Genomic DNA, 54966 nt, shown 5'->3' with positions numbered 1-54966 from the left:
GCCCATCCTGCCCTACTGCAAGGACAGCCAGGGCCGCGGCCCCGCCTGGGAGCACTCTCTGTTTGAGGACAACGCCGAGTTTGCCTACGGCTTCTTCCACGCCCAGGACGCCATCCGCAAGGAGCTGCTGATCCGGCTGGAGAGCATGAAGGACGCCGGCATTGCCCCCGCCGCCATCGCGGACTACATCGAAAACTGGAACGACGGGGAGAAGTCCCGCGCCGTGACCGACGCCCTGGTCGCCGCTCTGGAGCAGAGCGAGCCCACCGAGGACGTGGCCTACATCCTGCAGAACAAGGAGTACCTGGCCAAGAAGTCCATCTGGGCCATCGGCGGCGACGGCTGGGCCTATGACATCGGCTTCGGCGGCATCGACCACGTCATGGCCCAGAACCGGGACGTGAACCTGCTGGTGCTGGACACCGAGGTGTACTCCAACACCGGCGGACAGTCCTCCAAGTCCACCCCCACCTCCGCCGTGGCCAAGTTCGCCGCCGGCGGCAAGCAGGTGGCCAAGAAGGACCTGGGCGCCATCCTGATGACCTACGGCTATGTGTACGTGGCCCAGGTGGCCATGGGCTATGACCAGGCCCAGACCCTGAAGGCCTTCCGGGAGGCGGAGTCCTATCCCGGCCCCGCCATCGTCATCTGCTACTGCCCCTGCCTGGAACAGCACATCAAGGCCGGCATGGGCTGCTCTCAGGACGAGATGAAGAAGGCTGTGGAGTGCGGCTACTGGCACCTGTACCGGTATGATCCCCGCCGCATCGCCGAGGGCAAGAACCCCTTCCAGCTGGACTCTCCCGAGCCCGACACCAGCAAGCTCATGGACTTCCTGATGGGCGAGAACCGGTTCGCCTCCCTGAAGAACAACTTCCCCGAGCGGGCGGATGCCCTGTATCAGAAGGAGATCGCCGACGTCAAGGCCCGGTATCAGAAGTACCGCAAGATGGCGGAGGACTGATTTCCTGGAGACGGCAGTCCCTCTCACAAGCAAAACGCCCCGGCGCCGTATGGCGCCGGGGCGTTTTTCCGCGCCGCGGGCAGGCCTGCCCGCGGCGCTTTTTCAGTGTTGGCGGCAGCGGACGGCGCATATAACCAAAAAGAGGATAAAAAGCGGCCGCCGTGTTGCACACCGCCGTGCACGCCGGCTGGGAAATGCAGGATATGGTTGACGGACCTGCTGGGGATGCATAGCAGGGCCGTCGAAAAGGCACGATATCGGTTGCGGCGATCCGGATTCCAGAACAGGGAGGACTTGCATGTGAAAAGATGGCAGAAGGCGCTGATCCTATCGCTGATGGGCGGGGATCTTTACTGCATGGTGGAGCTGATCTGGCGGGGGCACACCCACTGGAGCATGTTTCTGCTGGCGGCGGTGCTGAGCCTGCCGCTGGACCTGGCCAACGAACACATGGCCTGGGAACGGCCCCTGTGGCTCCAGGCGCTGATGGGCGGCGGCGTCATCACCCTGGCGGAGCTGGGGGCGGGGCTGATCCTGAACGTCTGGCTGAAGCTGGACATCTGGGACTACTCCCGTCTGCCGGGCAACCTGTGGGGGCAGGTGTGCCTGAAGTACGCCCTGCTGTGGGTGGTGCTGGCCGGCACCGCCATCGTGCTGTTTGACTGGATGCGGCACTGGCTGTTCCACGAGGAACGGCCCCATTACCGCTGGATCTGAGAGGAGGGATGCGGGATCGGAACGGAGGTGCTCTGCGCGCTGATCGCCGGGGCGGCCACCGTGCTGGCGGCGGGGGCGGAATACCGCTCCCGGAAGAGTGCCAGGCGGGCGGAGGCCCGGGCGGCGCGCCGGGCCACGGAGAGCCGGCTGGCCATGGACCTGATGTACGCCACCTGTTCGCTGTCTCTGACCACAGCCAAAAAGCTGGCAGGGCAGCACACCAATGGCGACGTGGAGGAGGCCATGGACGCCGCGGAGGCCGCCCGGACGGCCTACATCGGCTTTGTCCGCAGCGAAGCGGCCCACAATGTCAGTAAGATTTGAGCCGGGAGATCCCGGGGAAAGGACGTTACATAAGATGAAAACGCTGGAAGAACTGCTGTTTGATTACACCAGAGGAGAAAAGACCCTGGAGGAGACCAACCAGGCGCTGAAGGAGCTGGGGAGCACGCTGCGGCTGGACCCATCCCGGAACCTCTTCTCCGCGCAGGAGCTGATGGAGACCCGTGTGGGCGAGACACCGGACGAGGCCAACGGCTGGGGGATCCTGGACCACGGTGTGGGCTGCATGGAGAAAGTCCGGGTCGTGGGCGGTCGCACGGTGGATGTGGACATGGGGCAGGAGATGGCCTTCGTCTATATGGCGGGGCGGCGCTACCGCCTGCGGGGCGACGTGCTGACGGAGGAGGACTGAGATGGAGCTGCTGACACAGCGCCTGGCCAGCCTGCTGACGGTGAAGAGCCTGGTGACGGTGATCCTGACAGCGGTGTTCGCCGCCATGGCGGGGACAGGCCGGGTGACCACGGAACAGTTCCTGACGGTGTTCACTGTGGTGATCGCCTTCTACTTCGGCACGCAGGCGGAAAAGCGGGCCCGGGCATGAGCGTGCGGACCTACCGCGTCTCCCGGGAGGGAGACCGGCTGCTGTCGCCCCACTTCCGGGTGCGGGAGTTTGCCTGCCGGGACGGGTCGGACCTGGTGAAGATCGACACGGACCTGGTGGAGCTGCTGGAGCGGATCCGGGCGGCTGCCGGCGGGGCGGTGACCATCAGCAGCGGCTACCGGACCGCGTCGCACAACCAGAAGGTGGGCGGCGCCCGGTACAGCCAGCACCTGCTGGGCACGGCGGCGGACATCATCGTCTCCGGCGCCGGTCCGCTGCTGGTGGGGCAGATGGCGGAATACTACCTGGGCAGCCGGGGCGGCATCGGGGTCTATCAGACCTTCACCCATGTGGACACCCGCAGCGGAAAAGCCCGGTGGGACCAGCGGAGCGGCCGGGAGGTGGCTGTCTCCGGCTGGCCCGGCTGGAGACCAAAGGAGGATGAGACGGTGGACAACATCCCCAGCGCATATGCGGAAGAGGCAGTGGACTGGGCCGTGAAGAACGGCCTTCTGCAGGGGAATGCGGCCGGTGACCTGATGCTGCGCCAGCCGGTGACCCGCCAGCAGCTGGCGGCGATTCTGTACCGGTTCGCAGAGCTGGAACGGCAGGAGTGAGCGGCGCGTCTCGCCCGGTTTCACAGGTTCTCCCTGCATGTCCAGAATATGGCGGCGGTCCCGGATCTTTCCGGGGCCGCCGCTGCATATTTCGACACCATTGGCAGAGTCTAAACCGGGGTGATCGTATGCGGCAGGCACAAAACTCTCCGGAGAAGGCCCCGAGCCGGATGCCGGTCCTGCGGATCGAGCCGGAGAAGCGCCTCTGTCCCGCCTTTGATCCGGTGACCATCGCCACCTTCCCGGTGGCGGAGCCGGACGAGATGGGGTTCCGGGTGCTGGACAATTTCTGCGAAGAGCATATCCAGTGACGTGCGGAGGGCGCCCGGGCAATGCCCGGGCGCCCTCCCGCTTTCAGAACTTCTGTTTGTCAGGCCGGCGGAATCATGGTACAATAACCCCAGAGACTGCGCGGCGCGTCCCTGTGGGACGACGGCCGGGATGTCAAAGAGCTGGATCCGCCGGCGGATCCGGCCTTATCAAAACAGAGCCGCCATGGACTCCGGAAGGCGCCGGTGCGCCGTTCAGAGACGTGGACATGGTTCATAACGGGAGCGTGGACCTGTTTGAAACGATGCTTTATTTTTTCAGCGGGCACTTTTTACGGCCTGCGGGAGCGGCCCCGTACCGGAGATCTGGTGCTGGCGGCGGATGCCGGGTATCTGGCCTGCCGGCAGGCGGGTGTGGTGCCGGATCTGCTGCTGGGGGATTTTGACTCCATGGACCAGCCGGAGGACTTCGACCGCGTCCGCCGGATGCCGGTGGAGAAGGACGACACGGACACCATGCTGGCGGTGAAGACCGGGCTGGAGCAGGGGTGCGGGGAATTCTACCTCTACGGCGGCACCGGCGGCAAGCGGCTGGACCACACCCTGGCGAACCTGCAGACGCTGCTGTACCTCCGCCGCCGCGGCGCCCGGGGCTATCTCTACGACAACGACTTCGTGTGGACGGCCATTGAAAATGAGACCCTTACCGTGGAGCAGACGGTGGAGTGGGGCCTGCTCTCTGTATTCTCTCTGGAGGGGAGGGCTGCTGGGATCGATGAGGCAGGCGTGCAGTACCCGCTCTCCAGGGCGTCCCTGACGGCGGAGTTTCCGCTGGGCGTCAGCAATCACATCATCGCGCCAAAGGCCCGGATCACTGTCCGGCAGGGCGCTCTGCTGGTGGGGTGGGAACTGCCGCCCACAGGCGTTGTTTCTGAGATAAAATAGCGCATCCGCCAATGTCCAGTTGCGGCAGCGGGAAAGATATTGTATAATAGAGCAAAGAGGAAAGGTCGACCTTTCCGGGAAAACGCCGATGACCGTGGGACCAGGGCTTGGGCACGGCAGTCAAGGAGGATCAAGCCATGGCACATTTTACCGTGAACGGCCAGGCCGTGACAGTGGAACAAAACCAGAAGCTGCTGCGCTATCTGCGGGATACCCTGCATCTCACCAGCGTGAAGGACGGCTGCAGCGAGGGCGCCTGCGGCACCTGCACGGTGCTGATCGACGGCAAGCCCACCAAGGCCTGCATCCCCCAGACGGACAAGCTGGAGGGCAAGTCCGTCATCACCGTGGAAGGCCTGACTGATTTTGAAAAGCAGGTCTACACCTACGCCTTCGGCATGGCGGGGGCGGTCCAGTGCGGCTTCTGCATCCCCGGCATGGTGATGAGCGCCAAGGGATTGCTGGACACGAATCCAGATCCCACCCGGGAGGAGGCGGCCTACGCCATCCGCAACAACATCTGCCGCTGCACCGGGTATGTGAAGATCATCGACGGCATCCTGCTGGCGGCGGAGCTGTTCCGCAAGGGCGAGGTGCCGCCGGTGCCCACCGACTGGTCCCTGGGCCAGCGGGTGCCCCGGGTGGACGTGGAGGAGAAGGTCACCGGCACCGGCATCTATCCCGACGACGTGTATCTGGACGGCATGATCTACGGCAGTGCCGTCCGGTCCCAGTATCCCCGGGCCCGGGTGCTGGCCATCCACACGGAGGAGGCCAGGGCCCTGCCCGGCGTGGTGGGCGTCTTTACGGCGGACGACATCCCCGGGCAGAACAAGGTGGGCCATCTGGTGAAGGACTGGGACACCATGATCGCCGTGGGGGACATCACCCACTACCTGGGGGACGCCATCTGCCTGGTGGCGGCGGAGACGCCGGAGATCCTGGCCCAGGCCAAGGCGCTGGTGAAGGTGGACTATGAGGAGCTGCCCATGGTCCGCAGCCCCCGGGAGGCCATGCTGCCGGACGCCCCCCTGGTCCACCGGACCGGGAATCTGCTGACCCACAAGCACATCCAGCGGGGCAACCCGGCGGAGGCCATCGCCAAGTCGAAGCATGTGCTGACCCAGCACTTCTCCACCCCCTGGACGGAGCACGCCTTCCTGGAGCCGGAGTGCGCCGTGGCCTATCCCGACGGAGACGGGGTCATGATCCTCTCCACGGACCAGGGCGCCTATGACACCCAGCACGAGACCATGGGCATGCTGGGTCTGCCGGCGGAGAAGGTAAAGGTCCGCAACTGCCTGGTGGGCGGGGGCTTCGGCGGCAAGGAGGACGTGACGGTCCAGCACCACGCCGCCCTGATCGCCTATCTCACCAAGCGCCCGGTGAAGGTGAAGCTCACCCGGGCGGAGAGCATTTTGATCCACCCCAAGCGCCACCCCATGGAGATGGAGTTCTCCATCGGCTGTGACGAGAACGGCATCATCCAAGGCGTGGCCGCCGAGGTCATCGCCGACACCGGGGCCTACGCCTCCCTGGGCGGGCCGGTGCTGGAGCGGGCCTGCACCCACGCCGCCGGCCCCTACAACTACCAGAACTTCGAGATCGACGGGTGGGCCTACTACACCAACAATCCCCCCGCCGGGGCCTTCCGGGGCTTCGGCGTCACCCAGACCTGCTTCTGCATCGAGAGCCTCTTAAACCAGATGGCGGACATCGTGGGCATCACCCCCTGGGAGATCCGCTACCGCAACGCCATCCGCCCGGGGCAGGAGCTGCCCAACGGCCAGATCGTGGACGAGTCCACCGGCCTGGTGGAGACGCTGGAGGCCGTGAAGCCCTATGTGGAGGCAAATCAGTATGTGGGCCTGGCCTGCGCCATGAAGAACGCCGGCGTGGGCGTGGGCATCCCGGACACCGGCCGGTGCCGCCTGGTGGTGGAGGACGGCAAGCTCCACATCTTTGCCGGCGCCTCCTGCATCGGCCAGGGCCTGGGCACGGTGCTGACCCAGATGGTCTATGAGCAGACGAAGATCCCCCGGGACAAGATCGTCTACGAGCGGTCCAACACCTACTGCGCCCCGGACTCCGGCACCACCTCCGGCTCCCGCCAGACGCTGTTCACCGGCGAGGCGGTCCGCCGGGCCTGCCAGGACCTGAAGGCGGCCATGGCGGAGAGCGGCGGCCTGGACGGCCTGAACGGCCAGGAGTTCTACGGGGAGTACCTGGGCAAGACGGACCCCCTGGGGGCGCCGGTGCCCAATCCCGTCAGCCACGTAGCCTACGGCTACGCCACCCAGGTGTGCATCCTGGACGACGAGGGCAGGATCCGCCAGATGGTGGCGGCCCACGACGTGGGCAAGGCCGTGAACCCCATCTCCATCGAGGGCCAGATCGAGGGCGGCGTGGTGATGAGCATGGGCTTTGCCCTGACGGAGCGGTATCCCCTGACGGACTGCAAGCCCACCGCCAAATACGGCACCCTGGGATTGTTCCGGGCCAATCAGATCCCGGAGATCACCCCCATCATTGTGGAAAAAGAGGGCCTGAACGTGGCCTGCGGCGCCATCGGCATCGGCGAGATCACCTCCATCCCCACGGCCCCCGCCATTGCGGACGCCTACTACCGCTATGACGGCAAGTTCCGCACCAGCCTGCCCCTGGAGGGCACGCCCTACAGCCGGAAATAAGGAAATGCCGCGGCGCATCAGCGCCGCGGCCTGTCCGAAGACTGCGTTATCTGCGTTCCCGCACCGTCACATGGACGGTGTCGCCGGGCTGCTTTCCGATCTGGGCACGGATGTCCTTCCGCATCCCCAGGATGTGGCCGGGGGTGCCCATCCGCACCAGGCTCCCCGCGTAGGGGACGCCGTCAAAGGTGGCGGCCACCTGGACCCGGCCCTTGCCGAACAGCGCCCGGACATCGTAGGGGAACTCTACATAGGCGCCGTCGATGTCCGGCACCTTCCGGATCACCGCATCGAATTCGTAGACGGTCTCGTTCATCGGGCCGCCTCTGCTTTCAGTTCCTCCAGGGCCTGGACGGTGTCCACGTCGTGGAGCTCCTCCGCCGGCACCTCCAGGAGGAACAGGTCCTCCTCGTGCCGCCGGATGACGGTGTTGCCGCCGTGGTCCTCCCGCAGTTCCAGCAGCTCCGGGAAAAACCGGGCGGGGAAGAGGCAGGGGTTGCCCCGGACGCCGCCGTGGCCCAGAGCGGCGATCTTCTCCGGCCGGGCCCGCCAGCGGTCCGCCAGCTCCGCCACGCTCTCCCGCCGCAGCAGGGGCTGGTCGCTCACCTGGAACAGCACGCCGTCACAGTCCCGCAGCTCTGTCAGCCCCAGCGCGATGGTGTGGCTGATGCCGTAGTCCGGATGGGGATTGTGGACGGCGGCGAAGCGGAACTCCCCGGCCAGGCGCATGACCTCCGGGTACTGAGTTACCACCACCACTTTGTCAAATTTCTCCGCCGGGACGGCTTCCAGCGCCCGGAGGATCAGGCTCCTGCCCCGCAGCTGGGCGGCCAGCTTGTTTTCACCGAACCGCCGGGCATTGCCGGCGGCCATGACCACACAGCCGAGCTTCGGCGTGTTTTCCATGTCATCACCTCATTCTGAGTTTAGTATATCCGCTTTTGCCGTGCCCAGTCAATGGGCGGCGGAGCGGTGAGAGAAAAAGGAGGCTTGCCTGATGAGCAAAAGCGTCGGCAAAAGCGTCACCCGTGTGGACGCCTACGAAAAGGCAACGGGCCGCGCCAAATATGTGGCGGACCTGTGCGATCGAAGCGCCCTGGTGGCCAGGATCCTGCATTCCACCATTGCCCACGGCTACGTGAAGTCCATCGACACCGCGGCGGCGGAGGCCATCCCCGGCGTGGTGAAGGTCCTGACCTGCTTCGATGCGCCCAACTATCCCTTCCCCACGGCGGGACACCCCTGGTCCACGGACCCGGCCCACCAGGACGTGGCGGACCGGCTGCTCTTAAACCGCCATGTGCGGTACTACGGCGACGACATCGCCGCCGTCATCGCCGAGGACGAGGTGGCCGCCGCCCAGGCCGTCCGGGCCCTGAAGGTGGAGTACGAGGAGCTGCCCTTCGTTTTGGACGCCCAGAAGGCCATGGAGCCGGACGCCCCCCAGATCCACGAGGACTGCCCCGGCAACGTGTTGAAGCACACGGACATCCGCAGGGGCGACTATCAGCAGGCCATCCAGGAGCCGGGACTCATCAAGGTCGAGGGGTGGTACGACACCCCCACGGTCCAGCACTGCCACATCGAGAACCACGGGTGCTTTGCCTATGAGGAGGCGGGCCGGGTGGTGGTGGTCACCTCCACCCAGATCCCCCACATCATCCGCCGGGTGGTGGGGCAGGCCCTGGGCCTGCCCTGGGGTAAGGTGCGGATCATCAAGCCCTACATCGGCGGCGGCTTCGGCAACAAGCAGGACGCGCTGTACGAGCCTCTGTGCGCCTGGCTCTCCACCCAGGTGGGCGGCCGGCTGGTGCATCTGGAGTGCAGCCGGGAGGAGACCTTTGTCTCCAACCGGGTCCGCCACGCCATCCGCACCCACATCATCTCCTGGGTCCGGCCCGACGGCACGCTGGTGGCCCGGAAGTTTGAGGCCTGGTCCAACCAGGGCGGCTATGCCTCCCACGGCCACAGCATCGTGGCCAAGGGCATGGGCGCCTTCCCCCAGCTGTACCCCTGCGACAACTTAGAGTGCGACTGCTGGACGGTGTACACCAACCGTCCCGCCGCCGGCGCCATGCGGGGCTACGGCATCCCCCAGGCCATGTGGGCCGGGGAGTGCCACATCGACGACATCTGTAAGGCCATCGGCATGGAGCCCATGGAGTTCCGGCGGAAGAATCTGATGCCGGTGGGCTATACCGACGGCTTCTCCAAGAACGAGCTGTACTCCGACACCTTCAACCAGTGCATGGACAAGGGCATGGCGCTGCTGGATTATGCCCGGAAATACCGGGAATACCAGAACCAGACCGGTCCCATCCGGAAGGGCGTGGGCCTTGCGGTGTTCTGGTACAACACCGCCGTGTGGCCCATCTCCCTGGAGTCCTCCTCCTGCCGGATGGTGCTGAACCAGGACGGCTCCCTCCAGTTCCAGACCGGCGAGACGGAGATCGGCCAGGGCTGCGACACCGCCTACTCCCAGATGGTGGCGGATGCGGTGGGCATCCCGGTGGAGGACGTCCACGCGGTGTCCACCCAGGACACGGACGTGACCCCCTTCGGCACCGGCGCTTACGCCTCCCGGCAGACGTACATCGGCGGCTTCTCGATCATGCAGACGGCCCAGGCCCTGCGGGAGCGGATCTTGCAGATCGCCCACGAGCAGACCCGGATGCCCGTCTCCACTCTGGACCTGGTGGACGGGAACATCGTCCGCAAGTCTGACGGCCGGGTCCTCAAGACCCTGGGCGAGCTGGCCACGGAGAGCCTCTACTCCCTGGAGCACAGCCAGCACATCACGGCGGAGACCACGGCCCAGATCAAGTCCAACGCCTACTCCTTCGGCTGCTCCTTTGCCGAGGTGGAGGTGGACATCCCCATGTGCAAGGTGAAGCTGCTGAACATCGTCAACGTCCACGACTGCGGCACCCTCATCAACCCCGCTCTGGCGGAGGCCCAGGTCCACGGCGGCATGTCCATGGCCATCGGCTACGGCCTTTCCGAGGAACTGAAGTTCGACGAGAAGACCGGAAAGCCCCTGAACAACAACCTGCTGGACTACAAGCTGTCCACCTTTATGGACCATCCCACGCTGCAGGCGGCATTCGTGGAGAACCCGGAGCCCACGTCTCCCTACGGCACCAAGGCCCTGGGCGAGCCGCCGGCCTGCTCGCCGGCGCCGGCCATCCGCAACGCAATTCTGAATGCCACAGGCGTGGCCTTTGACGCCTGCCCCATCACGCCCCACGTCCTCTACCGCAAGTTCAAAGAGGCCGGGCTGATCGACGACTGAAGGAGGGAACCACCCATGTATGATATGAAAGCCCTGTATCAGGCCCAAAGTGTGGCCGACGCCGTGGCCCTTCGGGTGGCCCATCCGGAGGCCCAGATCATCGCCGGAGGGTCCGACGTGCTGGTGCAGATGCGGGAGGGCAAGCGGGCCGGCGTGGAGCTGATCTCCATCTACGGTCTGGACGAGCTCCGTGGCGTGACCATGGAGGACGACGGCACCCTTCGCATCGGCTCCCTCACCAGCTTCTCCCACATCACACGGGACCCCCTGATCCAGAAGTACCTCAACGTCCTGGGGGAGGCCGTGGACCAGGTGGGCGGACCCCAGATCCGCAACATCGGCACCATCGGCGGCAACACCTGCAACGGTGTCACCTCCGCCGACTCCGCCTCCACGCTCCATGCCTACGACGCCATCGTGGAGCTGACGGGGCCCGACGGCGTCCGCCGCCAGCCCATCCGGGAGTTCTACATCAAGGCGGGCAAGGTGGATATCCGCCCCGGCGAGATCCAGACGGCTATCCTGATCGAAAAAGACAGTTATACTGACACATTTGGACACTATATTAAATATGCCATGCGGAACGCCATGGACATCGCCACACTGGGCACCTCTGTGAACGTCCGCCTCTCCGCCGACAAAAAGACCGTGGAGCGGGCCCGGGTGGCCTTCGGCGTGGCGGGCCCAGTGCCCCTGAGGGCGGAGACCGCCGAGTGCCTCGCCGCCGGAGCGCCGGTGAGCCTGGAGCTGGCGGACCGCTTCGCCCAGGCGGTGAAGGAGGACATCAACCCCCGGGACTCCTGGCGGGCGGCCAGGGATTTCCGGATGCACATCGCGGTGGAGAGCGCCCGCCGGGCGTTCATTGAAGCGGTCAAGCTGGCGGGAGGTGACCTGTAATGGCGGAGAAACACGTGATGCAGTACCAGACGGTCCATTTCAATCTGAACGGCAAGGACGTGGAGCGCACGGTGGACGTGCGGGCCAGCCTGACGGACATGCTCCGCAACGACTTCCGCATGACCTCTGTGAAGAAGGGCTGTGAGGTGGGGGAGTGTGGCGCCTGCAACGTCCTCATCGACGGGGAGGCCTACAACTCCTGCATCTATCTGGCGGTCTGGGCGGAGGGCAAGCACATCCGCACCCTGGAGGGGCTGCTGGGCCCCAACGGCGAGCTCAGTGACATCCAGCAGGCCTTTGTGGACGAGGCGGCCATCCAGTGCGGCTTCTGCACCCCGGGGTTCATCCTGACGGCGGTGGAGATCCTGGAGAGCGGCAGGGAGTACACGGACGACGAGCTGCGGAAGCTCCTGTCCGGCCATCTGTGCCGCTGCACCGGGTATGAGAACATCCTGCGGGCTGTGAAAAAAACCATGTACAAGCGCCTGGGCAAGCCCATGCCGGAGGCGTGAGCCATCCAAAGAATTCAAAAGCAGTCCGGCCGCTGCAGGCGGCCGGGCTGCTTTTTTTGGGGGTGCGGCAGAACGGTTTCCTTTTCCGGGGAATTGTGTTATACTGACACCAGATGACAAAAGGGAGGGGATGCCATGGCCCGCAAGAGCTATACGGAGGAGGACCGGGCCCGGGTGCGGCAGGCCCTGCTGGACACGGGGCTGGAGATGGCGGTGCGCATGGGCCTGGGCGGACTGCATCTGGCGGAGCTCACCCGGGCGGTGGGCATCTCAAAGCCCTATTTCTACACGTTTTTCGACTCGCTGGAGGACTTCTCCCTCCAGCTGATGGAGGAGCAGCGATACCGCCTGCTCCGGCTGCTGGAACAGGAGCTGGCCCGGCCTGAGGGCACCTGGGAGGACCGTGTGGAATCCTTTTTCCAGACCATCCTCCGCCACCGGGATCACGGGATCCTGGTGATGACCCAGCGGGAGGAGGCGGACCTCCACAGCCGCCTGGCGCCGGAGCGGTTCCAGAACTTCCGCCCCGGCCAGCGGGCGTTCTTTCTCCGCCTGATGGCGCTGCTGGGCATCCGGGAGGCGGACTGTCCGCCGGAGGTGCTGGCCAACCTGGTGTTCTCCTGTCTCCTGATCTATAACTCCGCGCCGGAGTCCATGCCCTTTCTCTTTCCGGACTATCTGGATGAGACGGCGGAACTTCACGTGCGATTCCTGGTGAAGTACCTCTCCCAGCTGCATCATCAGGCAAAAGACCGCTGAAGAGCGGTCTTTTTTTCAGCAATGATATTTACCCACTTGCGATTTTTGGTTTCTTTTGCTATGATGTTCTTATATTGACTGCATTTTATATATTGGTCAATAAAAAGAATTCGGACGCAAAGAGGTGCTGTTATGGGAATTTTCGGAAAACTTTTCAAGGGGCCTGAGATCGACCAGGCCAAAAGTGCCGACAGCAAGCAGAAGATGCGGCGGCTGTTCGACAGCGTGGTGCCCGACGGAAGCCAGTATCAGCTGGTGGCCGCCTACACGGAGGACGCGAAGCGGTTCAACTACGGCCTGGTCCACGGCAGTAAGACTACCTACGGCAGCCTGATCGTAGGCTGGAAGGAGGGGGCGGACCCCACGGTGGTGGTCGTGCCCACGGTGCCGGACCTGTCTGGCTGCGGCGACCCGGAGATCTGTCCCCGGTCCACGGTCAAAAAGGCCTATCGGAACAAGTACCCCACGGACGCTTTCATCATCTACCCGGACGGAAAGCACTACCTGGCCATCAACACGTTCGAGTGGCTGGAGGATGAGAAGCTGTTCATCTACGTGGACCAGGGGCCGGAGCAGCAGGCCTTTGAGTCGTTTTTCAAGACCTGCTACGCTACGAAATAAGAAGGAGGGACTGCCATGCCGCTGTCGCTGGGACAGATGGGCGCCTTCCTGCTGGCGCTGGTGATGATCTTCGTGGTGGGCCGTCTCTGGTATGCTCTGGTGGAGACGGTGAAGGACGCCCTGGCCCGCCGTCTTTTCAAGCGAAAAGAGGAGCCCTGGCATCCGCTGCCGCCGGAGGAAAAAGAGCCCCGGGACTAGGTAGCGTTTGACGGCGCCGCGTTCTTGCTGTATAATAGAGGCAATCAGGAGAGGAGGGTTCTCTATGAAAACCATCATCACCATCGGCCGGCAGTTTGGCAGCGGCGGCAAGGAGATCGGCATCCGCGTGGCCAAGGAGCTGGGGATCCCCTTCTATGACAAGGAGCTGCTGCAGGAGGCCGCCAAGAAGAGCGGCCTGTGTGAGCAGATCTTCGAGAGCTTTGACGAGCGGCCCAAGAGCCTCCTGTACTCCATTGCCATGGACTCCTACATGTTCGCCCTGCCGGGCACCGGTGTGGGGGACTCTCTGGAGCAGCAGGTATATCTGGCCACCTTCAACACCATCCGCCACATTGCGGACCAGGGGCCCTGCGTCATCATCGGCCGGTGCGCCGACTATGCCTTGGCGGACTATCCCAACCATCTGAGCCTGTTTATCTGCGCCCCCATGGACGTGCGGGTGCAGCGGGTTGCGGAGCGGCAGAACGTCTCGCCGGAGAAGGCCCGCCAGCTGATCGCCAAGACCGACAAGCGGCGCGCTTCCTATTATGAATACTATACCTCCAAAAAGTGGGGCGCGCTGGACAGCTATCACTTCTGCATCGACTCCAGCTATCTGGGCCTGGGCCGGACGGTGGAGCTGATCCAGACCATGGTGGCCCACAAGGAGCATCCCATCCCCAGCCCCACCGAAGAGGACCCCACCCGTCCCAAGAAGTGAATACGGCAGAAACGGCGGACCGCACAGCGGTCCGCCGTTTTTATTCGGAGCTTTGCGGCGGGGTCTGGAAAACGCCGAAGGCCGCCTCAAAGCGGTCCTGGGCGTAGCCTCCCACTTCGGCGCAGAAGGTCTCATAGGCCGCCAGCAGGCGCTCCGCCTCCGGCGTCAGCACGGCGCCGCCGCCGTGGGGCCCGCCGATGGTGGAGGACAGCAGCTTGCACCCAAACACCGCCTCCGCTGTGCGGATGATGCGCCACGCCTTGGAATAGGCCATCTCCATGGAGGCGGCCCCCGCCCGGAGAGAGTGGTGCTCCCGCACCCGCTGCAGCAGGGTGGCAATGCCGGGGCCGAAGCACCGCTGGTCATCGTCGCTGTAGATCCGCAGCGTCACCTTCAAATGAAGCGTCTGTTCTGCCATGGAAAGACCTCCTTCTCCTGTGGTCGGGGCAGGGACCGGTCAGATTTGTCCTGTTTCTATCATATCACACCGATTGGAATTTGCAAACCCGGAAAAATGTGATACAATAGGCACGGCAATGTGCCCCGGCGTCTCGGCAGGATCCCTGCGGGAACGACGGGGAGCGTCTCCGCCAGCAGCGGGGAGAAGGAGGATCAGAATATGGAAAAGATCAGACTGGGAAAAACGGATCTGATGGTGACCAAGGCGTCGTTCGGAGCCCTGCCCATCCAGCGGATCTCCAGGGAAGACGCGGTGAAGCTGGTCCGCCGGGCCTATGAGGCCGGCATCAACTACTTTGACACCGCCAACGCCTATACCGACAGCGAGGAAAAGCTGGGCGAGGCCCTCCACGACGTGCGGCAGAATGTGGTGATCTCCACCAAGAGCGCCGGGAAGGACAAAAAGACGGTCCAGGCCCACATCGAGCAGAGCCTCCGCAGCCTGCGGACGGATTACATCGACCTGTTCCAGTTCCACAACCCCGCCGAGCTGCCGGACATCAACGACCCGGACGGCCCCTTTGCCGCCGCGCTGGAGGCCAAGGAGAAGGGCTACATCCGCCACATCGGCATCACCAACCACCGGCTGAAGGTGGCCCACGCGGCCATCGACTCCGGCAATTTTGAGACGCTGCAGTTCCCCTTCTGCTACCTGGCCACGGAGAAGGACCTGGAGCTGGTGGAGCTGTGCCGGCAGCATGACATGGGCTTCATCGCCATGAAGGGCCTCTCCGGGGGGCTTCTGAACAATGCCGAGGCCTGCTACGCCTTCATGCGCCAGCATCCCACGGTGGTGCCCATCTGGGGCATCCAGCACGAGTGGGAGCTGGACCAGTGGCTGGATCTGGTAAAGCGGGATCCCCGCATGACGCCGGAGCTCCAGGCGGTGATCGACCATGACCGGAAGGAGCTGGCGGGGGACTTCTGCCGCTCCTGCGGCTACTGCCTGCCCTGCACCGTGGGCATCGACATCCCCCAGGCGGCCCGGATGGCCCAGCTGCTGCGGCGCTCTCCCTATCAGCCCTATATGAGCGACGAGTGGCACGCCAAGATGCACAAAATCGAGGACTGCATCCACTGCGACGCCTGCAGATCCCGGTGCCCCTACGGCCTGGATACCCCGGCCCTGCTGCAGAAGCAGCTGGCGGACTACGACGCGTTCTACGCCGCCCATCACAACGACTGAAGAGGAGAGGTCCACATGCTGTTTCGCAATGACGAGGCCAGCCTGCGGCTGGACATCGCGCGCTACGAATTTCCCGACGTGGATCCCGGCAGTGAGGACAACAACTGGCTGGTGGTCCGCGCCACTTGGATCGACGAGAACGGCGGCCTGGTGAAGGACTCCAACAGCTGTCTGCAGACCTTTGAGCTCCAGAGCCTGACCGCCGGGCTGAAGGTGCTGAAGGCCGGGATCCGGGACCACTATGTCAGCGATTTTCAGGAGGACGCCTACTTCTCCCTGTCCGCCCGGGCAGAGGGGGACCGCTTCCGGTTCCATGTGTCCTTCTATCTCCCCAACACCATGGACGGGGACGACACGGCGGAGCTGACCGGCTCCATGACTTCGGAGGAGCTGGGCGCTCTGATCGACGAGCTGGACCGGCTCTGCGAGAAATTCCCGGACCGGACCTGAGAAGCGGCCGGCATCCTGACCGGAAAGAAGGTGAACTGTGTGAACTATAAAACCAGCTACTGGCTGATGCGGATCCTGGGCGTGGGCGGCATCCTGGTGATGCTGATCGGCGGTCTGACCAACCAGACCATCGTGGGCGGCATCGGCGTCGTCTGCGTGCTGGCGGGGACCATCCAGACCAGCTTTTTCTTCCACTGCCCCCACTGCAAGCGGGACCTGCCCAAGCGGACCCTGCCCAAGACCTGCCCCTATTGCAAGAAGCCCCTGGACTGAGAGGGAGACGACCATGGACTATCAGAAGAGCTATGTGCTGATGTGGGTGGGGATCATCGCGGGATTCATCCTCGCGGCAGTCGGCGGAGCACTTGCAATCAAGTGGCTGGCCGCAATGGGCGCACTGATTTTGCTGGCTGGCATATTGCAGACGTTCTTGTTCTTCCGCTGCCCCCACTGCGGCAAACTCTGGGATACCCGCGGCGGCGTTCCCCACTACTGCCCGGAGTGCGGGGAGTACATCTGGTAAAATGTTTCCATAACGGCAAAACAAGGCCGCTCTGCTTGCAGCAGAGCGGCCTTGCGGTTCTTGAACAAGCGGCTTGACACCTGTCCGACAAGATCAGGGCGCCGCGGAAGCGGCGCCCTGATCTGGCTTTTCGTTTTTTATTTACTCCGCCTTGGGGCCGGCGGCCACCAAGGCCTTGCCGGCGTCGTTGGTGGCGTACTTGGCGAAGTTCTTCACGAAGCGGGCCGCCAGGTCCTTGGCCTTGGTATCCCACTCAGCAGCGTCCGCGTAAGTATCCCGGGGGTCCAGGATAGCGGGGTCCACGCCGGGCAGGGCGGTGGGCACCGCAAAGTTGAAGTAGGGGATGGTCTTGGTCTCGGCCTTCAGGATGGAACCGTCCAGGATGGCGTCGATGATGCCGCGGGTATCCTTGATGGTGATGCGCTTTCCGGTGCCGTTCCAGCCGGTGTTCACCAGATAGGCCTTGGCGCCGGACTTCTCCATCTTCCGGACCAGTTCCTCGGCGTACTTGGTGGGGTGCAGCTCCAGGAAGGCCTGGCCGAAGCAGGCGGAGAAGGTGGGAGTGGGCTCGGTGATGCCCCGCTCGGTGCCCGCCAGCTTGGCGGTGAAGCCGGACAGGAAGTAGTACTGGGCCTGCTCCGGGGTCAGGATGGACACGGGGGGCAGCACGCCGAAGGCGTCGGCGGACAGGAAGATCACATTCTTGGCGTCGGGTGCCGCGGAGACGGGCCGGACGATGTTCTGGATGTGGTCGATGGGATAGGAGACCCGGGTGTTCTCGGTGACGGACTTGTCGGCAAAGTCAATCCTGCCGCTGCCGTCCAGGGTCACGTTCTCCAGCAGGGCGTTGCGCTTGATGGCGTTGTAGATGTCCGGCTCCGAGTCCTTGTCCAGGTTGATGACCTTGGCGTAGCAGCCGCCCTCGAAGTTGAACACGCCCTCGTCGTCCCAGCCGTGCTCGTCATCGCCGATGAGCAGGCGCTTGGGGTCGGTGGACAGGGTGGTCTTGCCGGTGCCGGAGAGGCCGAAGAACAGGGCGGTGTTCTCGCCGTTCATGTCGGTGTTGGCGGAGCAGTGCATGGAGGCGATGCCCTTCAGGGGCAGGTAGTAGTTCATCATGGAGAACAGGCCCTTCTTCATCTCGCCGCCGTACCAGGTGTTGAGGATGACCTGCTCCCGGGAGGTGAGGTTGAAGACCACGGCGGTCTCGGAGTTCAGGCCCAGCTCCTTGTAGTTCTCCACCTTGGCCTTGGAGGCGTTGTAGACGATGAAGTCCGGCTCGAAGTGCTCCAGCTCCTCCTCCGTAGGCCGGATGAACATGTTCTTCACGAAGTGGGCCTGCCATGCCACCTCCATGATGAAGCGGATGGCCATGCGGGTGTCGTGGTTGGCGCCGCAGAAGCCGTCCACCACGAACAGCCGCTTGTTGGACAGCTCCTCCTGAGCCAGCTTCTTCACGGCGTTCCAGGTCTCCACAGAGGCGGGGTGGTTGTCGTTCTTGAACTCCGGAGAGGTCCACCACACAGTGTCCTTGGAGGTGTCGTCCATGACGATGAACTTGTCGTTGGGGGAGCGGCCGGTATAGACGCCGGTCATCACGTTGACAGCGCCCAGTTCGCTGACCTGGCCCTTGTCGAAGCCCGTCAGGTCGGGGCGGGTCTCCTCCTCGAACAGCTGCTCAAAGGAGGGGTTGTAGACGATCTCAGTGGTGCCAGTGATCCCATACTTGCTCAGATCAATGGTTGCCATTTTCTATAACCTCTTTTCTGAAAGATCTCCCTCCGGGGCAGACACGGCCTGCACGGCGGAGGGATATTTTTAGCATAAATATCATACACGGTGCGGGGGATAAAGTCAATCGTATTGAAAATCGGATTTTCGTTATAGATACGGCTGCTTCTGTGAAAAAAACGCTTTTTTCACAGAAGCGGGCCGCGCTCAGCCTGCGTACGGGCCAGGGCGGCGGCCAGAGCCGCAAAGTCCTCCAGCGTCAGCTGTTCCCCCCGGACGGCGGCGGGCAGGCCCACACCGGCGATGGCCTGCTGGACGGCCTCCTTGGAAACGCCCGGCAGCGCGGCGGCCAGGCTGTTGGCCAGGGTCTTGCGCCGCAGCAGGAAGCCGCCCCGCACGACCTTGAAGAAAAAAGCCTCGTCCTCCACCTCCACGGCAGGCCGGTCCCGCCGGACACAGCGGATCACGGAGGAGGTCACCTTGGGGGCGGGGAGGAACTTCTCCGGCGGCACGTCGAACAGCAGCTCCGGCTCCATGTGGTACTGGAGAAACAGGGAGAAGGAGCCGCCTTCGGCGGAGCCCTGGGGGGCGCACAGCCGCCGGGCCACCTCTCGCTGGATCATCACCGTGAAGGAGGGGAAGCAGGGGGTCTCCACCAGCTTTTCCAGAATGGGAGAGGTGACGTTGTAGGGCAGGTTGGCACAGACCATGGGCGTGAGGCCGGGGAATTTCTCCGCCGTCAGGGCCTTCAGATCCAGCTTCAGCACGTCTCCGGGCACGATCTCCACATTGGGGTAGGGGGTCATGGTCTCCGCCAGCACCGGCAGCAATGCCCGGTCCAGCTCCACGGCCACGACTTTGCCCGCCCGCTGGGCCAGCTCCGCCGTCAGGGGGCCGATGCCGGGGCCGATCTCCAGCACGCCGCAGGTCTCGTCCGCGCCGGAGGCTTCGGCGATCCGCCGGGGCACCTCCGGGTCGATGAGGAAGTTCTGCCCCATGGACTTGGAAAAATGGAACCCATGCCGGGCCAGCAGGTCCCGGATGGTGGTGTAGTCACAGAGGTTCATGCCGCTCCGCCTTTCTGTCAGTTGCTCCCACCCATCATATCAGATTTTGCCCGCCTTGGGAAGAAAAATCTCCCCGGTGCGGCGCACCGGGGAGATGGGGGATCACTTCAGGATATAGACGTTGCAGGTCCGCCGCCCGAAGTTGATGCACTGCTGATAGGTGTCATAGTACAGGTCCACGATGTTGCCCCTGACGCCGGTGTCGGCGGCCACAGCGGTGCCGTAGACCACAGAGCCGTCGGCAGCCACGATATACAGCTTGGTGCCCAGGGGGATCACGCTCTTGTCCACAGCCACGGTGCCCACCTTCACGAAGGTGCCGGTGGCGGTGGTGTAGTCAGCGCCGCCGTGGCCGGCTGTATAGGCGGTGGCGGTCATGGACTTGACGCTGGAGAAGTTCAGCGTGCTGCCGTCCGTCAGAGTCAGGGTGCCGCTTCCGTCGGCATTTTTGCTGACGCTGGCGATGCCGGCCCTGGTGGATGCCACGGCAGTGCCGTACTCCACCACCTCGTTGACGGCGGTGCTCTCCAGCTCTTCCACGAACTGGCGGGAGATCTCCTGCCCGCCGGACCAGACCACCTCATAGATGGAAGTGCGGACACCGTCGGCACCCTCCTGGACCACCTTCTCCGTGCCCTTGGGCAGAGAGGGGTTGGCCACCCGCACCGTCTCATAGGCGGCGGGCTCCTCCACCTGGTCATAGTAGGTGAGCTCAGAGGCGATGGTCAGCGAGGCACTGTCCCCATCCAGATCCACGGCTACCATCTCCAGAGGGCTGGGGGTGATGTGGAGCCGGTCCAGCAGGTCCGCCACAGTCTCATTGCGGGCCTTGGCGGTAACGGTATTGCCGTCGTGAGTGACGGTGATCTCCTGGCCGGCAGTGAGCTTCATCTCATAGCCGCTCTCACCGCTGGAGAGGTGCACCAGCTGCGAGGACATCTCTCCCGCCTGGACTTCCTCCTCGTTCAGCACGATGGCGGCGTCCTCCGGGCCGGTGAGGATATACACGGCGCCGGCATGGTCGGTGAGGATCCAGCAGGTGCAGGCGATGGCCGCCAGCACAAAGAGCTGCAGGCCGAACCGGGCCTTGAGACCCAGCAGTTTTTCTCCAAAAGCATGGATGTTCAAATCAGATACCTCCTCAGAAAAGGTCTTCCATGCCAGTTTGCCCTGGTTTTGGAAGGTCTATACCTCGGTCGTTCTTGCAGAAAAAACAAGTTGTAACTTTTGTTACCGATTGGAAAACTGGGCCTAGTATACACCGCCTTCCCACTTTTGTCAAGTTTTTGCGGCGGTTGCGGTGTTATGTCTCCCACTTTGTGCGAAAATAAAGCGGTCGAGACGTGAGAAACTCTGGGGAAAAAATAAAAAAGGTAACAAAATGGTGACAAAATCTGCGCGCAAAAAAAGACCCCGCATCTGATCGTACAGACACGGGGTCCCGCCTGGCAAAAGCCCTGGCGCTCAGGGAGATCAGCGGACTTCCGGCGTGAAGCCCAGATCCTCCAGCTCGCTGACGGCGGTCTTGACGCAGTTGTCACAGCCGTCGATGGTGACAGTTTTGTCCGGCAGGCTGACGGTGAACTTCAGCTCCGCGGCGGTGAGGGCGTTGGTGATGCGCTTGACGCAGTTTTCGCACATCATATCAGGGACAGAAATCGTAGTCATGTTGATCGCTCCTTTGCTTATTTCATCAGTTTTTGGATGGTGACCAGAAGGTCGTCCACGACCTCCAGATGTCCGTTTTGGATGTCCTGCACCACGCAGGTGTGGATGTGGTTGCTTAAAAGCTCCCGGGAGAAGGCGTTCAGTGCCGACTGGATGGCGGAGACCTGGGTGAGGATGTCCGTGCAGTAGCACTCCTTTTCCACCATGCCCCGGACGCCCCGGACCTGGCCCTCGATCCGGTTCAGCCGCCGGATCAGGGCGTCATACTCGGTTGCCTCCCGGTGCTTGTGGCGGCAGGGGCAGCCTGCCGCCGTCTCCTCCGCCGGTGCCTCGGCGGAGGGAGCTGCCTGCAAAGTCTGATCTTCCATATAGAATACTCCTTTTTCCCGTTTCCCGTCAAATCACAGTTTGGCCCGGCCCAGCCGCAGGGCATTGCCCACCACGCAGACGGAGCTGAGGCTCATGGCCGCGCCCGCGAACATGGGGGACAGCAGGGGACCGCCGAAGGCGTACAGCAGGCCTGCCGCGATGGGGATGCCGATGGTGTTGTAGCAGAAGGCCCAGAACAGGTTCTGCTTGATGTCCCGCAGGGTCAGCCGGCTCAGACGGATGGCCCGGGGCACGTCCTGCAGGTCCGAGCGCATCAGCACGATGTCGGCGGACTCGATGGCGATGTCGCTGCCGCTGCCGATGGCGCAGCCCACGGTGGCGGCGGTGAGGGCCGGGGCGTCGTTGATGCCGTCGCCCACCATCATCACCCTGCGGCCCTGGGACTGGAGCCGCTCCACCACGCCGGCCTTCTCCTCCGGCAGCACCTCGGCGATGACCTCGTCCACGCCCACCAGGGAGCCGATGTGCTCCGCCGCCGCCCGGTTGTCGCCGGTCAGCAGCACCGTGCGGATGCCCTGCTCCTTCATCTTCCGGATGGCGGCGGCGCTGGTCTCCTTCACCGGGTCCGCCACGGAGATCAGGCCCAGCAGGGCGCCGCTTTTGGCGAAGTACATGGGGGTCTGGCCCTGGGCGGCCAGCCGCTCCGCATCGGATGCCAGGGGCGTCACATCCACGCCCTGCTCCTCCAGCAGGCGGCGGTTGCCGGCCAGGACGGTCTCTCCGTCCAGCTCCGCCCTCAGGCCCCGGCCGGACAGGTTCTCGAAGCGCTCCGGGCGGGCGGTGCCGCCGAAGCCGTGGACCTGGGCGTATGCGGTGATGGCGTTTGCCAGGGGGTGGGCGGACACCGCCTCCACCGCCGCGGCGGCGGACAGCAGGTCGTCGGCCGTGCACTGATAGGGCAGGACCTCCGTCACGGCGGGGGTGCCCTCGGTGACGGTGCCGGTCTTGTCCAGCACCACGGTGTCCACGCTGTGGGTGATCTCCAAAATCTCGCCGGAGCGGATCAGAATGCCGTGCCTGGCGCCCAGGCCCGTGCCCACCATGATGGCGGTGGGGGTGGCCAGGCCCAGGGCGCAGGGGCAGGCGATCACCAGCACCGACGTGAACACCCGCAGCACGAAGGAGAAGGGCTGCCCGGCGATGGCCCAGGCGATGGCCGCCGCCAGCGCGATGCCCATGACCACCGGCACGAACACACCGGCCACCTTGTCGGCGGTCTTGGAGATGGGGGCCTTCCGGCCCTGGGCGTCCTCCACGAACCGGATGATCCGGGAGAGGGTGGAGTCGTCGCCGGTGCGGGTCACCTGGACGTACAGGACCCCGTTTTCGTTGACGCTGCCGCCGATGACCTCGCTGCCCACGGCCTTCTCCACCGGCAGGCTCTCGCCGGTGAGCATGGCCTCGTTGACGCTGCTCTCCCCCTGGGTGACGGTGCCGTCCGCCGGGACCCGGGCGCCGGGCTTCACCAGCACCACGTCGCCTACCTTCAGCTGGCTGGTGGGGATCTCCCGGCCTGTGTCCGCCAGGACGGCGGTGTCCGGAGACAGCTGCATGAGGGCGGTGATGGCGCCCTTGGTCTTCTGCATGTTCCGGCTCTCCAGGAACTTGCCCAGGGAGACCAGGGTCAGCACCACGGCGGAGGATTCATAATAGAGGTTGTGGACATAACTGGGATCATCGGAGATCAGGAAGGTCATCACCAGGCTGTAGGCAAAGGAGCAGCCGGAGCCGATGGCCACCAGGGAGTCCATGTTGGGATTGCCGTGGAACAGGGACTTGAAGCCCCCGTGAAAGAAGTTCCGGCCGCAGTACAGCACCGGCACGGCCAGGATCAGCTGCAGCACTGCGAAGTTCATGGGGTGGGTGTGCATGGAGAAGAGGTCCGGCAGGGGCAGGGCCGGCAGCCCGAAGGGCAGCATCTGCCCCATGGACACGTACAGCAGCACCGCGGAGAACACCGCCGCCGCGATCAGCTCCACCTTCCGGCGCTTCAGCGCGGCGGCCTCCGCGTCCTCGGCGTCCTGGGCCGCGGCGGGGGCCGGGTGCTCCAGATGCAGGGCGGCGCCGAAGCCCGCCTTTTCCACCTTTGCGACGATCTGCTCCTGGGTGCACTGGCTCTCGTCATAGGCAATGGTCATGATGCCTGTCGTCAGGTTCACCTCGCTGCGCTCCACGCCGGGCAGCTTCCGGGTGACCCGTTCCACGGACGCGCTGCACGCGGCGCAGTGCATGCCGGAGATGTCATATTTTTCTTCCCGCATAAATTGCCTCCGATCTGCCGGAGGGACGGATACCCTCCGGGGGTATTCTTTTCGCTTTTCAATATATACCCTCCCAGGGTATTTGTCAAGCCCTGGCCTCCGTATGGAAAAAATATGCGGGATTCCGGCAAACCCCTTGACAAGACGGGGAACTATGATATGATGAGACCAGGAACTAACAAAAAATTTGTGACACTAAAAATTTTTGTATGGTGAGGATTATGAGAGATACGATCAAATGGGTCGCCAATCGGATGCCGAAGAGCGACGACCGGCAGCTTTCCATCATGTCCCTGGGGAACGTGGCCAAGGCCCGGTTCTTCCACAGCAGCTTTCCCCAGTACTCCATCACGCCCCTGGCCCGGCTGGACGGCATGGCCAAGTACCTGGGGCTGGGGGGCCTGTTCGTGAAGGACGAGTCCTTCCGCTTCGGCCTCAACGCCTTCAAGGTGCTGGGGGGGTCCTTTGCCATGGCCCGCTACATCGCCAAGGAGATGGGCAGGGACGTCAGCGAGATGACCTATGACTATCTCACCAGCGAGGCCTTCCGCCAGGAGTTCGGGCAGGCCACCTTCTTCACCGCCACCGACGGCAACCACGGCCGGGGCGTGGCCTGGGCGGCCCACAAGCTGGGCCAGAAGGCCGTGGTCCACATGCCCAAGGGCTCCAGCCAGGCCCGGTATGAGAACATCGCCAAGGAGGGCGCCCAGGTCACCATCGAGGACGTGAACTACGACGACTGCGTCCGCATGGCCGCGGCGGAGGCCGCCGAGACGAAGCACGGCGTGGTGGTGCAGGACACCGCCTGGGAGGGGTACGAGGAGATCCCCGCCTGGATCATGCAGGGCTACGGCACCATGGCCAACGAGGCTGCGGAGCAGCTGCGGCAGGTGGGCGTGAACCGCCCCACCCACGTGTTCGTCCAGGCCGGCGTGGGTAGTTTGGCCGGCGCGGTGATCGGCTATTTCACGAATCTGTTCCCCAACGATCCCCCCACCTTCGTGGTGATGGAGGCCCGGGCGGCGGACTGCCTGTACCAGGGCGCCCTGGCGGGAGACGGCGAGCCCCGGATCGTGGAGGGGGACCTGAAGACCATCATGGCGGGCCTGGCCTGCGGCGAGCCCAACATCCTCTCCTGGGACATCCTGCGCAACCATGTCGCCGCCTTCGTCTCCTGCCCGGACTGGGTCAGCGCCCGGGGCATGCGGATGCTGGGCGTGCCGGTGAAGGGTGACCCCACGGTGATCTCCGGCGAGTCCGGCGCGGTGGGCATGGGCCTCATCGCCGCCCTGATGGAGACGGACGAGTACCAGGATCTGCGCCAGGCCATCGGACTGGACCGGTTCAGCCAGGTGCTGCTGTTCTCCACGGAGGGCAACACGGACCCCATGAAATTCCGCAAGGTGCTGTGGGACGGCGAATATCCCACGGTGTGAGCATGATTGGAAGAAAGAGGCCTCCGGCGTCTGCCGGAGGCCTTTTTCGTATGGATGGGATGTATGGCTGGGAGCGGTCACCGGCGGTGGCTGCCGCTGAGGGTCAGGGCCTCCAGGATCTGATACCGTTCCATGGGGAAGGACTTCTTCATCTGCAGGGCCTCCTCCATGTCCAGGTCCACGATCCGGCCGTCCTGGGTGGCGATGATGCAGTTGCCCTGGCCGGAGACCAGGGCCATCACGGCCTTGTAGCCCATGCGGCTGGCGGTCTCCCGGTCCCGGGCGGAGGGGGAGCCGCCCCGCTGGATGTGGCCCAGCACGGTGACCCGGGGATCCAGCCCCAGCTCCTCATGGATGCGCTTGCCGATGTCGGCGGCGCTGCCGGCGCCCTCCGCCACCACTACCATGTAGTGGGTGGTGCCGGCCAGGCGGGCCTGACGGATCTTCTCCACGATGTCCTGGTCGAAGTCCACCTGCCGCTCCGGGATCAGCACAGCGGTGGCACCCACGGCCAGACCCACATACAGGGCCAGGTGGCCGGCGTGGCGGCCCATGACCTCCACCACGGAGCACCGCTCGTGGGACTGCATGGTGTCCCGCAGCTTGTCGATGCACTCCACGGCGGTGTTGCAGGCGGTGTCAAAGCCGATGGTATAGTGGGAGCAGCCGATGTCATTGTCGATGGTGGCCGGGATCCCCACCACCCGCAGGCCGTATCCGGCGGCGGCCGCCTGCCGGGACAGGGCCAGCGCCCCCCGGAAGGTGCCGTCGCCGCCGATGGCCACGATGCCGTCCAGCCCCAGCAGGCGGCAGGTGGAGAGAGCCTTGTCCCGGCCCGCCTCGGTCATGAACTCCTCGCTGCGGGCAGTGTACAGGATCGTGCCGCCCTTGTCGATGATATGGCTGACACTGGTGGCGCCCAGCTGCACAAAATCACTGGTGATCAGGCCGTTCCAGCCCCTGCGGATGCCCACGCATTCGATGCCGCAGTCCTGGGCGGTCCGCACCACGGCCCGGACGGCGGCGTTCATACCGGGGGCGTCGCCGCCGCTGGTCAGCACGCCGATCCGATGGATCTGATTTTCCATGGAGAGTCCTCCTTTTTCCTGAGACGATTCCAAAGCCGGTCCGCCTGCCGGCGGACCCATGGTTCGATGATAGCGCCAGCAGGGGGAGCCTGTCAAGATTCTTCTGAGAATAAAATGAAATTCGTCGAATAAACGATTAAACATGTGGAAAATACAGCAGTTTCCCGATCTTTTCCAGCTGCTGGAAAAAGAGGTCCCGTCCCGCTTTTTGAAGCAGGACGGGACGATGCGGCCCTGAGGGAGCTCACCGCCGCTGACCGGTCATGGTCTGCTCCACGATGTCGTCCATGATCTCCCGGCTGACGGCGCCCTGGACATAGCCGAAGACATTGCCCTCCGGGTCGATCATGAAGGTGGTGGGGTAGGCACTGATGCCGTACTGGTAGAACAGCGTTCCGGTGTCATCCATCACCACGGGATAGGTGTAGCCGTTCTCCTCCAGGAAGGCGGCGATGTCCTCCGCACTGCCCTCCTGGCCGATGCCGGGCCCGGCCACGCCCAGCACCACCAAATCCCCGGCATTTTCGTCCCAGTCCTCATAGAGGGCCTGGATGTCCGGCATCTCCATCTTGCAGGGACCGCACCAGGTGGCCCAGAAGTTCAGGAACACGGTTTTTCCCTGGTAGTCCGACAGGGTGTGGGTCTCACCGTACTGGTCCGTCAGGGTGAAGTCCGGGGCGGGGATCACGGGGATCTCCCCGCTCTCCTCCTGGGCGCCGCTGGCGTCCTCCTGCGCACCGCCGGAGGCGGTGCCGTCCTGCGGGGCGGCAGGCTCCTCCTGGGTCGTGGTGCCGGCGGCCAGATCTGCCGAGAGGCCGTTGGTGGCGCCGGTGAGGGTCAGAATGCCCATGACGATCAGCAGCACCGCGCCGATCTTCACCGTGTAGCGCACCACGCTCTGGTGGGCCTTGAAGAAGTCCAGCACCGCGCCGGTGAAGAGCCCCACCGCCAGGAAGGGCAGCACGAAGCCCAGGGTGTACACGCCAATCAGCAGGAATCCCGCGGCGGAGGACTCTGCGGAGGAGGCCATCAGCAGGACGCTGCTGAGGGTGGGGCCCACGCAGGGCGTCCAGGCGAAGCTGAAGGTGAAGCCCATCACCAGGGCCACCGCCGGGTTCATGGCCAGCTTGTCCAGCCGGAAGGGGAGGCGGCGCTCCTGCTCCAGCAGCATGGCCCGCTTGCCCAGTCCCAGCTGGTACAGGCCGAACAGCAGGATGATGACGCCGCTGATCCGGGCGAACCACACCTGGTAGTCATGGAAAAAGGCCCCCAGCGCCGTGAGCCCCAGCCCCAGCAGAAAGAAGGCGAAGCTGATGCCGGCCACGAAGAACAGGGTGTTGAGGAAGATCTTTCCCCGGGGATAGCGGCGGACGCCGTCCTCCCCCACCACGGCGGCACCGCCGGCCAGATAACTGACGTACAGCGGCACCAGCGGCAGCACGCAGGGGGAGAAGAAGCTCAGCGCGCCCTGCAGAAAGACGGTAACGGCGGATACACTGGTCTCGATGGAAAAGCCCATGGGACATCCTCCTGTATTCATGAAGTCATGGCGCCATGATACCGGGTTTTGCGCCTGCTGTAAAGAGGGTTTTGCCACAGCTTTCCGCGTGGGCGAAAGATTCCACTTGACAGCGGGGGCCGGAGCCGCCAAGATAGAAGAGAAAAACAGGGCCGCCTCGGGGCGGCGGGGAGGTCGTTTACAGTGGAACTGGTGGATTTGTACGATGAGGACCGGATCCCTCTGGGCCGCACGGCAGAGCGCCATGCCCCCAAGGGGCCGGGGGAGTACCGGACCGTGGTCCATGTGTGCATCTTTGACAGCCGGGGGCGGCTGCTGATCCAGCAGCGCTCCCGGGAGAAGGAATCCTGGCCGGAGGCATGGGACGTCTCCGTGGGCGGCGGCGTGGACGCCGGAGAGACCAGCCGGCAGGCAGCGGAGCGGGAGGTCCGGGAGGAGCTGGGCCTGGCGCTGGACCTGAGCGGGGTGCGCCCCTCCGTCACTGTGAATTTCGACGGGGGATTCGACGATTTCTTCCTGGTGGAGCGGGACCTGGCTCTGGAGGACCTGACGCTCCAAAAGGAGGAGGTGGCCCAGGCCCGGTGGGCGGACCTGCCGGAGATCTGCGCCATGGCGGACCGGGGGGAGTTCATCGCCTACCCCAGGAGCTTTCTGGCGTTCCTGTTCGACATGCGGGGGACCTTCGGCTTTCCCACCAAGTGAGGCGCCCGACCGGCGGAAAGCGGCACTTGACAGCGGCGGCGGAACGTGATATAAGTATTCATACTAAAAGTATGTATTTGGGGGGATCCTATGGCCCGCAACAAGCACCCGGAGGAGACGGTGGAGAAGATCCTGACGGTCTCCGCAAAGCTGTTCATGGAGAAGGGGTATGAACACACCACCCTCCAGGACATCATCGATGACCTGGGCGGGCTCACCAAGGGAGCCATCTATCACCACTTCAAGGGCAAGGAGGAGATCCTGCTGGCCATCGCGGACCGGATGGGAGAGCAGACGGAGGCCTGGATGCAGGCCATCCGGGACGATCCCGGCCTGACCGGCGCGGAGAAGCTGCGGCGGATGTTCCGGGCCTCCCTGGGGAATTCGGACCAGACAGACCTGTTCGTCCTGGCGCCCAACATGCTGAAGAACCCCAAGCTGATGGCGATCCTGCTGGAGAGCATGATGGAGGATGTACTGCCCAACTACATGGAACCTGTTCTGCGGGAGGCAGTGGCGGACGGCTCCATCCGGACTGACTATCCGGAGGAGCTGGGAGAATTGCTGCTGCTGTTGTCCAACGTGTGGCTGAACCCCATGATCTACCCGGCCACACCGGAAAAGACCCGCCGCCGCATGGAGCTTTATGTTCAGCTGCTGCGGAGCATGGGCCTGGATCTGCTGGATCAGGAGCAGCTGGATCAGTGGGAGCAATTCTGCCGCCTGTCCCAGGAGCGGCTTTGAACAACAGAAGAAACTGCCCGATGGGGCAGCTTCTTTTTACCATATATACATACCAACCAAATGTATGAAAAAGGAGGACCATATGAAACGAACAGAGAACATCGTACCGCAGGATGCAGCTGCCTGCCTGTGGCTGCTGGGCTGGGCCCTGCTGACCGGCGGAGAGCGGGAGGGGAGATCATGACGCGCGGCAAGCTGTTCCAGCGGGACTTCACCCTGGTGGTGGTCGGGCAGATCATCTCCCTGCTGGGCAACGCCGTGCTGCGGTTCGTCCTGCCGCTGTATCTGCTGGATGTCACCGGCTCCCGGAGCCTGTTCGGCCTGTGCTCTGCCGCGGCATTCGCACCCATGGTGGTGCTGACGCCCTTGGGGGGCGTGGTGGCGGACCGGCTCCACAAGCAGCGGATCATGGTGGTGCTGGACTTCTTCACCTGCGCCCTGGTGGCCCTGACGGCGCTGGCCCTGGGGCGTCTGCCCCTGGTACCGGTGCTGGCGGCGGCCATGATGCTGCTGTACGGGATCTCCGGGGCGTATCAGCCGGCGGTGCAGGCCAGCATGCCCCTGCTGTGTCCGCCGGACCGGCTGGTGGACGGCAACGCCGTCATCAATCAGGTCAGCGCCCTGTCCGGCTTGCTGGGACCGCTGCTGGGGAGCCTGGTCTACGGCGTCTTCGGCGTGACGCCGGTGCTGGCCGGGGCCTCCGCCTGCTTTTTCGCCTCGGCGGTGATGGAGCTGTTCATCCGCATCCCCCACACGCCGCGGCACACGGAGACCGGCATCTGGCGGACTGCCCGGGCCGATCTGGCGGAGAGCGGCCATTTCCTCCGGCGGGAGCGGCCTGTGATCCTGAAGTACATCGCCCTGGTCTGCGCCTTCAATCTGCTGTTGAGCGCGCTGCTGGTGGTCAGCATGCCAGTGCTCATCAAGCAGACTCTGGGACTGGGGGACACCTGGTACGGCGCAAACCAGACCGCCATGGCGGCGGGCAGCCTGGCCGGGGGGCTGGCGGCGGGCCTGCTGGGCGCCCGGCTGACGGTCCGCCGGTCCTGGCTGACGCTGCTGGTCTGCAGCGCCTGCCTCGTCCCCATGGGCCTCTGCCTGCTGGCCGGTCTGGGCGCCGCCGGGACGTTCGCGGTGCTGACGGCCGCGGGATTCGTGCTCATGGCCTGTGCGGCGCTGTTCACCGTCACCATGCTGGCCCATATCCAGTCCCAGACGCCCGCCGAACTGGTGGGAAAGGTGGTGTCGTTGCTGCTGACGGTCTCCCTCTGCGCCCAGCCGCTGGGGCAGGCCCTCTACGGCGTGCTGCTGGAGCGCCTGGCCGGGCAGGAGGGCTGGGTGCTGCTGGGTGCGGCCTGCGGCGCCGCGGCCGTGGCCCTGGCGGCCCGGCGGGCGGCTCAGTCCGCCGACTCCGGCTCCAGCAGGTGCATGGCGGAGACCTCGTAGGCCACCCGGTCCTGAATGGATCCGTCCTCCAGCACCTTGCGGTAGGCCCGGCTCTGGACCCGGCCCTCCAGACTGAGGGGGTCTCCCACCTGGAGCCGGGCGGCCCGGACGGCCAGCTGGCCCCAGGCGATCACCGGCAGATAGTCTGCCCGGCCGTACCGTCGGCTCACCGCCAGCATCAGGTCGCAGATGCTGCGGCCCAGGGGGGTGCGGCGGAAGATGGGGGGCTTGCACAGGGCCCCGGAGAGCAGGATGCGGTTGCAGGGCTCCCCGGTCCCCGGCTGGATGGCCTGGGCATAGACCGTCAGTACCAGCCGGTTTCCCACGCCGGAGCGGTTGTTGAAGGACCGCAGCTGGCCCTGGACCCGGAGAGGGGCCTCCGTCTGCACTGTGTCCAGCAGAGGTTCCGGCAGCAGCACCGGCAGCGTGTCCGGCGTGCCGGAGAGCCGGGGCACCTCCAGGGGGAAGCGGTAAAACCGGGTGCCGTGGTTTTCGTGGGAGAGCACAGGCGCTTCCAGGGCAGTTCCCTCCAGCAGCACCTCGTTGCGGGTCTGAGTCGTCATGTTGTCCACCTCTCGGTCGTGATGCTACACCTTATGAGTGGGCCGGGGCGGTTAGACCTGAAAATTCCCCGGCGGCGGAACAGGTCCTTGCCACCGGGGGCGGATGCGTATATAATGGAACTGTCAAATCGGCGGCCGACCGCCGTTTCACAAGGAGGGGCGTCATGAAAGCCATTGTCTACACATCCCACACAGGCCACACCCAGCGGTATGCCCAGCTGCTGGCGGAGCGGACCGGCGTGCCGGCCTACAGCATGAAGGAGGCCCGGGAGAAGCTGCGGCCCAAGGACGAGATCTTCTATATGGGCTGGCTGATGGCCGGCACGGTGAAGGGCGTCCAGGCCGCCATGGACCGCTATACCATCCGGGGGGCGGCCATCGTGGGCGTCTCGCCCCAGGGCAACGGCGACCTGTGGACAGAGGCCCGGATCAACGGCGGTTACAGCGACAGCGGCGGGCGGCTGTTCTATCTCCAGGGCGGCTATGCGCCGGAGAAGCTGGGCTTTTTCTACCGTATGATGATGAAGCCCATGGCCAGCTCCGTCATCCGCCAGGTGGAGGGCAAGGGAGACGCCGCCACTGCCCAGGAGCGGGAGATGGCGGAGGTCTTTCGTAACGGCGGTGACTTTGTCCGCCGGGAGGCGCTGGACGAGATCGTCCAGTGGTTCCGGGAGGGGGACCACACCGGAGAGGTGAAGGCAGTCCCCCGGGTGGAATTCTGAGAGACATAAAAGGCCCCGGCCGCCCATGGGCGGCCGGGGCTCTTTTTAAAACGTGGCGGGGGCTCAGATCCGGGCCACGCCGGAATCCCGGGCGGCCTGCTCCACGGCGGAGGCCACGGCGTCCTTCACCCGGGGATCGAAGGCGGCGGGGATGATATAGTCGGCGGAGAGGTCGTCCCCCACCAGGTCCGCCAGGGCGTGGGCGGCGGCGATCTTCATGGCGTCGTTGATGTCGCTGGCCCGGGCGTCCAGGGCGCCCCGGAAGATGCCGGGGAAGGCCAGCACATTGTTGATCTGGTTGGGGTAGTCGCTGCGGCCGGTGGCCACCACGGCGGCCCCGCCGGCTCTGGCGTCGTCGGGGAAGATCTCCGGCGTGGGGTTGGCACAGGCGAAGATGATGGCATCCTTGTTCATGGTCTTCACCATGTCCGTGGTGACGGCACCGGGGGCGGACACGCCGATGAACACATCGGCCCCCGCCAGCACATCCGCCAGGGAGCCGGTCCGCTTCTTCGGATTGGTCACCTGGGCGATCTCCTCCTTGATCCAGTTCATACCGTCGGCCCGGCCGGTGTAGATGGCGCCCCGGCGGTCGCAGAGGGTCACGTCCCCGGCCCCGGCGGAGAGCAGCAGCTTCGTGATGGAGATGGCGGCGGCACCGGCACCGTTGATGACGATGCGGACGTCCTCCAGCTTCTTGCCCACCACCTTCAGGGCGTTGGTGAGGCCTGCCAGGGTGATGACGGCGGTGCCGTGCTGGTCGTCGTGGAAGATGGGGATGTCGCACCGCTCCTTCAGCTTCCGCTCGATCTCAAAGCACCGGGGGGCGGCGATGTCCTCCAGGTTCACGCCGCCGAAGGAGCCGGCCAGCAGAGCCACCGTGTTGACGATCTCATCCACATCGTGGCTGCGGACGCACAGGGGAACGGCATCCACACCGCCGAAGGCCTTGAACAGAACGCACTTGCCCTCCATGACGGGCATGCCGGCCTCCGGGCCGATGTCCCCCAGCCCCAGAACGGCAGAGCCGTCGGTGACGACGGCCACGGTGTTCCACCGGCGGGTCAGCTCATAGCTTTTATTGACATCCTTCTGGATCTCCAGGCAGGGCTGGGCCACGCCGGGGGTGTAGGCCAGGGACAGTGCCTCCTTGCTGTCCACCGCCGCCCGGGGCGTCATTTCCAGCTTGCCCTTCCACTCGTAGTGCAGCCGCAGGGATTCCTTTGCGTAATCCATTTTCGATTCTCCTTTCAGTGATCCTCTATGACCGGCGCTCCTGATCGATCGCATGGCTTTATTGTACGGGAAAAACCGGCGGTTGTCAAACTGCTGGCGGCACAGGTGCGCAGGCGTCAAAAGTCTGAAAAAAAGTGAAAAAGGACCTTGAAATCCAGAAGCGCCTATGGCAGAATAGGTGGACAGAAAGGAAGGGGTCGCGTGAAGATTTCCACCAGGGGACGGTATGCCCTGCGTCTGATGACCGACGTGGCGGTCCACGGCGGGGAGGAGTTCGTCTCCTTGAAGGATGTGGCCGCCCGGCAGGGCATCTCCATGAAGTATCTGGAGCAGATCGCGGGGCTGCTGGGGAAGGCGGGCCTTCTCCGCAGCGGCCGGGGTGCCCAGGGCGGCTATCGCCTGGCAAAGACCCCGCAGGAGTACACCCTCGGCAGCATCCTCCGGCTGACGGAGGGGAATCTGGCTCCGGTGGCCTGCCTGGAGACGGAGGAGAATGCCTGTGAGCGGTGCGGCACCTGCCCGACGCTGGATTTCTGGACGGGCCTGTATGCCGTGGTGAATGACTATGTGGACCGCTTTACGCTGGCGGACCTGGTGCGGGAGGAGCTCGCAAAGGGCGGGGAGACTCCCGCATCGCCTGAAACATGAGAACAGAGCGCCGGTCTCGGAAGGAGACCGGCGCTCTGCTGTTTTCCATAAAAATCAGTCCGCCAGGTTGGCGCAGTCGGCGGGGCGTCCGGAGAGCATCTCCAGCCCGTGGGCCAGGGCGGGGAGGACGGCCTCCAGGTTTTCCCGGGCTGCCTTGGGAGAGCCGGGGAGGTTCACGATGAGGGTCCCCTTCCGGATGCCGGCCTGTGCCCGGGACAGCATGGCCCGGTTTGTCACCTGCATGGAGGCGTACCGCATGGCCTCCGGGATGCCGGGGGTCAGCCGGTCGCACACGGCAATGGTGGCCTCCGGCGTCACGTCCCGGGGGGCGAAGCCGGTGCCTCCGGTGGTGACGATCAGGTCCACCGGCTCCTCCCGGTCGCACCACTGCCGCAGGGCCGCCTCGATCCGGCCCTGCTCGTCCGGGACGATGGCGGTCTCCGCCACCGCATACCCAGCGTTTTTCAGAATTTCAACGACCAGGGGCCCGCCCGCGTCCGGGCGCTCTCCCCGGAAGCTCCGGTCGCTGACCGTCAGAACAGCAGCTTTAAACATGGTAGATCCCTCCTTCACGATCCCAGCAGCAAAATGGCCTCCGGCGGAGCGGAGACGGTAAGGCGGCCCTTGTCCGGCACCGCCTGCCAGGCTTCCTTGTCCAGCTCCATCCGCAGCAGAGGCGCCTCCGGCGCCGCGCCCTCCGGCCGCAGCAGCACGATGGTGGAGAACACGTCCTCCACCACCCGCTCCACCGTGCAGGCAAAGCAGTTCTCCCCGCCCGGAGCGGCGGGGCGGATGTGGTGGGCCCGGATGCCGATCCGGCAGACGCCCTCCGGCACCGGCCGGCCGCAGGAGAGCGTCAGCCCCCAGTCCGGAAGGGACACAGAGTCCCCTGCTGGCCGGACGTCGGCATAGTTCTTGCACCCGGAGAGCCGGGCGGCGGCCTCCGTGCCGGGGCTGCGGAACAGCTCCTCCAGAGTGGTCACCGGCTGGGACCGGCCCCGGTCCATGACGCACACCCGGCGGCAGTTCCGGAACACCTCTCCCCGGTCGTGGGAGACCCACAGCACCGTGCCGGGGAATCCTCCCAGCGTGTCCGCCAGCTCCAGCTCCAGCTGGTATTTCAGATAGCTGTCCAGGGCGGAGAAGGGCTCGTCCAGCAGGATGGCCCTGGGCTCCGACGCCAAAATCCGGGCCAGGGCGCACCGCTGCTGCTGCCCGCCGGAGAGCTGCCCCGGCTTCTGGTCCGCCACGGCCTCCAGCCGGAACTGCCGCAGCTTCTCTGCCACCTCTGTCTGGCGGCGGCTCTTGTCCCGCACGGCCGCGGCGATGTTCTGCCGCACCGTCATGTTGGGGAACAGGGCGTACTGCTGGAACAGGTATCCCACCTGCCGCCTCTGGGGCGGCAGGTCGATCCTGGCGGCGCTGTCATACAGGGTGACGCCGTCCAGCTGGATGTGCCCCTCGTCCGGCGTCAGGATACCCGCCACACATTTGAGGGTCACGGACTTGCCGCACCCCGAGGCTCCCAGCAGGGCCAGCGTCTCGTCCCCGGCCTCGAACCGGACCTCCAGCCGGAAGTCCCCCAGCTGCTTTTGAATGTCCACGGAGAGCGCCATTACCGTCCGCCCCCTTTCCCGGCCCGCCTCTGCCGGGCCTTCAGCAGGTTCACCGCCAGCAGGAACACGGCGGAGATGGCGATGTTCACCAGCACCCAGCGCAGGGCCTCCGCGTCGTTGTCGGTCCGCCAGAGCTGGTACACCGTGGTGGAGATGGTGGCCGTCCGCCCCGGGGTGTAGCCGGCGATCATGGAGGTGGCACCGTACTCCCCCAGGGCCCGGGCAAAGGCCAGCACGGTCCCCGCCAGGATGCCCTGGCGGCACACGGGCATCCGCACCCGCCAGAAGATCCAGGTGTTGGACCGGCCCAGGGTCTGGGCGGCCTCCGCCAGGGTGTGGTCGAAGCTCTCAAAGGCGCCCCGGGCGGTGCGGTACATCAGGGGAAAGGCAACCACCACGGTGGCGAAGACGGCGGACCACCAGGTCATCACCAGCCGGAGGCCGAAGTGGTCCTGCACCCAGGCGCCGATGGGGCGGTTGGGCCCCAGCAGCACCAGCAGCAGCCAGCCCACCACGGTGGGGGGCAGTACCAGAGGCAGCGTCAGCACCACATCCAGCACGCCCTTCACCAGCCGGGGCAGTCTGGCGATGTAATACGCCGCCAGGATGCCCAGGAAGAACACCGCCGCCGTCGAGATGGCGGCAATTCTCAATGAGTTGTAAAGCGGATACCAGTCCATTTCAGAATACCTCCCGGGGAAAAGGGTGTCTGCCATCTCGACCCGCCAGAGGCGGGCCGCCGCGGAAGCGGCGTACAAGCGTTTTGCAAAGCAAAACCTTGGAGAGGCCGGGCTTTGCCTGGCCGGCCAAAATCAAATCAGGGGCTCCCATTGGGCCGGGGCCCAATGGGAACGATGGCAGCAATTCTCAATGAGTTGTAAAGCGGATACCAGTCCATACAAGCACCTGATTCCAGCAGAGAGTGAAGAGTTGAGAGTGGAGCGTGAAGATAGGAGAGAGGAGCTTTGGTGTCCGGCGGAGCCGGACGATTTGGACCGGCCGCCTCCGGCAGCCCATCAACTCCTATCTCCTAACTTCTATCTGTTTTACGCCATGGGGCTGAAGCCAACGGCCTCAAAGCAGGCCATGGCCTCGTCGGTGGACAGGAAGTCCAGGAAGGCCTTGGCGGCGTCGGGGTTGGCGCTGTTCTTCATGACGGCCGCGGGGTAGATGACCTGGCCGCACATCTCGGCGGTGGCCTCGTCCACCACCGTCAGGCCGGCGGAGAAGGCGTCGGTGGCGTAGATGACGCCGCAGTCCACCGTCCCCTCGGAGACCTGGGTGGTGACCTCCTTCACGTTGGAGCCGTAGGTCAGCACGCCGGCGCTGGCCAGGGACGCCTCGTCCAGGCCGTAGTAAGTAAAGATCTTCTGGGTGTACTGGCCCACCGGCACGTCGCTGTTGCCCATGGCCAGGAACACGTCGCCGGCCGCCAGCAGCTCTGCCAGCTGGTCAAAGGACTCGATGCCCTTGGGGTTGCCCTCCGGCACCGCCAGGGTCACCTTGTTCTCCAGCAGGTCCAGGCGGGTGGCGCTGTCCACCAGGTCCAGCCCCTCGGTGTTCTCTTCGCCGCCCTCGGCGTCCAGCTGATTCATCTGCTTGGGCGCGGCGGAGATGAACACGTCGCAGTCGGCCCCCTCCTGGATCTGGGTCTTCAGCGTGCCGGAGGAGTCGTAAGTGGCTACCACGGTGACCTCCGGGGCCACGGCCTTGTAGGCCTCGATGACCTGGTCCAGGGACTCCTGCATGGAGGCGGCGGCAAAGACGTACAGATCCACCGGCTCGGCGGCGGTGTCGTCCGCGGCGGTGTCGCCGGTGTCCGTGCTGCCGCCGCAGGCGGTCAGGGCCAGGGCCAGCGAGAGGGCCAGAAGCAGAGAGAAAAACTTTTTCATGGGAGATCTTCCTTTCCTGATGATAGTATGTTCAAGCCGGCTTGGCAAGTCCGGCGTCAAACCGGCGTGATATTTAAGCGAGGATAACGGTGGAGAAAAGCCTGCGCCGGTCAGCTCCGGCGCGGGTATTCTTATTTTCCAAACGGGCAGGCGGGCCAGTGGCAGGGCTTGCAGCCCAGGCACAGGCCGCCCTCGCCCAGGGAGACGATCCACTCCCTGGTGACGGGCACATCCGCCGCCGCCCAGGGCAGCACCAGGTCGAAGATGGTGGCTCCGGCGTACATGACGCAGCCGGGCAGGCCCATCACCGGGGTGCCGTCGTCGTAGTAGCCCAGCAGGAACATGGCGCCGGGCAGCACCGGGGCGCCGTAGGTGACGATCCTGGCCCCGCTCTGCTTGATGCCGCCGGGGGTGTTGTCGTCCGGGTCCACGCTCATGCCGCCGGTGCAGAGGATGATCTCCGCCCCGGTCCGCCGGGCCTCGGTGACAGCATTCGCCACGTTCTCCACCCCGTCGCCGGGATAGGTGACGGAGATGGTCTCGATGCCGCAGGCCGCCAGCTTGTCCCGCACCACCGGGGTGAAGGTGTCCTGGATCAATCCCTTCTTCACCTCGCTGCCGGTGGCCACGATGGCGGCGGTCTTTCGCACCCAGGGACGCAGCTCCAGCAGGGGCTCATCTCCGGCGGCCGCCTTGGCATCGTCCAGCTTTTCTTCCGCGATGATGAGGGGGATGACCCGCATCCCCGCCAGCTTGTCCCCCTTCTTGACGGCAGTGCCGCCCTTCCGGGTGGCGATCATCAGCTCGTCGATACCGTTCACCGCCCGCAGGGCCTCCGACCGGACCCGAAACAGCCCGTCACAGGCCGCCTTCAGCTCGATCTTGCCCTCTTTCACCCCGCTGCGTTCCATATTCGCATTGGCGCACAGGGCCAGCAGGCGTTCCGCTCCCTCGTCCTCGTGGAGCATCCCCGGTGTCATCTTCCACACATACAGGTGCTCCTTGCCCATGGAGAGGAGTACAGGAATATCTTCCTCCGTCACCACATGCCCCTTGCGGAACCGGGCGTCCTTGTACTGGTCCTTGATGATCTGGGTCAGGTCGTGGCACAGCACATGGCCCACCGCGTCCTCCGTCCGTATCAGCTTCATGCTTCCGCCTCCACAATTTCGATCTCATCGCCGGGGCGGACCACGCCCTCCCGGACCACCACGGCGAAGATGCCCTCCGTGGGCATGACGCATTTGCCCACCGCCTTCTTGATGGCGCAGTCGCTGTGGCACTCCTTGCCGATCTGGGTCACCTCCACCTCTGTCTCCCCGATCCGCAGATGGGTGCCCACCGGCAGGTGCTTCAAATCAATCCCCACGGTGTTGATGTTCTCCGCGAACACCCCGGCGTCCAGGGGGATGGGGCAGCCCGAGCGCATGGTGTCCACGCTCTCCTCCGCCAGTAAGCTGATCTGCCGGTGCCAGTCCCCGGCGTGGGCGTCCCCCACGATGCCGTGCCGGAGCTTCAATTGAATTTCCGAAACGGGATGCTTCTGCTCGCCCTTCCGCTCGCTGATATTCACCGAAACCACGCTTGCCAACGGTCTCACTCCTTGATTTGGTAGTCCCCGCTCTTGCCGCCGGATTTTTGCAGCAGGCGGATGTTGTCGATGCGCATGTCCTTCTGGACGGCCTTGCACATGTCGTAGATGGTCAGAGCCGCCACGGATACGGCCGTCAACGCCTCCATCTCCACCCCGGTCACGCCGGTGCAGGTGACGGCGGCCCGGATCTCCACCATGCAGGGCTCGTCGGACAGGGCGAAGGTGATGTCGACGCCCGTCAGGGGCAGGGGGTGGCACATGGGGATGAGCTCCCAGTTGTGCTTGGCCGCCTGGATGCCAGCCACCTGGGCCACCGCCAGTACGTCGCCCTTCTTCATGGTGCCGTCCTTGATTTTTTGAAGGGTCTCCGGGGCCATGTGGATCTCCCCGGCGGCCACGGCCCGGCGGTGGGTGACGGCCTTGTCCGTCACGTCCACCATCCTGGCCCGGCCCTGTTCGTTGAAATGAGTCAGCTCTCCCATGGGTCAGCCTCCGATCTGATTCATGTTCCGGGGCGTGTCGCTCCGCCGCTCCGCCAAATGGTGCCGCTGGGGCTTGTGGAGGATGCCCTGCCGGACGGCGTCCACCAATTCCTGGCCGTGGAGCCCCCGGAGGGAGATCTCCTCCCGGCTGTGGAGACAGCCCTTCAGCTTGCCGTCCGCCGTCACCCGGATGCGGCGGCAGTCTGCGCAGAAGTCGTGGCTCACTGGCGAGATGAGCCCCACGGTGCCCTTTGCGCCGGGCAGCCGGTACCGCCGGGCCACGCCCTGGGCCTGGATGGGCGCCAGCTCCGGCACCCGCTCCAGGACGGTTTCCCCCGGCAGGAAGCAGCCCTTGTCCCAGGAGGCGCAGGGCCCCATAGGCATGAGCTCGATGAACCGCATCTCCCAGGGATGATTCCGGCTCAAGTCCACGAAGTCCCCGATCTCATCGTCGTTGAACCCGCCGATGAGGACGGTGTCAAATTTCAAATCATGGAATCCCGCCGCCTCCGCCGCTTCGATGCCGTCCAGCACAGCCTGGAGGGTCCCCAAGCGGGTCATGGCGGCGAACCGGTCCGGCCGCAGGGTGTCCAGGCTGATGTTCAGCCGGTCCAGCCCCGCCTCCCGCAGGGGCCTCGCCAGCCGGGGCAGCAGGCTTCCGTTGGTGGTGAGGCACAGTTCCTCCACCCCGGGGATGGCCCGCAGCATCCGGCACAGGTCCACCAGCCCCAGCCGCACCAGGGGCTCTCCGCCCGTGAGGCGGATCTTCTTCACCCCGCAGGCCACCGCTGCCGCGGCGATCTCCGCCAGCTCCTCCAGGGAGAGGATGTCCCCGTGTGCCCGCTTCTCTACCCCTTCGGCCGGCATACAGTACCGGCACCGGTAGTTGCACCGGTCCGTCACTGACAGCCGCAGATAATCAATTGTCCGTCCGCAGCTGTCCTGCATAGCACCCTCCAACCGTGATACTCAAGTGAGATAAACGATATACTATATTATAGGCGGACCACGGGAAAAGTCAAGAAAAACGCCCCGGCTGATGCCGGGGCGTCGTTGTACAGAACTAGAAAGATCCTAGCGGCGGGAGGCCCTCCAGGCGGCGAACATCCGCACCGCCAGCGTCAGGGCGATGGCCAGCAGGATCATGGAGACGATGCCCTGGGCGATGGAGACCAGCGCCATCAATGCCCCGATGGAGAGCACATAGGCGCCCAGCGGCAGGACCAGATAGGCGAAGGGCAGGCGGCTCACCAGAAAACCGGCCCACACCAGAGCCAGGATCACCCTGTTCCGCCGGGTGAGGGGGAAGGGGGACTTTCGGAAGGAGCGGACGGTGGCAATCAGCAGCGCCAGGGTCACCAGTACCTGGATCCAGGCGGTGACCACATAGACGGACGTCAGCCCCATTTGCTCCCAGGAAAACGTGGCAAAAATGTAAGTCCAGTTGAGGCCGGTGGCATAGTGAAAGAAGATGTCCGCAATCAGGTAAAGCGCCCAGGCGCACCACAGTCCCGGCCGCTTTTGGGCGAGAAAGCAGATGATGCCGCACACCAGAAACGGGACAGCCAAAATCACGCCGGTGAGGAGCCCGCCCAGCACCGTGGGGATCAGAAACGCCAGAAAGCCCATGCAGAAGAGGATGGTCCCGGCGATCTTCCGGCCCGGCATCCGGTGGGAAACGACGACCGGCTGGGGCGGCGTCTCCGCCTTCAGTTGGGGCACTGCTCCCGTCACCAGCTCGTCCAGGGACACGCCGAAGAGCTGGCTCAGCTTCACCAGCTTGTCCAGGTCCGGCACGCTGGAATCCGTCTCCCATTTGCTGACGGACTGGCGGCTCACTGCCAGCGCCTCCGCCAGGTCCCCCTGGGACAGATGATGTTCCGCCCGCAGGCGGCTGATGTTGGTTCCAAGGCTCATGCTGTGCCCTCCTTTGTAGTCACAGTATAGCGGCGTGCCGTCCAAAAGTCCACCAAGGGGACTTGAAAAATTAGCAACTGCCGGTTGCACCCCCTGAAAACCGGGAAAAACCGCCCTGCCCGCCGGCCTTGCTTGACGGAGGGCGGGGGAGGTGCTATTCTATGGAAAGAAGAACGACGGGGGGGAGGGAACGCTGTGAAGCTGGCAGAACTGCTGGCCATCCGGCCCGGCGTCACCGCCGTCATCGGCGGCGGCGGCAAGACCACCCTTCTGCGGACCCTGGGGGAGGAGCTGGCGGGACAGCACACCGTCCTGCTGTGCACCACGACAAAGATCTTCCCGTTCCAGGACCTGCCCTGCGCCCGGACGGCGGAATCTCTGGACGTCCTGCGCCAGTCCCACCGCCTGCTGTGCGCTGGGACAGACGTGCCCGGCACCGGCAAGCTGGCGGCCCCGGCCCTGCCCATGGCGGACCTGGTGGAGCGGTTCGACTACGTACTGGTGGAGGCGGACGGCGCCGCCCGCCGTCCCTTGAAGGCCCACGCCCCCCACGAGCCGGTGATCCCCCCGGAGGCCAACCAGACCATCTGCGTGGTGGGGGCCTCCGGCTTTGGACAGCCCATTTTGGAGGCCGCCCACCGGTCGGAGCGATATGCCTCGCTGGCGGGAGTGGCGGAGACGGCGGAGGCCGCCCCGGAGACCGAGGCTGCGGTCCTGCGGGCCGAGGGGCTGCACGATAAAATTTATGTCAACCAAGTGGAGACGCTGTGGGACCTGGCGGACGCCAGGGCTCTGGCGGCGCTGCTGGACTGTCCGGTGCTGGCGGGCAGCCTCCACAGGAAGGAGTATTTCCCATGCTGGTGATCATTCGGGGTGCCGGGGACATCGCCACCGGCATCGCCCTGCGGCTGAAACGGTCGCATATATCGGTGATTATGACCGATATACCGGCCCCAACCGCCATTCGGCGGACAGTGGCCTTCTCCCAGGCCATCGTGCTGGGGGAGACCAGAGTGGAGGACGTCACCGCCCGCCGGGCGGACACGCCGGAACAGGCCCTGGCCCTGCTCCAGGAAGACATCGTCCCGGTGCTGCCGGACCCGGAGGGGATCTGCATCTCTGTGCTGAAGCCGGACGCCGTGGTGGACGCCATCCTGGCCAAAAAAAATCTCGGGACCAGAATCACAGACGCCCCGGCGGTCATCGGCGTGGGCCCGGGCTTCACCGCCGGGATGGACTGCCACGCGGTGGTGGAGACCATGCGGGGCCACACTCTGGGCCGGGTGTACTACCAGGGAAGCGCATTGCCCAACACCGGCATCCCGGGCCTCATCGGGGGCTTTGCCGGGGAGCGGGTGCTGCGGGCCCCGGCCGACGGGGCCTTCCGTCAAATCCTGGATATCGGCGCCCAGGTGAAGCAGGGGGATGTGGCCGCCACGGTGGACGGCGTCCCCATGACCTGCACATTGGACGGTGTCCTGCGGGGCATCCTGCCGGATGGTACACCGGTCCGCAAGGGCATGAAGGCCGGGGATATCGACCCCCGCTGCAAGGTGGAACACTGCTACACCGCCAGCGACAAGGCCCTGGCGGTGGGCGGCGGCGTGCTGGAGGCGCTCCTGCACCTGACGGGGGCGCTGGGGGCTCCGGCGGAGAGAAAGGAGGAAGGGGCCTGATGGAAAATGAAGTGAAGCTGACAAAGCTGGCCAAGTGCGCCGGGTGCGGCGCCAAGGTGGGGGCCGGCGTCCTGGCCCAGCTGCTGGACGGCATCCGGGTCCACCAGGACCCCAACCTGCTGGTGGGCTTCGACAAGAGCGACGACGCTTCCGTCTACAAGGTCAGTGACGACCTGGCCCTGGTGCAGACGGTGGACTTCTTCCCGCCCATCGCCGACGACCCGTATCTCTTCGGCCAGATCGCGGCCACCAACGCCCTGTCCGACGTGTACGCCATGGGCGGCGAGCCCAAGCTGTGCCTGAACATCATGGCGATCCCGGAGACCATGCCGAAAGACGCGGTGCACCAGCTGCTCCGGGGCGGGTACGACAAGGTCTATGAGGCGGGGGCCCTCATCACCGGCGGCCACAGCATCCTGGACGACGAGCCCAAGTACGGTCTGGCGGTCACCGGCTTCGTTCACCCGGACCGGGTGCTGACCAACGCCGGGGCAAGGCCCGGGGACGTGCTGCTGCTGACCAAGCCCATCGGCATCGGCGTCCTCACCACCGCCCAGAAGGCGGAGCTGCTGTCCCCGGAGGGACAGGCCCTGGCGGAGCGGCTGATGACCACCCTGAACAAGTCCGCCCGGGACGCCATGGTGCGCTACCGCGTCCACGCCTGCACCGACGTGACGGGCTTCGGCCTGCTGGGCCACAGCTTTGAGATGGCCCAGGGCAGCGACGTGGAGCTGGAGCTGAACGTGGACGCCATCGACCTGATCCCGGAGGCGCTGGAGTTTGCCAGGATGGGCCTGCTGCCGGCGGGGATGTATCGGAACCGCACCTTCGCCGAGCCCGGCGTGGACGCGGGGGTGATTGAGTTATGTAAACAAGACCTACTCTACGATCCACAGACCGCCGGCGGTCTGCTGATGGCCGTGGACCCGGCGGACGCGGATGCGCTGTATGCGGAGCTGCAAGGCTGCGTCCCCAGCGCCCAGCGGATCGGCACCGTCCGGGAATACCGGGGCGGAAAGCGGATCTTCCTGCGGTGAATGAGAGAAGATAAAACAGGCGCCTGCCGGAGTTCCGGCAGGCGCCCGTTCTTTGCCTGAACTGCATATTGTGATCAATAGCCCCTCACACAGACAGCGGCAGGAACGCGGTGGCGGCCTGGAAGTAGATCAGCACGGCCCCGGCGTCCACGATGGTGGTGATGAGGGGGGAGGCCATGATGGCCGGGTCCATGCGGAGCTGTCTGGCAGCGATGGGCAGCACGCAGCCCACCAGCTTGGACAGGATCACCGTGGCTACCAGGGACAGGGAGATCACCAGGGCGATGGCGGCGTCGTGGTACTGGAGGAAGATCCGCAGGCCGTTGGCCGCGGCCAGGGCGGCGCTGACGATAAGGGACACAGCAAACTCCTTGCGCACCACACGGATCACGTCCCGGGGCTGGATCTCGTCCAGGGCCAGGCCCCGGATCACCAGCGTGGCGCTCTGGGAGCCGCAGTTGCCGCCGGTGTCCATCAGCATGGGCAGAAAGGCCACCAGCAGCGGAACGGCGGAGATGGCGTCCTCATACCGCGTGATGATGGAGCCGGTGATGGTGGCGGACAGCATCAGGATCAGCAGCCAGAGGATGCGGTGCCGGGCGTGTTCCCAGGCGGAGGCGGCGAAGTAGGGCTTCTCGTCCGGCGTCACCGCCGCCATGATGGACAGGTCCTCCGTGGTCTCCTCCGTCAGCACGTCGATGGCGTCGTCCACGGTGACGATGCCCACCATCCGCGCCTCTCCGTCCAGCACCGGCAGGGCCAGCAGGTCGTATTTTGCCAGCAGGCGGGCAGCCGCCTCCCGGTCCGTCAGGGTGCCGACGGAGATGACGTCCGCGGTCATCAGGTCCCTGACGGCGGCGTCCTCCGCCGCGGTCAGCAGATCCTTGGCGGACACGGTCCCCAGCAGCCTCCGGCAGTCCAGCACATAGCAGGTGTAGATGGTCTCCTTGTGGATACCGGTGCGGCGGATGGTGTCCAGCGCCTGCCGGACCGTGTCCTCCGGGCGGAGGGAGACAAACTCCGGCGTCATGACGCTGCCGGCGCTGCCGGACGGATAGGACAGCAGGGCGTTCACCGCCATGCGGCGCTGGGGGGACGCGGTCTGAAGGACGCGGGTCACCAGATTGGCGGGCAGCTCCTCCAGAAAATCCGCGGCATCGTCCAGATGCAGGGCGTCAAACAGCAGCTGCAGCTCTCCGTCCGCAAAGGAGCGGGCCAGCCGGGCCTGCGTGGGGCCGGGGAGATAGGAGAACACATCCGCCGCCAGGTCCTTGGGCAGCGTGCGGAACACCGCCGCCTGCCGTGCGGCGTCGTCCACAGACTCCAGGAGGGCGGCGATGTCCACCGCATTGCGGCCCCTCCAGAACGTAAGGAGGGCCCTGCCGTCCCGGTTCTCCAAAAGCTGCAGGATCAGATCCTTGTTGAACATGGTCATAGTCGTTACCTCGCTTTCGTTTGATTTTTCCGGTCGATCGACTGGCAGATTCCATCGCGCACACCTCCTTCCGATAAAAAATGTCCCTGCCGGAGATCCGGCAGGGACAACTGCACACAATGGGGCACTTCGTCCAAGCTTTAGCTTCACGGGGCGTAGCAACTGCATTAAGCGGCGCCTTGTTGTCGACGCGGCCTGTTGACCAGCTGGTTGTGTCTCCACAACTGTGCGGCAGCAGTCTTTGGAATAGATCCGGATCCCCATGGTAGCCTCACCTACCGATCCGCCGTCATTATATCCAGAGACTGCGTCGTTTGTCAACCCCCGTTCGGGCATTTTTTTGAGGCCGGGCTCACAGCGTTTTCCGGTGCTTCTCCATGATCTGGGCGAACAGGGCCCCGTTGGTGGGGGGCGTGTAGGTCACGGCATTGGCTCCGGCTCGGATGGTGCGGAGGATGGACTCCTCCGTGGGGCCGCCGGTGGCGATGATGGGGACGTCGGGGAAGTCCCGGCGGATCTCCGCCACGATCTCCGGCGTGGCCGCGGCGCCGGAGACATTGAGAAAGTCCACGCCGGCTGCCAGACGGCTGCGGATGTCCGTGTGGGCGGAGACCACAGTGATGACCACCGGGATGTCCACCACCTCCTTGATCTGGCGGACCACCTCGTTGGAGGTGGGGGCGTTCAGCACAACGCCGTAAGCACCCTGATGCTCCGCCTGGATGGCCAGGCGGACAGAGCGCATGCCGGTGGTGATGCCGCCGCCCACGCCCACGAACACCGGCACGTCGGACACGCTGATGATGGCCTGGGAGATCACCGGCTGGGGCGTGAAGGGATAGACGGCGATGATGGCGTCGGCGTTGATGTTTTTGATGATGGCCACGTCGGTGGAGAAGGCCAGGGACTTGATGCGCCGGCCGAAGACGCGGATGCCGCTGCACTCGCTGACACAGGCGGGGATGGTCAGGGAGTGGTTGCGCAGCGTCCCGGTGTAGGTGGGGATCTGCTTTGCCATAAGGGCTCCTTTCTCCCGGCAGGGCGCTGCCGGGCACGGCATGTTTCTCAGGGAAATTATACCGCGGAATCCGTCGGCGGACAACCCGAAAATCCGGGCTTGCTTTTTGGACAGAAGGTTCTATACTGGAGGAAAAAGGCGGCATACCGGATGGGGCGGCCGCAGACTGGAGGACAGATATGGACCGTTTTTCCATCCTGGTGGGAGACATCACACAGTCCGACGCGGAGGCCATCGTCAATGCGGCCGACCCCAGCCTGCTGGGCGGCGCCGGTGTGGACGGGGCCATCCACGCGGCGGCGGGGCCGGAGCTGCTGGCGGAGTGCCGCACTCTTGGGGGATGTGAGCGGGGGCAGGCCAAGCTGACGGCGGGCTACCGCCTGCGGGCGAAATACGTGATCCACACGCCGGGGCCCGTCTGGCAGGGCGGAGACCACGGGGAGGCGGCCCTGCTGGCCTCCTGCTACCGCAGCTGCCTGGAAACGGCCGCCGCCCGCGGCATCCGCACCCTGGACTTCTGCTCCATCTCCACCGGGGTCTACGGCTACCCGCTGCCGCTGGCGGCCACGGTGGCCCTGCGTACTATCATGGAGTTCCTGGCAGGCCGCGCCCTGCCGGAGCGGGTGCGGATGGTGTGCCACAGTGAGGCGGCGGCAGAGGTCTACCGCCAGACCTGGAATCTCTGGTATGCGGAGGACAAGGACCAGCGGCTGTAAGGGGCGCCGGAGCGGGGGAGAGACGCCCCGCTCCGGCGTTTGTCACTCTTCGTTTCTTTTGTCACTCTTTTTGACCTTTTTGTATCCGTTTTGACCTGACTTTTTTGGGGGGAACCCGTATCATAAGGTCAACAAAGAGACGAAAGAAAGGATTCTGCCATGAGACAACTGATCCACATTTTTCTATCCTGTCTGATGCTGACCTCCTGCAGTACCGCAGCGGCTCTGCCGGAGACGCCGCCGGAACATCTGGTGCCGGCGGAGCAGGCCGCCCAGATCCTGCCGGAAGTCCCGGAGCCCGGCAGGATGCCGGAGCTGTTTCCCCTTGACCAGGAGGCGGAGGAGGGCGCTGCGCCGGAGGAAGGATCCCCGGCCCCGGAGACCCCTGTTGAGCCGCTGCCGGAGACCCAGCGGGTGGTGGACCCCACCCGCCCCATGGTGGCCCTGACCTTTGACGACGGCCCCCACGCCGTTTACACCGACCAGATCCTGGATATTCTGGAGAAGAACGGCGCGGTGGCCACCTTCTTCGAGGTGGCCCGGAACCTGCCCAAGGCGCCGGATGCGGTCCGCCGGGCGGTGGACCTGGGCTGTGAGATCGGCAGCCACTCCTACCGCCACGCCAACCTGGGCAAGATGGACCAGGCCGCCCAGCAGGCGGACCAGGCCGCCGCGGACGCGATCTTCCAGGAGGTGCTGGGCACCACGCCCACACTGCTGCGGCCTCCGTACGGATCCATGAACAAGACGCTGAAGACCACCTGCGGCCGGAGCATCGTCACCTGGTCCATCGACACGGAGGACTGGCTCTCCAAGGACGCGGACAAGGTGGTGGCCAGCGTCCAGAACGCCGGGAACCTGGACGGCCAGGTGATCCTCCTCCACAGCATCTACGGCAGCACGGTGGAGGCCACGGAGGTCCTGGTGCCCTGGCTGCTGGAGCAGGGCTATCAGCTGGTGACGATCAGCGAGCTGATCCAGCTGCGCTTCGGCGACCAGGTGGAGCCCAACCGCAGCTATAATTACGACTACTTCCGCTTCCATGTGCCGCCCCTGCCCGCGGCCACGGAGCCCGCCGCGGCATGAAAATAAGTTTACATAACATCAAACGAAGAAACAGCACCGCCCGGACCTGCATGGCCCGGGCGGCGTTTTGCTTATCCGGATTTTTCGTATTTCCGTTCCCGCCAGGAGGCGGGGACATCAGAGGACCATAGAGACGCAGGGATACGAAACGAAACTGGGAGTTCTTCTTTCACCTCACTCCGGCATGGCCCAGGGCTGGAGGATGCCATCCAGCTCCTGATAGGAGAAGGGGAACAGCCAGGCGTTGTCCTCCAGCGTCCCGGCGGGGAATTCCAGCATCAGGCCATCCTCGTCCAGATAGAGGTACTCTGTGGAGAACCAGCGGGCAAAGTCCGCCTCCGCCGAGGTGGAGACCTCAGTGTTTTCCGGCCAGGTATCTGCCGTCAGCGTATAGAGCGCGTGAGGCAGGTCCGCCTCCGGTATCAAAAACAGCTCTGCGGGGTCCAGCTCCGCCCCGTCTGCGGGATCGAAGAACTGGCTGCGGACAATGGTCTCAACCATGACCCGGTCAAAGGGGTACTCTGCCGGATAGGCCAGCCGGGTGACGAAGTTCCAGAGCCGGTCCGTCTCCAGCGTGCAGTCGGTGGACTGCTCCACCGGATAGCAGGCAAAACTCCGGCCTGTGGCCTGGGCATCGGCCCAGTCCGCCGCCGCGGTGTCCACCCAGTCCTCCAGGTCCAGGGCCAGGCCCTGGTACCAGAGCTGGTCGCAGACGGCGTAAGCGGCGGCAGGCTGCTCGTCTCTCCACCCAGAGGGCGCCGGATAGGTCCGGGAGAACGAGAGGATCTCTGTTTCTCCCCTGTCTCCGGCAAAGGGCTGGTAGGATGGCATCCGGGCCCCGTCCGGCGCCCGGAAGGAGGCCTGCTCCGAATAAGAGGAAAAGAGGGGATATTCCGTCTCCGGCGGGAGAGGGTCAGATCCAGTCTGACAGCCGGACGCCAGCAGGCACATGAAGAGCAGGGAGAGCAGGAGGCAAAGCTTCTTCATGTCCGCCACCTCACGCCTTCGCCAGATAGTCGGCGCAGGCCTTTCGGGCGTCGGCGGCCACGCGGCCCTCGGCGATGGTGACGAGGTGCCCCTCCTGAACCACGATGCGGCCGTTCACCACGGTGCAGTCCACCGGGCCCCGCAGGCCCACCGTGGCCAGCACGTCGGCGGGGCTGTACTCCCCGCTCACCAGCTCCAGCCGGCGGGAATCCACCAGGAAGAAGTCGGCGCACTTGCCCACCGCCAGCTGCCCGATGTCCTCCCGGCCCAGCAGCCGGGCGCTGCCCCGGGTGGCCATCTTCAGCACCTGATAGCCAGAGGGGGCTTTTTCGCTGGAGGTCAGCCGGTGGAGCAGGTAGCACACCCGCAGCTCCTCCATGAGGGACGACCCGTCGTTGCTGGCGGAGCCGTCCACCGCCAATCCCACCGGGACGCCCAGCGCCAGCATCTCCGGCACCCGGGCCACGCCGGAGGACAGCTTCATGTTGCTGATGGGGCAGTGGGCCACGCCGGTGCCGGTGCGGGAGAGCTCCCGCAGCTCCTCGTCGTTGAAGTGGATGCCGTGGGCGTACCACACGTCCGGGCCTGTCCACCCCAGGGACGCCATGTACTCCAGCGGCCGGACGCCGTAGTGCTCCAGGGTGTAGTGCTCCTCATCCTTCGTCTCGCACAGGTGGGTGTGGAGCCGCACGCCGTACTGCCGGGCCAGGATGGCGCTCTGCCGCAGCAGCTCCCCGCTGACGGAGAAGGGGGAGCAGGGGGCCAGGGCCACCTGCCGCATGGACCCGAAGGACGGATCGTGGTACGCCTCGATGACCCGGGCGGAGTCCTTCATGATTTCATCCACCGTCTGGACCACGCTGTCCGGCGGCAGGCCGCCGTCCTTCCGGGAGAGGTCCATGCTGCCCCGGGAGGCGAACATTCGGATGCCCAGCTCCTCGGCGGCGGCGAACTGGGTGCCGATCAGGTCTCCGCAGCCAGCGGGGAATACGTAATGGTGGTCAAAGCAGGTGGTGCAGCCGTGCTTCAGCAGCTCGCCCATGCCAGTGAGGGAGCTGAGGCGCACCACGTCCTCGTCCAGCCCCTTCCAGATCTCATACAGGGCGGTGAGCCAGTCGAACAGCTCCAGGTTCTGCACCTGGGGCAGGTTCCGGGAGAACACCTGATACAGGTGGTGGTGGGTGTTGATGAGGCCGGGATAGCACCAGTAACGGGAGCCGTCCATCACCGTGTCGGCGGTCTGGGGCAGGTCCGGACCCATGGCCCGGATCACCCCGTCCTCGCAGTAGAGGTCGGTGTGCTCCAAAACGGTATCGCCGTCGTCACAGGTGATGACGCTCCGCAGGTTCCGCAGCAGCAAAGAGGACATGCCGGTCACGCTCCTTTCTGCCTCCAGTATAAGGGACACCGGCGGAAAGGTCAACGGGAAAACGTCTTGCGGAAACGGAGAGAATATGATACGCTGGAAACGATTTTGAGACTTCCGGGAGGAATGCGGCATGCTGGACATTTTCGACATTCTGGGCCCTGTCATGGTGGGACCCTCCAGCTCTCATACGGCGGGGGCGGTGCGGATCGGCCGCATGGCCAGGACGCTGCTGGGGGCGGCACCGGTGCGGGCGGATATCGGCCTCCACGGCTCCTTCGCAGACACCGGACAGGGCCACGGCACGGACCGGGCTCTGGTGGCGGGGCTCCTGGGAATGAAGCCGGACGACCTGGGCATTCCGGAGAGCTTTGAGATCGCCGTGGGACAGGGACTGGAGTTCCGCTTCCACACCATCCACCTGCGGGACGCCCACCCCAACACGGCGGTGCTGGCGGTGGAGAGCGCCGACGGGAGGAAACTGGTCCTCCAGGCGGCCTCCACCGGCGGCGGCCGCATCCGGGTGGACCAGCTGGACGGGGTGGACGTGAGCTTCACCGGCATCTTCAACACCCTGGTGGTCCGCCACCAGGACGTGGCCGGTGAGCTGTCCCGGATCCTGAACGAGCTGTCCGTCAGCGGCGTCAACATCGCCAACATGAGCTTGAACCGGGACCGCCGGGGCGGGGACGCCCTGACAGTGGTGGAGACGGACCAGAAGATCCCCCAGGACGCCCTGGAGCGGATCCGGGTCCTCTACGGCGTGCTGGGCGCTACCTATTACGAGAAGGAGGAAGACTGAGATGGCGCTGGATTCCATGCAGGAGATCTTCGACAAGATCCAGGCAGGTCAAAAACCCTTCTGGCAGGTGGTGCGGGACACGGACGTGGAGGAGCGGCAGGTGACGGCGGAGGCCTCCTTCCGGAAGATGCACGCCACCTGGCGGGCCATGGTGGAGTCGGTGGACACCTACCGGGCGGACCGGCGCAGCGTCAGCGGCCTGGTGGGGGGCGATGCCCAGAAGATGTGGGACTACGCCGCCGGACAGGAGACCCTCTGCGGCCCCTACCTCCAGGAGGTCATCGCCACGGCACTGTGCGTGGCGGAGTCCAACGCCTGCATGCACCGGATCGTGGCGGCCCCCACGGCGGGGGCCTGCGGCGTACTGCCTGCGGTGCTGGTGCCCCTGTACCGCCGGGGCGGTGTAGAGGAGGATGCCATCGTCCGGGCGCTGTACGTGGCCGCCGGCATCGGGGCCGTCATCGGCTACCGGGCCTCCATCTCCGGCGCCTCCGGCGGCTGCCAGGCGGAGGTGGGCACGGCAGCCGCCATGGCGGCTGGGGCCCTGGTGGATCTGCGGGGCGGAACGCCGGAGCAGATCGGCCATGCCGTGGCCATGGCTCTGAAAAACCTGCTGGGCCTGGCCTGCGACCCGGTGGCGGGGCTGGTGGAGGTCCCCTGCGTGAAGCGGAACGTCATCGGCGCGGTGAATGCCGTCAGCGCGGCGGACATGGCCCTGGCGGGCATTGAGAGCCGGGTGCCGGTGGACCAGGTCATCGACTGCATGGGCGATGTGGGCCGCCGCCTGCCGGTGGAGCTGCGGGAGACGGCCCTGGGCGGCCTGGCCGCCACGCCCTTCGGCCAGAGCGTCAAGGCCCGGCAGGAAGAGCGCCACCGCGGAGAACTGCGCTGACCCGGAAAAAAGAGAAGGACCTGCCGCAAGGCAGGTCCTTCTGCTTGTGCAGAAGATACGATTCAGCTGTTCCGGCTGGCCAGGACCTTCTGGAACCAGTCCTTGCCGTCCACGAACCGGGAGACCACGTAGCTGACCACATAGTCGCCGGAGGAGTTGATCATGGTGGCGGGGGGATCCACCAGATTGCCGATGGTGATGGCGATGGGATAGGCGATGGCCAGCTGATCCGGGAAGAACACGGAGCACATGATGAACTCGCCGATGTAGCCGCCGCCGGGCACGCCGGACATGCCCACGGAGGACAGAACGGCCACCACGACCATCAGGGCCATGTCGCCGACGCTGTCGAAGGGCTTGCCGAACACGCCGAACAGGAACACGATCTTCAGAATGCAGGAGAAGCAGGAGCCGTCCATGTGCATGGTGGCGCCCAGGGGGATAACGATCTCGCTGACATCCTTGGAGATGCCGGTGGCCTCGGCCTCCTCCATGTTGGTGGGGATGGTGGCCACAGAGGAGCAGGTGCCGAGAGAGGTGATGGCCGGCCGGGCAATGTGCTTGAACATCTCCTTCACTGCGCCCTTGCCGCCGCCGAACCAGGCGAACAGCGGGAATGCGACAAAGATGTAGATGAAGCACAGGGGATAGTAGACGATCAGCGCCCGGGCATAGTCCTGAGCGATCTGGGAGCCGTAGGTGGCCACCAGATTGGCGAAGAAGCCGAAGAAGGCGATGGGGGCGTAGTAGGTCACCAGCTGCACTACCTTCATCATGGCATCGGACAGACTGGTGAGGAACTTGGCGATCAGGCTGTCGGGACCCGGCCCCAGATTCACGCCGAAGCCGAAGAGGATGGAAAAGACGATCAGGGGCAGCATGGCGCTCCGGCTGAGCAGGGCGGAGAAGTCGCCGACGGTGAAGAAGTTCACGATCAGGTCCGGGATGGAGATGGGATCATCCACCACACCCTCTGTCAGGTTGCTCCAGGGCTCCAGCACCGGGGGGAAGATCTTCATGATGACGATCATGATGACGGCCGCGATGGCGCCGGTGATGATGAAGGTCAGCACGGTGGTGCCCATGATCTTGCCGGCCCGCTTGCGGCTCTTCATGGTGGCCACGGACCCGGCGATAGACGAAAACACCATGGGCACCACGATGCAGAACATCATGTTCAGGAACAGTGTGCCCAGGGGCTCCAGCACGGTGGCGCCGGCGCTGATGACGTTTCCGTCCGCGTCCAGTTCCTGAGGGAATATCCAGCCCACGATGGAGCCCAGGACCATGGACCCCAGCATGACGGCCAGAAATGCATAGTTCCGGGCGACAGACTTTTTGTTTAGCTGTGTACTCATTCTCTCTCCTCCTAACAAAGTTTGGCTGCGGTTATCTGTATGGCCGGAGGGCCTTACATTTAAAATGAGAGATCCTCATCCGTGACCTCACCCTTGCAGACCACATTGGTGGGGCCCGTCAGATAGAGGCTGGAAACATGGGAGTGGACCCGCTCTGCGTCAATGAGCAGACGCCCGCCGGTCATATCCACCTGTACGCCGTGGCCGGAGACCTTGCCCTGCAGGGTCAGAACGGTTACCACAGAGCCGGTGCCTGTACCGCAGGCGTAGGTGAAATCTTCCACGCCACGCTCAAATGTCCGCTCAAAGATCAGGTCCTCGCCCACGATCTCGTAGAAATTCACATTGGCGCCTTTGGGGAAGGCCTGGTTCCACCGGATGGCCCGACCCAGCTCCCGCAGCTCGTTTTCATCCGCCTGACGCAGATTGGCATAGGGCACCACTGCGTGGGGGATCCCGGGATCGCCCAGCTCCACATAGGAGCAGGCATAGGTCACGCCGTCCACCTCCACCGGGCAGTCCAGCCGCACCGTAGTGGGGTCGTTGAGCCGGATCCGGTAGAGCCGCCGGTCGATCCGCCGGCCGGTGACGATGCCTGCCGTGGTCTCCACGGTCTGTGTCTCTCCGGCCAGGCCGTTTTCATAGCCGTATCTGCAGATACACCGGGCTCCGTTTCCGCACATCTCACCAACGCTGCCGTCGGAGTTATAGAACAGCATCCGGTAATCGCCGCCTTGGGTGGGGGTGTCCACCACCATCATGCCGTCGGCCCCGATGGAGAGATGCCGCTCACACAGCGTCCGGGCGATTTGGGGAAGCTGATCCACCGGAAGGTGCTCTTCCAGATTGTTCAGGATCACAAAATCGTTCCCGGCACCGTTCATCTTCCAGAATTTCAAAAACTCGCCCCCTTCTATATATGGTCCTTATTATAACAGCATCACATAAGAATGAAAAGCAAAGAATGTGCGAAAAACCTTGCAGAACCTGCGAATGTGAAGGAGCCGCAATATATAATAAGGTATGAGGAGCCTTGCCCGGAGAGAAAAAAGGATCCGGCGAAAAAAGGTGAAAAAAGGTATTGACAAAGAGGGAAGGATTTGGTATTCTAACAAAGCTGTCGGCGCGGTGGTGAGCCGCGGCGGAGAGCGGAAGAAAAAAGCTCTT

Annotated in this window: 61 protein-coding genes and 1 riboswitch (1 of these 62 only partly in view); of the genes, 33 read left to right on the top strand and 28 right to left on the bottom strand. The window is 64.9% G+C overall.

Annotation, left to right across the window (positions count from 1 at the left end):
• The 9 genes from nifJ to xdh all read left to right on the top strand — a co-directional run.
• A protein-coding gene (nifJ, locus tag H9X91_RS02620) for a pyruvate:ferredoxin (flavodoxin) oxidoreductase (RefSeq protein ID WP_204802231.1) crosses the window boundary here: on the top strand, positions 1–964 show its 3' end. Its footprint begins 2582 nt before the window's first position; 964 of the gene's 3546 nt are visible here — the last part of the coding sequence; its start codon lies beyond the left edge, outside the window; the stop codon is at positions 962–964.
• A 300-nt stretch (positions 965–1264) separates the two neighbouring features.
• Positions 1265–1681, top strand: a complete 417-nt coding sequence (locus tag H9X91_RS14685; RefSeq protein WP_204802229.1) for a putative ABC transporter permease — start codon at positions 1265–1267, stop codon at positions 1679–1681.
• Between the two features lie 27 nt (positions 1682–1708).
• Positions 1709–2005: a hypothetical protein gene (locus H9X91_RS02610; RefSeq protein WP_204802227.1), complete on the top strand. Its 297-nt coding sequence runs from the start codon at positions 1709–1711 to the stop codon at positions 2003–2005.
• 34 nt (positions 2006–2039) lie between these two features.
• Positions 2040–2375, top strand: coding sequence for a hypothetical protein (locus tag H9X91_RS02605; protein ID WP_204802225.1), 336 nt, complete (start codon positions 2040–2042; stop codon positions 2373–2375).
• Position 2376: 1 nt separating this feature from the next.
• Positions 2377–2565 carry a hypothetical protein gene (locus H9X91_RS02600; protein WP_204802223.1) on the top strand — a complete coding sequence of 63 codons (189 nt, stop codon included), beginning with the start codon at positions 2377–2379 and terminating at the stop codon, positions 2563–2565.
• Entirely contained in the window at positions 2562–3182 is a 621-nt protein-coding gene (locus H9X91_RS02595) for a D-Ala-D-Ala carboxypeptidase family metallohydrolase (protein ID WP_204802221.1), read from the top strand. The genes H9X91_RS02600 and H9X91_RS02595 overlap by 4 nt, the downstream gene beginning before the upstream one ends.
• Before the next feature lie 170 nt (positions 3183–3352).
• Positions 3353–3493 carry a hypothetical protein gene (locus tag H9X91_RS02590; protein WP_243414398.1) on the top strand — a complete coding sequence of 47 codons (141 nt, stop codon included), beginning with the start codon at positions 3353–3355 and terminating at the stop codon, positions 3491–3493.
• Positions 3494–3748: 255 nt separating this feature from the next.
• Positions 3749–4396 (top strand): thiamine diphosphokinase, encoded by a 648-nt coding sequence (locus H9X91_RS02585; RefSeq protein ID WP_204802217.1) that lies wholly within the window; start codon positions 3749–3751, stop codon positions 4394–4396.
• A 137-nt stretch (positions 4397–4533) separates the two neighbouring features.
• Positions 4534–7086, top strand: coding sequence for a selenium-dependent xanthine dehydrogenase (gene xdh / locus H9X91_RS02580; RefSeq protein ID WP_204802215.1), 2553 nt, complete (start codon positions 4534–4536; stop codon positions 7084–7086).
• 46 nt (positions 7087–7132) lie between these two features.
• Here xdh and H9X91_RS02575 read toward each other — a convergent pair whose 3' ends face one another.
• Positions 7133–7402 (bottom strand): DUF1905 domain-containing protein, encoded by a 270-nt coding sequence (locus tag H9X91_RS02575; protein WP_204802213.1) that lies wholly within the window; start codon positions 7400–7402, stop codon positions 7133–7135.
• The gene (locus H9X91_RS02570) at positions 7399–7992 is read right to left on the bottom strand and encodes a nucleotidyltransferase family protein (RefSeq protein WP_204802211.1); all 594 of its coding nucleotides are present in this window, start codon (positions 7990–7992) and stop codon (positions 7399–7401) included. The genes H9X91_RS02575 and H9X91_RS02570 overlap by 4 nt, the downstream gene beginning before the upstream one ends.
• 91 nt (positions 7993–8083) lie before the next feature.
• Here H9X91_RS02570 and xdhA point away from each other — a divergent pair, with 91 nt between their 5' ends.
• From xdhA to H9X91_RS02535, 7 genes are all read left to right on the top strand, one after another.
• Positions 8084–10378, top strand: coding sequence for a xanthine dehydrogenase subunit XdhA (xdhA, locus tag H9X91_RS02565; RefSeq protein ID WP_204802209.1), 2295 nt, complete (start codon positions 8084–8086; stop codon positions 10376–10378).
• A gap of 15 nt (positions 10379–10393) precedes the next feature.
• The gene (gene xdhB, locus H9X91_RS02560) at positions 10394–11275 is read left to right on the top strand and encodes a xanthine dehydrogenase subunit XdhB (protein WP_204802207.1); all 882 of its coding nucleotides are present in this window, start codon (positions 10394–10396) and stop codon (positions 11273–11275) included.
• Positions 11275–11787: a xanthine dehydrogenase subunit XdhC gene (gene xdhC / locus H9X91_RS02555; RefSeq protein ID WP_204802205.1), complete on the top strand. Its 513-nt coding sequence runs from the start codon at positions 11275–11277 to the stop codon at positions 11785–11787. Before xdhB ends, xdhC begins: the two co-directional genes overlap by 1 nt.
• A 135-nt stretch (positions 11788–11922) precedes the next feature.
• Positions 11923–12546, top strand: coding sequence for a TetR/AcrR family transcriptional regulator (locus H9X91_RS02550; RefSeq protein WP_204802203.1), 624 nt, complete (start codon positions 11923–11925; stop codon positions 12544–12546).
• Positions 12547–12678: 132 nt separating this feature from the next.
• Positions 12679–13167 (top strand): hypothetical protein, encoded by a 489-nt coding sequence (locus H9X91_RS02545; RefSeq protein ID WP_204802201.1) that lies wholly within the window; start codon positions 12679–12681, stop codon positions 13165–13167.
• Positions 13168–13182: 15 nt separating this feature from the next.
• Entirely contained in the window at positions 13183–13365 is a 183-nt protein-coding gene (locus H9X91_RS02540) for a hypothetical protein (protein WP_204802578.1), read from the top strand.
• Between the two features lie 64 nt (positions 13366–13429).
• Complete coding sequence (locus H9X91_RS02535; protein ID WP_204802199.1) at positions 13430–14086, top strand: cytidylate kinase-like family protein; 657 nt, start codon at positions 13430–13432, stop codon at positions 14084–14086.
• Between the two features lie 40 nt (positions 14087–14126).
• Here the strand turns inward: H9X91_RS02535 and H9X91_RS02530 are convergent, their stop codons facing one another.
• Positions 14127–14504: a winged helix-turn-helix domain-containing protein gene (locus tag H9X91_RS02530; protein ID WP_204802197.1), complete on the bottom strand. Its 378-nt coding sequence runs from the start codon at positions 14502–14504 to the stop codon at positions 14127–14129.
• A gap of 201 nt (positions 14505–14705) precedes the next feature.
• Here H9X91_RS02530 and H9X91_RS02525 point away from each other — a divergent pair, with 201 nt between their 5' ends.
• The 4 genes from H9X91_RS02525 to H9X91_RS02510 are packed head-to-tail and all read left to right on the top strand — an operon-like array spanning position 14706 to position 16704.
• On the top strand, positions 14706–15731 hold the full coding sequence (locus tag H9X91_RS02525; RefSeq protein WP_204802195.1) for an aldo/keto reductase: 1026 nt from the start codon (positions 14706–14708) through the stop codon (positions 15729–15731).
• 15 nt (positions 15732–15746) lie between these two features.
• Positions 15747–16181 (top strand): WapI family immunity protein, encoded by a 435-nt coding sequence (locus H9X91_RS02520; protein WP_204802193.1) that lies wholly within the window; start codon positions 15747–15749, stop codon positions 16179–16181.
• 39 nt (positions 16182–16220) lie between these two features.
• Entirely contained in the window at positions 16221–16454 is a 234-nt protein-coding gene (locus H9X91_RS02515) for a hypothetical protein (RefSeq protein ID WP_204802191.1), read from the top strand.
• A 13-nt stretch (positions 16455–16467) separates the two neighbouring features.
• The gene (locus H9X91_RS02510) at positions 16468–16704 is read left to right on the top strand and encodes a hypothetical protein (protein ID WP_204802189.1); all 237 of its coding nucleotides are present in this window, start codon (positions 16468–16470) and stop codon (positions 16702–16704) included.
• 141 nt (positions 16705–16845) lie between these two features.
• Here the strand turns inward: H9X91_RS02510 and pckA are convergent, their stop codons facing one another.
• The 6 genes from pckA to H9X91_RS02480 all read right to left on the bottom strand — a co-directional run bounded on the left by pckA (position 16846) and on the right by H9X91_RS02480 (position 23821).
• Positions 16846–18453, bottom strand: a complete 1608-nt coding sequence (pckA, locus tag H9X91_RS02505; RefSeq protein ID WP_204802187.1) for a phosphoenolpyruvate carboxykinase (ATP) — start codon at positions 18451–18453, stop codon at positions 16846–16848.
• Positions 18454–18623: 170 nt separating this feature from the next.
• Positions 18624–19502 (bottom strand): 16S rRNA (adenine(1518)-N(6)/adenine(1519)-N(6))-dimethyltransferase RsmA, encoded by an 879-nt coding sequence (rsmA, locus tag H9X91_RS02500; protein ID WP_204802185.1) that lies wholly within the window; start codon positions 19500–19502, stop codon positions 18624–18626.
• 102 nt (positions 19503–19604) lie between these two features.
• Positions 19605–20630, bottom strand: a complete 1026-nt coding sequence (locus H9X91_RS02495; RefSeq protein WP_243414397.1) for a G5 domain-containing protein — start codon at positions 20628–20630, stop codon at positions 19605–19607.
• Between the two features lie 345 nt (positions 20631–20975).
• Positions 20976–21170, bottom strand: coding sequence for a heavy-metal-associated domain-containing protein (locus H9X91_RS02490; RefSeq protein ID WP_204802183.1), 195 nt, complete (start codon positions 21168–21170; stop codon positions 20976–20978).
• A 17-nt stretch (positions 21171–21187) separates the two neighbouring features.
• Positions 21188–21538 (bottom strand): metal-sensing transcriptional repressor, encoded by a 351-nt coding sequence (locus tag H9X91_RS02485; protein WP_204802181.1) that lies wholly within the window; start codon positions 21536–21538, stop codon positions 21188–21190.
• Positions 21539–21571: 33 nt separating this feature from the next.
• On the bottom strand, positions 21572–23821 hold the full coding sequence (locus H9X91_RS02480; RefSeq protein ID WP_204802179.1) for a heavy metal translocating P-type ATPase: 2250 nt from the start codon (positions 23819–23821) through the stop codon (positions 21572–21574).
• A 221-nt stretch (positions 23822–24042) separates the two neighbouring features.
• Here H9X91_RS02480 and dpaL point away from each other — a divergent pair, with 221 nt between their 5' ends.
• Entirely contained in the window at positions 24043–25257 is a 1215-nt protein-coding gene (gene dpaL, locus H9X91_RS02475) for a diaminopropionate ammonia-lyase (RefSeq protein WP_204802177.1), read from the top strand.
• A gap of 77 nt (positions 25258–25334) precedes the next feature.
• Here dpaL and H9X91_RS02470 read toward each other — a convergent pair whose 3' ends face one another.
• A complete protein-coding gene (locus H9X91_RS02470; protein WP_204802175.1) occupies positions 25335–26345 on the bottom strand; it encodes an ATP-dependent 6-phosphofructokinase in 1011 nt (336 codons plus the stop codon).
• Between the two features lie 244 nt (positions 26346–26589).
• Positions 26590–27864, bottom strand: a complete 1275-nt coding sequence (locus H9X91_RS02465) for a redoxin domain-containing protein (protein WP_204802173.1) — start codon at positions 27862–27864, stop codon at positions 26590–26592.
• A gap of 183 nt (positions 27865–28047) precedes the next feature.
• Between H9X91_RS02465 and H9X91_RS02460 the strand changes: the two genes are divergently transcribed.
• The 3 genes from H9X91_RS02460 (at position 28048) to H9X91_RS02450 (ending at position 30756) form a co-directional block, all read left to right on the top strand.
• Positions 28048–28566 (top strand): NUDIX domain-containing protein, encoded by a 519-nt coding sequence (locus H9X91_RS02460; protein WP_204802171.1) that lies wholly within the window; start codon positions 28048–28050, stop codon positions 28564–28566.
• 90 nt (positions 28567–28656) lie between these two features.
• Positions 28657–29310, top strand: coding sequence for a TetR/AcrR family transcriptional regulator (locus H9X91_RS02455; protein WP_204802169.1), 654 nt, complete (start codon positions 28657–28659; stop codon positions 29308–29310).
• 180 nt (positions 29311–29490) lie between these two features.
• On the top strand, positions 29491–30756 hold the full coding sequence (locus H9X91_RS02450; RefSeq protein WP_204802167.1) for an MFS transporter: 1266 nt from the start codon (positions 29491–29493) through the stop codon (positions 30754–30756).
• Here H9X91_RS02450 and H9X91_RS02445 read toward each other — a convergent pair.
• On the bottom strand, positions 30708–31319 hold the full coding sequence (locus tag H9X91_RS02445) for a single-stranded DNA-binding protein (RefSeq protein WP_204802165.1): 612 nt from the start codon (positions 31317–31319) through the stop codon (positions 30708–30710). The genes H9X91_RS02450 and H9X91_RS02445 overlap by 49 nt on opposite strands.
• Before the next feature lie 164 nt (positions 31320–31483).
• Between H9X91_RS02445 and H9X91_RS02440 the strand changes: the two genes are divergently transcribed.
• Positions 31484–32041, top strand: a complete 558-nt coding sequence (locus H9X91_RS02440) for a hypothetical protein (protein ID WP_204802163.1) — start codon at positions 31484–31486, stop codon at positions 32039–32041.
• 63 nt (positions 32042–32104) lie between these two features.
• Here the strand turns inward: H9X91_RS02440 and H9X91_RS02435 are convergent, their stop codons facing one another.
• Complete coding sequence (locus H9X91_RS02435; protein ID WP_204802161.1) at positions 32105–33277, bottom strand: NAD(P)-dependent malic enzyme; 1173 nt, start codon at positions 33275–33277, stop codon at positions 32105–32107.
• Between the two features lie 201 nt (positions 33278–33478).
• Between H9X91_RS02435 and H9X91_RS02430 the strand changes: the two genes are divergently transcribed.
• The gene (locus H9X91_RS02430; RefSeq protein WP_204802159.1) at positions 33479–33925 is read left to right on the top strand and encodes an Rrf2 family transcriptional regulator; all 447 of its coding nucleotides are present in this window, start codon (positions 33479–33481) and stop codon (positions 33923–33925) included.
• Between the two features lie 54 nt (positions 33926–33979).
• Here H9X91_RS02430 and H9X91_RS02425 read toward each other — a convergent pair whose 3' ends face one another.
• The 9 genes from H9X91_RS02425 to H9X91_RS02385 form a co-directional block, all read right to left on the bottom strand.
• Positions 33980–34480, bottom strand: coding sequence for a MogA/MoaB family molybdenum cofactor biosynthesis protein (locus H9X91_RS02425; RefSeq protein WP_204802157.1), 501 nt, complete (start codon positions 34478–34480; stop codon positions 33980–33982).
• Positions 34481–34494: 14 nt separating this feature from the next.
• Positions 34495–35541: a sulfate/molybdate ABC transporter ATP-binding protein gene (locus tag H9X91_RS02420; RefSeq protein WP_204802155.1), complete on the bottom strand. Its 1047-nt coding sequence runs from the start codon at positions 35539–35541 to the stop codon at positions 34495–34497.
• Entirely contained in the window at positions 35541–36221 is a 681-nt protein-coding gene (gene modB, locus H9X91_RS02415) for a molybdate ABC transporter permease subunit (RefSeq protein ID WP_204802152.1), read from the bottom strand. The genes H9X91_RS02420 and modB overlap by 1 nt, the downstream gene beginning before the upstream one ends.
• A 366-nt stretch (positions 36222–36587) precedes the next feature.
• On the bottom strand, positions 36588–37433 hold the full coding sequence (gene modA, locus H9X91_RS02410; protein WP_204802150.1) for a molybdate ABC transporter substrate-binding protein: 846 nt from the start codon (positions 37431–37433) through the stop codon (positions 36588–36590).
• 131 nt (positions 37434–37564) lie between these two features.
• Positions 37565–38584 (bottom strand): molybdopterin-binding protein, encoded by a 1020-nt coding sequence (locus H9X91_RS02405; RefSeq protein ID WP_204802148.1) that lies wholly within the window; start codon positions 38582–38584, stop codon positions 37565–37567.
• Positions 38581–39024, bottom strand: coding sequence for an MOSC domain-containing protein (locus H9X91_RS02400; RefSeq protein WP_204802146.1), 444 nt, complete (start codon positions 39022–39024; stop codon positions 38581–38583). Before H9X91_RS02400 ends, H9X91_RS02405 begins: the two co-directional genes overlap by 4 nt.
• A gap of 5 nt (positions 39025–39029) precedes the next feature.
• A complete protein-coding gene (moaC, locus tag H9X91_RS02395) occupies positions 39030–39509 on the bottom strand; it encodes a cyclic pyranopterin monophosphate synthase MoaC (RefSeq protein WP_204802144.1) in 480 nt (159 codons plus the stop codon).
• A 3-nt stretch (positions 39510–39512) separates the two neighbouring features.
• On the bottom strand, positions 39513–40457 hold the full coding sequence (gene moaA, locus H9X91_RS02390; RefSeq protein ID WP_204802142.1) for a GTP 3',8-cyclase MoaA: 945 nt from the start codon (positions 40455–40457) through the stop codon (positions 39513–39515).
• 126 nt (positions 40458–40583) lie between these two features.
• A complete protein-coding gene (locus H9X91_RS02385) occupies positions 40584–41426 on the bottom strand; it encodes a helix-turn-helix domain-containing protein (RefSeq protein ID WP_204802140.1) in 843 nt (280 codons plus the stop codon).
• 195 nt (positions 41427–41621) lie between these two features.
• On the opposite strand from H9X91_RS02385, the gene yqeC reads away from it, so the two are divergent.
• From yqeC to selD, 3 genes are read left to right on the top strand one after another with little or no spacing between them, the layout of a single operon-like run.
• Positions 41622–42290 carry a selenium cofactor biosynthesis protein YqeC gene (gene yqeC, locus H9X91_RS02380; RefSeq protein ID WP_204802138.1) on the top strand — a complete coding sequence of 223 codons (669 nt, stop codon included), beginning with the start codon at positions 41622–41624 and terminating at the stop codon, positions 42288–42290.
• Positions 42281–43102, top strand: a complete 822-nt coding sequence (yqeB, locus tag H9X91_RS02375; RefSeq protein ID WP_204802136.1) for a selenium-dependent molybdenum cofactor biosynthesis protein YqeB — start codon at positions 42281–42283, stop codon at positions 43100–43102. Before yqeC ends, yqeB begins: the two co-directional genes overlap by 10 nt.
• Entirely contained in the window at positions 43102–44139 is a 1038-nt protein-coding gene (selD, locus tag H9X91_RS02370; protein ID WP_204802134.1) for a selenide, water dikinase SelD, read from the top strand. Before yqeB ends, selD begins: the two co-directional genes overlap by 1 nt.
• Positions 44140–44224: 85 nt before the next feature.
• Here the strand turns inward: selD and mgtE are convergent, their stop codons facing one another.
• Together mgtE and H9X91_RS02360 are read right to left on the bottom strand one after the other, a co-directional pair.
• Complete coding sequence (gene mgtE / locus H9X91_RS02365; RefSeq protein WP_243414396.1) at positions 44225–45574, bottom strand: magnesium transporter; 1350 nt, start codon at positions 45572–45574, stop codon at positions 44225–44227.
• Positions 45575–45692: 118 nt separating this feature from the next.
• Positions 45693–45864, bottom strand: a riboswitch (M-box (ykoK) riboswitch).
• Between the two features lie 62 nt (positions 45865–45926).
• Entirely contained in the window at positions 45927–46592 is a 666-nt protein-coding gene (locus H9X91_RS02360) for a beta/alpha barrel domain-containing protein (protein ID WP_204802132.1), read from the bottom strand.
• Between the two features lie 179 nt (positions 46593–46771).
• Here H9X91_RS02360 and H9X91_RS02355 point away from each other — a divergent pair, with 179 nt between their 5' ends.
• Entirely contained in the window at positions 46772–47308 is a 537-nt protein-coding gene (locus H9X91_RS02355; RefSeq protein WP_204802130.1) for a macro domain-containing protein, read from the top strand.
• A gap of 159 nt (positions 47309–47467) precedes the next feature.
• Positions 47468–48394 carry a polysaccharide deacetylase family protein gene (locus tag H9X91_RS02350; RefSeq protein ID WP_204802128.1) on the top strand — a complete coding sequence of 309 codons (927 nt, stop codon included), beginning with the start codon at positions 47468–47470 and terminating at the stop codon, positions 48392–48394.
• 174 nt (positions 48395–48568) lie between these two features.
• On the opposite strand, the gene H9X91_RS02345 is transcribed toward H9X91_RS02350, so the two are convergent.
• Together H9X91_RS02345 and H9X91_RS02340 are read right to left on the bottom strand one after the other, a co-directional pair.
• Complete coding sequence (locus H9X91_RS02345) at positions 48569–49381, bottom strand: hypothetical protein (protein WP_204802126.1); 813 nt, start codon at positions 49379–49381, stop codon at positions 48569–48571.
• A 10-nt stretch (positions 49382–49391) separates the two neighbouring features.
• Positions 49392–50750 (bottom strand): 8-oxoguanine deaminase, encoded by a 1359-nt coding sequence (locus tag H9X91_RS02340; RefSeq protein ID WP_204802124.1) that lies wholly within the window; start codon positions 50748–50750, stop codon positions 49392–49394.
• A 130-nt stretch (positions 50751–50880) separates the two neighbouring features.
• On the opposite strand from H9X91_RS02340, the gene sdaAB reads away from it, so the two are divergent.
• Together sdaAB and sdaAA are read left to right on the top strand one after the other, a co-directional pair.
• Positions 50881–51549, top strand: a complete 669-nt coding sequence (gene sdaAB / locus H9X91_RS02335; RefSeq protein ID WP_204802122.1) for an L-serine ammonia-lyase, iron-sulfur-dependent subunit beta — start codon at positions 50881–50883, stop codon at positions 51547–51549.
• Between the two features lies 1 nt (position 51550).
• A complete protein-coding gene (gene sdaAA, locus H9X91_RS02330; RefSeq protein ID WP_204802120.1) occupies positions 51551–52441 on the top strand; it encodes an L-serine ammonia-lyase, iron-sulfur-dependent, subunit alpha in 891 nt (296 codons plus the stop codon).
• Positions 52442–52503: 62 nt separating this feature from the next.
• Here sdaAA and H9X91_RS02325 read toward each other — a convergent pair whose 3' ends face one another.
• Together H9X91_RS02325 and dapF are read right to left on the bottom strand one after the other, a co-directional pair.
• Positions 52504–53799 carry a dicarboxylate/amino acid:cation symporter gene (locus tag H9X91_RS02325; RefSeq protein WP_204802118.1) on the bottom strand — a complete coding sequence of 432 codons (1296 nt, stop codon included), beginning with the start codon at positions 53797–53799 and terminating at the stop codon, positions 52504–52506.
• A 59-nt stretch (positions 53800–53858) separates the two neighbouring features.
• Positions 53859–54698 (bottom strand): diaminopimelate epimerase, encoded by an 840-nt coding sequence (dapF, locus tag H9X91_RS02320; protein ID WP_204802116.1) that lies wholly within the window; start codon positions 54696–54698, stop codon positions 53859–53861.
• Positions 54699–54966 lie beyond the last annotated feature (268 nt).

The sequence above is a fragment of the Oscillibacter valericigenes genome (assembly GCF_016902445.1).
In the GTDB taxonomy this organism is placed as follows: domain Bacteria; phylum Bacillota; class Clostridia; order Oscillospirales; family Oscillospiraceae; genus Oscillibacter; species Oscillibacter avistercoris.
The sequence above is the reverse complement of the archived record's forward strand: the minus strand, read 5'-3'. Positions and strand labels throughout refer to the sequence as shown.

Excerpts from the sequence above, each read along its gene's own strand:
- H9X91_RS02605 (WP_204802225.1), top strand. The coding sequence starts at position 2,040 with ATGAAAACGCTGGAAGAACTGCTGTTTGATTACACCAGAGGAGAAAAG.
- H9X91_RS02600 (WP_204802223.1), top strand. The coding sequence starts at position 2,377 with ATGGAGCTGCTGACACAGCGCCTGGCCAGCCTGCTGACGGTGAAGAGC.
- H9X91_RS02595 (WP_204802221.1), top strand. The coding sequence starts at position 2,562 with ATGAGCGTGCGGACCTACCGCGTCTCCCGGGAGGGAGACCGGCTGCTG.
- H9X91_RS02590 (WP_243414398.1), top strand. The coding sequence starts at position 3,353 with ATGCCGGTCCTGCGGATCGAGCCGGAGAAGCGCCTCTGTCCCGCCTTT.
- xdh (WP_204802215.1), top strand. The coding sequence starts at position 4,534 with ATGGCACATTTTACCGTGAACGGCCAGGCCGTGACAGTGGAACAAAAC.
- H9X91_RS02575 (WP_204802213.1), bottom strand. The coding sequence starts at position 7,402 with ATGAACGAGACCGTCTACGAATTCGATGCGGTGATCCGGAAGGTGCCG.
- H9X91_RS02570 (WP_204802211.1), bottom strand. The coding sequence starts at position 7,992 with ATGGAAAACACGCCGAAGCTCGGCTGTGTGGTCATGGCCGCCGGCAAT.
- xdhA (WP_204802209.1), top strand. The coding sequence starts at position 8,084 with ATGAGCAAAAGCGTCGGCAAAAGCGTCACCCGTGTGGACGCCTACGAA.
- xdhB (WP_204802207.1), top strand. The coding sequence starts at position 10,394 with ATGTATGATATGAAAGCCCTGTATCAGGCCCAAAGTGTGGCCGACGCC.
- xdhC (WP_204802205.1), top strand. The coding sequence starts at position 11,275 with ATGGCGGAGAAACACGTGATGCAGTACCAGACGGTCCATTTCAATCTG.
- H9X91_RS02550 (WP_204802203.1), top strand. The coding sequence starts at position 11,923 with ATGGCCCGCAAGAGCTATACGGAGGAGGACCGGGCCCGGGTGCGGCAG.
- H9X91_RS02545 (WP_204802201.1), top strand. The coding sequence starts at position 12,679 with ATGGGAATTTTCGGAAAACTTTTCAAGGGGCCTGAGATCGACCAGGCC.
- H9X91_RS02540 (WP_204802578.1), top strand. The coding sequence starts at position 13,183 with ATGCCGCTGTCGCTGGGACAGATGGGCGCCTTCCTGCTGGCGCTGGTG.
- H9X91_RS02535 (WP_204802199.1), top strand. The coding sequence starts at position 13,430 with ATGAAAACCATCATCACCATCGGCCGGCAGTTTGGCAGCGGCGGCAAG.
- H9X91_RS02530 (WP_204802197.1), bottom strand. The coding sequence starts at position 14,504 with ATGGCAGAACAGACGCTTCATTTGAAGGTGACGCTGCGGATCTACAGC.
- H9X91_RS02525 (WP_204802195.1), top strand. The coding sequence starts at position 14,706 with ATGGAAAAGATCAGACTGGGAAAAACGGATCTGATGGTGACCAAGGCG.
- H9X91_RS02520 (WP_204802193.1), top strand. The coding sequence starts at position 15,747 with ATGCTGTTTCGCAATGACGAGGCCAGCCTGCGGCTGGACATCGCGCGC.
- H9X91_RS02510 (WP_204802189.1), top strand. The coding sequence starts at position 16,468 with ATGGACTATCAGAAGAGCTATGTGCTGATGTGGGTGGGGATCATCGCG.
- pckA (WP_204802187.1), bottom strand. The coding sequence starts at position 18,453 with ATGGCAACCATTGATCTGAGCAAGTATGGGATCACTGGCACCACTGAG.
- rsmA (WP_204802185.1), bottom strand. The coding sequence starts at position 19,502 with ATGAACCTCTGTGACTACACCACCATCCGGGACCTGCTGGCCCGGCAT.
- H9X91_RS02490 (WP_204802183.1), bottom strand. The coding sequence starts at position 21,170 with ATGACTACGATTTCTGTCCCTGATATGATGTGCGAAAACTGCGTCAAG.
- H9X91_RS02485 (WP_204802181.1), bottom strand. The coding sequence starts at position 21,538 with ATGGAAGATCAGACTTTGCAGGCAGCTCCCTCCGCCGAGGCACCGGCG.
- H9X91_RS02480 (WP_204802179.1), bottom strand. The coding sequence starts at position 23,821 with ATGCGGGAAGAAAAATATGACATCTCCGGCATGCACTGCGCCGCGTGC.
- dpaL (WP_204802177.1), top strand. The coding sequence starts at position 24,043 with ATGAGAGATACGATCAAATGGGTCGCCAATCGGATGCCGAAGAGCGAC.
- H9X91_RS02470 (WP_204802175.1), bottom strand. The coding sequence starts at position 26,345 with ATGGAAAATCAGATCCATCGGATCGGCGTGCTGACCAGCGGCGGCGAC.
- H9X91_RS02465 (WP_204802173.1), bottom strand. The coding sequence starts at position 27,864 with ATGGGCTTTTCCATCGAGACCAGTGTATCCGCCGTTACCGTCTTTCTG.
- H9X91_RS02455 (WP_204802169.1), top strand. The coding sequence starts at position 28,657 with ATGGCCCGCAACAAGCACCCGGAGGAGACGGTGGAGAAGATCCTGACG.
- H9X91_RS02450 (WP_204802167.1), top strand. The coding sequence starts at position 29,491 with ATGACGCGCGGCAAGCTGTTCCAGCGGGACTTCACCCTGGTGGTGGTC.
- H9X91_RS02445 (WP_204802165.1), bottom strand. The coding sequence starts at position 31,319 with ATGACGACTCAGACCCGCAACGAGGTGCTGCTGGAGGGAACTGCCCTG.
- H9X91_RS02440 (WP_204802163.1), top strand. The coding sequence starts at position 31,484 with ATGAAAGCCATTGTCTACACATCCCACACAGGCCACACCCAGCGGTAT.
- H9X91_RS02435 (WP_204802161.1), bottom strand. The coding sequence starts at position 33,277 with ATGGATTACGCAAAGGAATCCCTGCGGCTGCACTACGAGTGGAAGGGC.
- H9X91_RS02425 (WP_204802157.1), bottom strand. The coding sequence starts at position 34,480 with ATGTTTAAAGCTGCTGTTCTGACGGTCAGCGACCGGAGCTTCCGGGGA.
- H9X91_RS02420 (WP_204802155.1), bottom strand. The coding sequence starts at position 35,541 with ATGGCGCTCTCCGTGGACATTCAAAAGCAGCTGGGGGACTTCCGGCTG.
- modB (WP_204802152.1), bottom strand. The coding sequence starts at position 36,221 with ATGGACTGGTATCCGCTTTACAACTCATTGAGAATTGCCGCCATCTCG.
- modA (WP_204802150.1), bottom strand. The coding sequence starts at position 37,433 with ATGAAAAAGTTTTTCTCTCTGCTTCTGGCCCTCTCGCTGGCCCTGGCC.
- H9X91_RS02405 (WP_204802148.1), bottom strand. The coding sequence starts at position 38,584 with ATGAAGCTGATACGGACGGAGGACGCGGTGGGCCATGTGCTGTGCCAC.
- moaC (WP_204802144.1), bottom strand. The coding sequence starts at position 39,509 with ATGGGAGAGCTGACTCATTTCAACGAACAGGGCCGGGCCAGGATGGTG.
- moaA (WP_204802142.1), bottom strand. The coding sequence starts at position 40,457 with ATGCAGGACAGCTGCGGACGGACAATTGATTATCTGCGGCTGTCAGTG.
- H9X91_RS02385 (WP_204802140.1), bottom strand. The coding sequence starts at position 41,426 with ATGAGCCTTGGAACCAACATCAGCCGCCTGCGGGCGGAACATCATCTG.
- yqeB (WP_204802136.1), top strand. The coding sequence starts at position 42,281 with ATGCTGGTGATCATTCGGGGTGCCGGGGACATCGCCACCGGCATCGCC.
- selD (WP_204802134.1), top strand. The coding sequence starts at position 43,102 with ATGGAAAATGAAGTGAAGCTGACAAAGCTGGCCAAGTGCGCCGGGTGC.
- mgtE (WP_243414396.1), bottom strand. The coding sequence starts at position 45,574 with ATGACCATGTTCAACAAGGATCTGATCCTGCAGCTTTTGGAGAACCGG.
- H9X91_RS02360 (WP_204802132.1), bottom strand. The coding sequence starts at position 46,592 with ATGGCAAAGCAGATCCCCACCTACACCGGGACGCTGCGCAACCACTCC.
- H9X91_RS02355 (WP_204802130.1), top strand. The coding sequence starts at position 46,772 with ATGGACCGTTTTTCCATCCTGGTGGGAGACATCACACAGTCCGACGCG.
- H9X91_RS02350 (WP_204802128.1), top strand. The coding sequence starts at position 47,468 with ATGAGACAACTGATCCACATTTTTCTATCCTGTCTGATGCTGACCTCC.
- H9X91_RS02345 (WP_204802126.1), bottom strand. The coding sequence starts at position 49,381 with ATGAAGAAGCTTTGCCTCCTGCTCTCCCTGCTCTTCATGTGCCTGCTG.
- H9X91_RS02340 (WP_204802124.1), bottom strand. The coding sequence starts at position 50,750 with ATGTCCTCTTTGCTGCTGCGGAACCTGCGGAGCGTCATCACCTGTGAC.
- sdaAB (WP_204802122.1), top strand. The coding sequence starts at position 50,881 with ATGCTGGACATTTTCGACATTCTGGGCCCTGTCATGGTGGGACCCTCC.
- sdaAA (WP_204802120.1), top strand. The coding sequence starts at position 51,551 with ATGGCGCTGGATTCCATGCAGGAGATCTTCGACAAGATCCAGGCAGGT.
- H9X91_RS02325 (WP_204802118.1), bottom strand. The coding sequence starts at position 53,799 with ATGAGTACACAGCTAAACAAAAAGTCTGTCGCCCGGAACTATGCATTT.